Source organism: Pseudoxanthomonas sp. J31, from assembly GCF_000510725.1.
In the GTDB taxonomy this organism is placed as follows: Bacteria; Pseudomonadota; Gammaproteobacteria; order Xanthomonadales; family Xanthomonadaceae; genus Pseudoxanthomonas.
On sequence record NZ_AZNZ01000002.1, the window covers coordinates 55,125 to 110,038 of the forward strand.

Annotated in this window: 52 protein-coding genes (2 of these 52 cut by a window edge); 29 read left to right on the forward strand and 23 right to left on the reverse strand. The window is 71.4% G+C overall.

All coding sequences use genetic code 11. The features are described from left to right. From carB to PSEJ31_RS0103560, 7 genes are all read right to left on the reverse strand, one after another. Positions 1-239 carry the beginning of a carbamoyl-phosphate synthase large subunit gene (gene carB, locus PSEJ31_RS0103530; RefSeq protein WP_028914673.1) on the reverse strand. Its footprint begins 3,004 nt before the window's first position, so 239 of the gene's 3,243 nt are visible here — the first part of the coding sequence; the start codon lies at positions 237-239; its stop codon lies off the left edge, out of view. 73 nt (positions 240-312) lie between these two features. After that, positions 313-1,434 carry a glutamine-hydrolyzing carbamoyl-phosphate synthase small subunit gene (gene carA, locus PSEJ31_RS0103535; protein ID WP_028914674.1) on the reverse strand — a complete coding sequence of 374 codons (1,122 nt, stop codon included), beginning with the start codon at positions 1,432-1,434 and terminating at the stop codon, positions 313-315. Positions 1,435-1,614: 180 nt separating this feature from the next. Continuing rightward, on the reverse strand, positions 1,615-2,340 hold the full coding sequence (dapB, locus tag PSEJ31_RS0103540; RefSeq protein WP_083852389.1) for a 4-hydroxy-tetrahydrodipicolinate reductase: 726 nt from the start codon (positions 2,338-2,340) through the stop codon (positions 1,615-1,617). 85 nt (positions 2,341-2,425) lie between these two features. Then, positions 2,426-3,028 (reverse strand): DUF2058 family protein, encoded by a 603-nt coding sequence (locus PSEJ31_RS0103545; protein WP_019397821.1) that lies wholly within the window; start codon positions 3,026-3,028, stop codon positions 2,426-2,428. A gap of 55 nt (positions 3,029-3,083) precedes the next feature. Further along, positions 3,084-3,308, reverse strand: a complete 225-nt coding sequence (locus tag PSEJ31_RS0103550) for a SlyX family protein (protein WP_019397822.1) — start codon at positions 3,306-3,308, stop codon at positions 3,084-3,086. Between the two features lie 84 nt (positions 3,309-3,392). Further along, the gene (locus PSEJ31_RS0103555; RefSeq protein WP_019397823.1) at positions 3,393-4,325 is read right to left on the reverse strand and encodes an FKBP-type peptidyl-prolyl cis-trans isomerase; all 933 of its coding nucleotides are present in this window, start codon (positions 4,323-4,325) and stop codon (positions 3,393-3,395) included. An 80-nt stretch (positions 4,326-4,405) separates the two neighbouring features. Continuing rightward, positions 4,406-4,984 (reverse strand): glutathione peroxidase, encoded by a 579-nt coding sequence (locus PSEJ31_RS0103560; protein WP_026010353.1) that lies wholly within the window; start codon positions 4,982-4,984, stop codon positions 4,406-4,408. A gap of 117 nt (positions 4,985-5,101) precedes the next feature. Between PSEJ31_RS0103560 and PSEJ31_RS0103565 the strand changes: the two genes are divergently transcribed. The 7 genes from PSEJ31_RS0103565 to PSEJ31_RS0103595 are packed head-to-tail and all read left to right on the forward strand — an operon-like array spanning position 5,102 to position 9,924. After that, positions 5,102-5,350: a hypothetical protein gene (locus tag PSEJ31_RS0103565; RefSeq protein WP_019397825.1), complete on the forward strand. Its 249-nt coding sequence runs from the start codon at positions 5,102-5,104 to the stop codon at positions 5,348-5,350. A 4-nt stretch (positions 5,351-5,354) separates the two neighbouring features. Next, the gene (locus tag PSEJ31_RS0103570) at positions 5,355-5,717 is read left to right on the forward strand and encodes a GntR family transcriptional regulator (RefSeq protein WP_026010354.1); all 363 of its coding nucleotides are present in this window, start codon (positions 5,355-5,357) and stop codon (positions 5,715-5,717) included. A 1-nt stretch (position 5,718) separates the two neighbouring features. Beyond that, positions 5,719-6,606, forward strand: coding sequence for an ABC transporter ATP-binding protein (locus tag PSEJ31_RS0103575; RefSeq protein WP_028914675.1), 888 nt, complete (start codon positions 5,719-5,721; stop codon positions 6,604-6,606). Next, positions 6,603-7,607: a hypothetical protein gene (locus PSEJ31_RS0103580; RefSeq protein WP_019397828.1), complete on the forward strand. Its 1,005-nt coding sequence runs from the start codon at positions 6,603-6,605 to the stop codon at positions 7,605-7,607. The genes PSEJ31_RS0103575 and PSEJ31_RS0103580 overlap by 4 nt, the downstream gene beginning before the upstream one ends. Before the next feature lie 15 nt (positions 7,608-7,622). Continuing rightward, positions 7,623-8,447 (forward strand): hypothetical protein, encoded by an 825-nt coding sequence (locus tag PSEJ31_RS0103585; protein ID WP_028914676.1) that lies wholly within the window; start codon positions 7,623-7,625, stop codon positions 8,445-8,447. Positions 8,448-8,461: 14 nt separating this feature from the next. After that, positions 8,462-9,130 (forward strand): hypothetical protein, encoded by a 669-nt coding sequence (locus PSEJ31_RS15625; protein WP_051403636.1) that lies wholly within the window; start codon positions 8,462-8,464, stop codon positions 9,128-9,130. 11 nt (positions 9,131-9,141) lie between these two features. After that, on the forward strand, positions 9,142-9,924 hold the full coding sequence (locus PSEJ31_RS0103595) for a hypothetical protein (protein WP_028914677.1): 783 nt from the start codon (positions 9,142-9,144) through the stop codon (positions 9,922-9,924). Between the two features lie 69 nt (positions 9,925-9,993). Here PSEJ31_RS0103595 and PSEJ31_RS0103600 read toward each other — a convergent pair whose 3' ends face one another. Together PSEJ31_RS0103600 and PSEJ31_RS0103605 are read right to left on the reverse strand one after the other, a co-directional pair. After that, positions 9,994-10,773, reverse strand: a complete 780-nt coding sequence (locus PSEJ31_RS0103600; protein ID WP_198015022.1) for an IS1595 family transposase — start codon at positions 10,771-10,773, stop codon at positions 9,994-9,996. A 50-nt stretch (positions 10,774-10,823) separates the two neighbouring features. Then, complete coding sequence (locus PSEJ31_RS0103605; protein WP_084220790.1) at positions 10,824-12,305, reverse strand: class II fumarate hydratase; 1,482 nt, start codon at positions 12,303-12,305, stop codon at positions 10,824-10,826. 748 nt (positions 12,306-13,053) lie between these two features. Between PSEJ31_RS0103605 and purB the strand changes: the two genes are divergently transcribed. The 9 genes from purB to PSEJ31_RS0103650 all read left to right on the forward strand — a co-directional run bounded on the left by purB (position 13,054) and on the right by PSEJ31_RS0103650 (position 25,184). Then, positions 13,054-14,421: an adenylosuccinate lyase gene (purB, locus tag PSEJ31_RS0103610; protein WP_019399748.1), complete on the forward strand. Its 1,368-nt coding sequence runs from the start codon at positions 13,054-13,056 to the stop codon at positions 14,419-14,421. A 246-nt stretch (positions 14,422-14,667) separates the two neighbouring features. After that, complete coding sequence (locus PSEJ31_RS0103615; protein WP_028914680.1) at positions 14,668-16,083, forward strand: cupin domain-containing protein; 1,416 nt, start codon at positions 14,668-14,670, stop codon at positions 16,081-16,083. Further along, on the forward strand, positions 16,080-16,979 hold the full coding sequence (locus PSEJ31_RS0103620; RefSeq protein WP_028914681.1) for a GNAT family N-acetyltransferase: 900 nt from the start codon (positions 16,080-16,082) through the stop codon (positions 16,977-16,979). The genes PSEJ31_RS0103615 and PSEJ31_RS0103620 overlap by 4 nt, the downstream gene beginning before the upstream one ends. Before the next feature lie 250 nt (positions 16,980-17,229). After that, on the forward strand, positions 17,230-20,058 hold the full coding sequence (locus tag PSEJ31_RS0103625; RefSeq protein ID WP_028914682.1) for a 2-oxoglutarate dehydrogenase E1 component: 2,829 nt from the start codon (positions 17,230-17,232) through the stop codon (positions 20,056-20,058). Positions 20,059-20,118: 60 nt separating this feature from the next. Then, positions 20,119-21,324: a dihydrolipoyllysine-residue succinyltransferase gene (gene sucB, locus PSEJ31_RS0103630; protein WP_028914683.1), complete on the forward strand. Its 1,206-nt coding sequence runs from the start codon at positions 20,119-20,121 to the stop codon at positions 21,322-21,324. A 105-nt stretch (positions 21,325-21,429) separates the two neighbouring features. Further along, complete coding sequence (gene lpdA / locus PSEJ31_RS0103635) at positions 21,430-22,866, forward strand: dihydrolipoyl dehydrogenase (RefSeq protein ID WP_019399743.1); 1,437 nt, start codon at positions 21,430-21,432, stop codon at positions 22,864-22,866. Between the two features lie 228 nt (positions 22,867-23,094). Further along, the gene (locus PSEJ31_RS0103640; protein ID WP_019399742.1) at positions 23,095-23,268 is read left to right on the forward strand and encodes a hypothetical protein; all 174 of its coding nucleotides are present in this window, start codon (positions 23,095-23,097) and stop codon (positions 23,266-23,268) included. 55 nt (positions 23,269-23,323) lie between these two features. Beyond that, a complete protein-coding gene (locus PSEJ31_RS0103645) occupies positions 23,324-23,917 on the forward strand; it encodes a TIGR00730 family Rossman fold protein (RefSeq protein ID WP_019399741.1) in 594 nt (197 codons plus the stop codon). Positions 23,918-24,185: 268 nt separating this feature from the next. Further along, complete coding sequence (locus PSEJ31_RS0103650) at positions 24,186-25,184, forward strand: YhdH/YhfP family quinone oxidoreductase (protein ID WP_019399740.1); 999 nt, start codon at positions 24,186-24,188, stop codon at positions 25,182-25,184. 97 nt (positions 25,185-25,281) lie between these two features. On the opposite strand, the gene PSEJ31_RS0103655 is transcribed toward PSEJ31_RS0103650, so the two are convergent. Further along, a complete protein-coding gene (locus PSEJ31_RS0103655; protein ID WP_028914684.1) occupies positions 25,282-26,136 on the reverse strand; it encodes a glycoside hydrolase family 16 protein in 855 nt (284 codons plus the stop codon). 159 nt (positions 26,137-26,295) lie between these two features. On the opposite strand from PSEJ31_RS0103655, the gene pilH reads away from it, so the two are divergent. Further along, a complete protein-coding gene (gene pilH / locus PSEJ31_RS0103660; RefSeq protein ID WP_028914685.1) occupies positions 26,296-26,700 on the forward strand; it encodes a twitching motility response regulator PilH in 405 nt (134 codons plus the stop codon). Between the two features lie 213 nt (positions 26,701-26,913). On the opposite strand, the gene PSEJ31_RS0103665 is transcribed toward pilH, so the two are convergent. Both PSEJ31_RS0103665 and PSEJ31_RS0103670 read right to left on the reverse strand, forming a co-directional pair. Next, a complete protein-coding gene (locus tag PSEJ31_RS0103665; RefSeq protein WP_019399737.1) occupies positions 26,914-27,795 on the reverse strand; it encodes a DnaJ C-terminal domain-containing protein in 882 nt (293 codons plus the stop codon). A gap of 172 nt (positions 27,796-27,967) precedes the next feature. Beyond that, complete coding sequence (locus PSEJ31_RS0103670; protein ID WP_019399736.1) at positions 27,968-28,417, reverse strand: Hsp20/alpha crystallin family protein; 450 nt, start codon at positions 28,415-28,417, stop codon at positions 27,968-27,970. A 151-nt stretch (positions 28,418-28,568) separates the two neighbouring features. Between PSEJ31_RS0103670 and PSEJ31_RS0103675 the strand changes: the two genes are divergently transcribed. Next, entirely contained in the window at positions 28,569-29,051 is a 483-nt protein-coding gene (locus PSEJ31_RS0103675; RefSeq protein WP_019399735.1) for a peroxiredoxin, read from the forward strand. Positions 29,052-29,060: 9 nt separating this feature from the next. Here PSEJ31_RS0103675 and pbpC read toward each other — a convergent pair whose 3' ends face one another. Further along, positions 29,061-31,475, reverse strand: a complete 2,415-nt coding sequence (pbpC, locus tag PSEJ31_RS0103680; protein WP_028914686.1) for a penicillin-binding protein 1C — start codon at positions 31,473-31,475, stop codon at positions 29,061-29,063. A 127-nt stretch (positions 31,476-31,602) separates the two neighbouring features. Next, positions 31,603-32,751, reverse strand: a complete 1,149-nt coding sequence (locus PSEJ31_RS0103685; protein WP_028914687.1) for an acyl-CoA dehydrogenase family protein — start codon at positions 32,749-32,751, stop codon at positions 31,603-31,605. 156 nt (positions 32,752-32,907) lie between these two features. Between PSEJ31_RS0103685 and PSEJ31_RS0103690 the strand changes: the two genes are divergently transcribed. The 5 genes from PSEJ31_RS0103690 (at position 32,908) to yeiP (ending at position 39,338) form a co-directional block, all read left to right on the forward strand. Next, positions 32,908-33,837, forward strand: a complete 930-nt coding sequence (locus PSEJ31_RS0103690; protein WP_028914688.1) for a metalloregulator ArsR/SmtB family transcription factor — start codon at positions 32,908-32,910, stop codon at positions 33,835-33,837. Positions 33,838-33,845: 8 nt separating this feature from the next. Continuing rightward, positions 33,846-34,943: a homocysteine S-methyltransferase family protein gene (locus PSEJ31_RS0103695; protein ID WP_051403637.1), complete on the forward strand. Its 1,098-nt coding sequence runs from the start codon at positions 33,846-33,848 to the stop codon at positions 34,941-34,943. 66 nt (positions 34,944-35,009) lie between these two features. Then, positions 35,010-37,697 (forward strand): methionine synthase, encoded by a 2,688-nt coding sequence (metH, locus tag PSEJ31_RS0103700; protein WP_028914690.1) that lies wholly within the window; start codon positions 35,010-35,012, stop codon positions 37,695-37,697. A gap of 160 nt (positions 37,698-37,857) precedes the next feature. Continuing rightward, positions 37,858-38,628 (forward strand): SDR family NAD(P)-dependent oxidoreductase, encoded by a 771-nt coding sequence (locus PSEJ31_RS0103705; protein WP_028914691.1) that lies wholly within the window; start codon positions 37,858-37,860, stop codon positions 38,626-38,628. Between the two features lie 143 nt (positions 38,629-38,771). Continuing rightward, complete coding sequence (yeiP, locus tag PSEJ31_RS0103710; RefSeq protein WP_019399728.1) at positions 38,772-39,338, forward strand: elongation factor P-like protein YeiP; 567 nt, start codon at positions 38,772-38,774, stop codon at positions 39,336-39,338. Positions 39,339-39,541: 203 nt separating this feature from the next. On the opposite strand, the gene PSEJ31_RS0103715 is transcribed toward yeiP, so the two are convergent. The 3 genes from PSEJ31_RS0103715 to PSEJ31_RS0103725 form a co-directional block, all read right to left on the reverse strand. After that, the gene (locus tag PSEJ31_RS0103715; protein ID WP_028914692.1) at positions 39,542-41,335 is read right to left on the reverse strand and encodes a DUF4105 domain-containing protein; all 1,794 of its coding nucleotides are present in this window, start codon (positions 41,333-41,335) and stop codon (positions 39,542-39,544) included. Then, entirely contained in the window at positions 41,332-41,640 is a 309-nt protein-coding gene (locus tag PSEJ31_RS0103720; RefSeq protein ID WP_019399726.1) for a DUF2388 domain-containing protein, read from the reverse strand. Before PSEJ31_RS0103720 ends, PSEJ31_RS0103715 begins: the two co-directional genes overlap by 4 nt. Positions 41,641-41,720: 80 nt before the next feature. Then, the gene (locus PSEJ31_RS0103725) at positions 41,721-43,109 is read right to left on the reverse strand and encodes an FAD-binding oxidoreductase (RefSeq protein WP_019399725.1); all 1,389 of its coding nucleotides are present in this window, start codon (positions 43,107-43,109) and stop codon (positions 41,721-41,723) included. Positions 43,110-43,381: 272 nt separating this feature from the next. On the opposite strand from PSEJ31_RS0103725, the gene serA reads away from it, so the two are divergent. Continuing rightward, positions 43,382-44,623: a phosphoglycerate dehydrogenase gene (gene serA / locus PSEJ31_RS0103730; protein ID WP_028914693.1), complete on the forward strand. Its 1,242-nt coding sequence runs from the start codon at positions 43,382-43,384 to the stop codon at positions 44,621-44,623. A 66-nt stretch (positions 44,624-44,689) separates the two neighbouring features. Here the strand turns inward: serA and PSEJ31_RS0103735 are convergent, their stop codons facing one another. Then, positions 44,690-45,241: an NUDIX hydrolase gene (locus tag PSEJ31_RS0103735; protein ID WP_019399723.1), complete on the reverse strand. Its 552-nt coding sequence runs from the start codon at positions 45,239-45,241 to the stop codon at positions 44,690-44,692. Positions 45,242-45,408: 167 nt separating this feature from the next. On the opposite strand from PSEJ31_RS0103735, the gene PSEJ31_RS0103740 reads away from it, so the two are divergent. The 5 genes from PSEJ31_RS0103740 to mtnC all read left to right on the forward strand — a co-directional run bounded on the left by PSEJ31_RS0103740 (position 45,409) and on the right by mtnC (position 50,549). Further along, positions 45,409-46,896 (forward strand): amino acid permease, encoded by a 1,488-nt coding sequence (locus tag PSEJ31_RS0103740; protein ID WP_028914694.1) that lies wholly within the window; start codon positions 45,409-45,411, stop codon positions 46,894-46,896. A 22-nt stretch (positions 46,897-46,918) separates the two neighbouring features. Continuing rightward, positions 46,919-48,403, forward strand: coding sequence for a Na+/H+ antiporter NhaC (gene nhaC / locus PSEJ31_RS0103745; RefSeq protein ID WP_028914695.1), 1,485 nt, complete (start codon positions 46,919-46,921; stop codon positions 48,401-48,403). 70 nt (positions 48,404-48,473) lie between these two features. After that, complete coding sequence (locus PSEJ31_RS0103750) at positions 48,474-49,115, forward strand: methylthioribulose 1-phosphate dehydratase (RefSeq protein WP_028914696.1); 642 nt, start codon at positions 48,474-48,476, stop codon at positions 49,113-49,115. Between the two features lie 115 nt (positions 49,116-49,230). Beyond that, positions 49,231-49,785 carry an acireductone dioxygenase gene (locus PSEJ31_RS0103755; RefSeq protein WP_019399719.1) on the forward strand — a complete coding sequence of 185 codons (555 nt, stop codon included), beginning with the start codon at positions 49,231-49,233 and terminating at the stop codon, positions 49,783-49,785. Between the two features lie 65 nt (positions 49,786-49,850). Continuing rightward, positions 49,851-50,549: an acireductone synthase gene (gene mtnC / locus PSEJ31_RS0103760; RefSeq protein WP_019399718.1), complete on the forward strand. Its 699-nt coding sequence runs from the start codon at positions 49,851-49,853 to the stop codon at positions 50,547-50,549. Between the two features lie 134 nt (positions 50,550-50,683). Here mtnC and PSEJ31_RS0103765 read toward each other — a convergent pair whose 3' ends face one another. The 5 genes in view from PSEJ31_RS0103765 to hisH are tightly spaced (at most 49 nt apart) and all read right to left on the reverse strand, a layout consistent with a single transcriptional unit that may run on beyond the window. Continuing rightward, the gene (locus PSEJ31_RS0103765; RefSeq protein WP_019399717.1) at positions 50,684-52,249 is read right to left on the reverse strand and encodes a calcineurin-like phosphoesterase family protein; all 1,566 of its coding nucleotides are present in this window, start codon (positions 52,247-52,249) and stop codon (positions 50,684-50,686) included. A 49-nt stretch (positions 52,250-52,298) separates the two neighbouring features. Next, entirely contained in the window at positions 52,299-52,991 is a 693-nt protein-coding gene (gene hisIE / locus PSEJ31_RS0103770; RefSeq protein WP_051403638.1) for a bifunctional phosphoribosyl-AMP cyclohydrolase/phosphoribosyl-ATP diphosphatase HisIE, read from the reverse strand. Continuing rightward, positions 52,984-53,757, reverse strand: a complete 774-nt coding sequence (gene hisF / locus PSEJ31_RS0103775; RefSeq protein ID WP_019399715.1) for an imidazole glycerol phosphate synthase subunit HisF — start codon at positions 53,755-53,757, stop codon at positions 52,984-52,986. The genes hisIE and hisF overlap by 8 nt, the downstream gene beginning before the upstream one ends. Further along, on the reverse strand, positions 53,751-54,503 hold the full coding sequence (gene hisA / locus PSEJ31_RS0103780; protein ID WP_028914698.1) for a 1-(5-phosphoribosyl)-5-[(5-phosphoribosylamino)methylideneamino]imidazole-4-carboxamide isomerase: 753 nt from the start codon (positions 54,501-54,503) through the stop codon (positions 53,751-53,753). Before hisA ends, hisF begins: the two co-directional genes overlap by 7 nt. Then, positions 54,503-54,914, reverse strand: the 3' portion of a protein-coding gene (gene hisH, locus PSEJ31_RS0103785; RefSeq protein ID WP_028914699.1) for an imidazole glycerol phosphate synthase subunit HisH. It continues 200 nt past the right edge of the window; the window shows 412 of its 612 coding nt (coding positions 201-612); its start codon lies off the right edge, out of view; it ends in the stop codon at positions 54,503-54,505. Before hisH ends, hisA begins: the two co-directional genes overlap by 1 nt.

Sequence of the window (54,914 nt, forward strand, 5' to 3'; positions counted from 1 at the left end):
TTGGCGATGATCTTCTCGACCGTCTGCCAGTTGATCGGCTCGATGTACACCGCGTCGGCGGTGTCCGGGTCGGTCATGATCGTGGCCGGGTTGCTGTTGACCAGCACCACCCGGTAGCCCTCCTCGCGCAGCGCCTTGCACGCCTGCGCGCCCGAGTAGTCGAACTCGCAGGCCTGGCCGATGACGATCGGGCCGGCGCCGATGATGAGGATGGTCTTGATGTCGCTGCGCTTGGGCATTTCGTTCTCTGGATTGCGGGGAGCGCGCCTTGGGCTGCGGCTCCCGGGCCGGTGGGCGTGCCGCGGCGGCCGGTCAGGCCGCCATCGAGGCCACGAAACGGTCGAACAGGGGCGCCACGTCGTGCGGGCCCGGCGAGGCTTCCGGATGGCCCTGGAACGAGAACGCCGGGGCGTCGGTCAGCTCGATGCCCTGGTTGGTGCCGTCGAACAGCGAGCGGTGTGTGACGCGCACGTTCGCCGGCAGGCTGGCCTCGTCGACCGCGAAGCCGTGGTTCTGCGAAGTGATCAGCACGCGGCCGCTGCCCAGCTCCTGCACCGGGTGGTTGGCGCCGTGGTGGCCGTTGGCCATCTTGATGGTACGCGCGCCGGCAGCCAGGGCCAGCAGCTGGTGGCCCAGGCAGATGCCGAACAGCGGCACCTTCTTGGCCAGGAACTCGCGGATCGCGGCGATGGCGTAGCCGCACGGCTCCGGGTCGCCCGGGCCATTGGACAGGAACACGCCGTCGGGATTCAGCGCCAGCACCTCGGTGGCCGGGGTCTTCGCCGGCACCACGGTGACCTCGCAGCCGCGCTCGGCGAGCATGCGCAGGATGTTGGTCTTCACGCCGAAGTCATAGGCGACGACGCGGTACTTCTTCTCCGCGCCGACGAAGGCGTTGCGGTCCAGGTCCAGCTGGCCCTCGGTCCAGGCGTAGCGCTCGGTGGTGCTGACCACCTGGGCCAGGTCCATGCCCTTCAGGCCCGGGAACTTGCGCGCCGCTTCCAGCGCGGTGTCCACGTCGATGCCCTCGCCCGCCATCAGCGCGCCGTTCTGGGCGCCGCGCTCGCGCAGCAGGCGGGTCAGCCTGCGGGTGTCGATGCCGGCGATGGCGACCACGCCGCGCACGGCCAGCCAGTCCTGCAGCGGGGCTTCGCTGCGCCAGTTGCTGGGGCGTCGCGGCACGTCGCGCACGATCAGGCCGGCCGACCAGACCTTGCCGGCCTCGTCGTCCTGGCCGGTGCAGCCGGTGTTGCCGATGTGGGGATAGGTCAGGGTGACCAGCTGCCGCGCATAGGACGGGTCGGTCACGATCTCCTGGTAGCCGGTCATGGCGGTGTTGAACACCACTTCGCCGACGGCGAGGCCACTTGCGCCTACGGATTCGCCCTCGAACACGGTGCCGTCTTCGAGGACGAGGATTGCGGGATGGGTCACGTCGTTCGCCTTCAGGTGGAGGAGCCCTGTCGCCGGCCCAGCCAGAGGCGGGCTGCAAAAAACCGCGGACTGGCATCTCTCCGGTCCGGGCATGGGGGTAACAGGCGAGCGGGAATTGTACCGGCGACGCCCCCAAAAGGGAACGCCGCCGTTCACGCGGCGAATGGTTTCGCGCGTCGTTCAGCCCTGGCCGAAAAGCAGGTCGCGCAAGGTGTACAGGCCCGGTGGGCGGCCCGCCAGCGCGGTGGCCGCCTGCAGCGCGCCGCGGGCGAAGATGTCGCGGCTGGTGGCGCGGTGCACGAGTTCGACGCGCTCGCCCTGCCCGGCGAACTGCACCGTGTGCTCGCCGACGATGTCGCCGGCGCGCAGGCTGGCATACCGCGGCTCGGCGCCGCCGCGGACGGCCGCCTCGCCCAGGGTCAGGGCGGTGCCCGAGGGGGCATCCTTCTTGTGCACGTGGTGCTGTTCGACGATGTCGCAGTCCCAGCCGGCCAGCGCGCGCGCGGCCTGCTCGACCAGTTCGTTCAGCACCGCCACGCCCACACTGAAGTTGGAGGCCCAAAGCACGGGGATCGTGGCGGCGGCCTGCTCCAGCGCCTGGCGCTGCCCGGCGGAGATGCCGGTGGTGCCCGAGACCAGCGGCCGGCGCCGCTTCACGCACTGCGCCAGCACCGGCTCGAAGCCTTCCGGCAGGCTGAAGTCGATGGCCACGTCGAAATCCGGGACCCCGGACAGTTCGGCCGCGGCGAACTGCGGGATGCCGTCGACCACCCGCTGCAGCGGCGCGCGGCCGGCCACCGCGGCGACCACCTGCCAGCGTTCGGGGGCGTCGGCGGCAAGCCGCAGCAGGGCCCGGCCCATGCGCCCGGAAGCGCCGTGAATGAGGATCCGCAGGGGCTTGTCCATAGGCCTCGCAGGCTAGCCGGGCGGCGGGTCCGCCGGCAAGCGCGGAAGCGGAATGCAGGGTGCGGCACGGCGGGTGCCGCGCGGCTCACCAGACCAGGTCGTCGGGGACCTGGTAACGCGGGTCGGCGTAGGGATCCTCCTCCGCCGTGGCGTCGGGGTCGACCTTCAGCGCCACCGCCTGCGGGAAGATCTGCTCGGCCTGGGCCAGCACCTGGGCATCCACCAGCAGGTAGCGGCCATTGAGCTGGACCACGCCCAGCTGCCCGGCGTTGAGTTCGCGCAGCTGCGCGGCGGTGACGTAGATGCGCTTGATCTTGCCGCCGTACTCGAAGTGCCGGGCGATGTCGGCCGCCTCGTCGTTGAGGACCTTGTCCTTGAGCAGCTCCTCAAGCTTCGCGCGCGCCTCGCGGCGCTGGCGCGCCTCTTCCTGGCGGCGCTGCTCGGCTTCGATCCGCTCCTGCTTTTCCTGCTGCGCGCGCAGCGCCCAGGCCTTGCCCAGGTCGATCTCGCCCTCGTGGCGGCGCTTCGGCGCGGCCTCGCCCTTGCGCTGCGGGGCACCCTTGCGCGGCGCCCCGCCCTGCGGCGGACGCGGCTTGCCGCCCCCGTCCTTGCGCGGTGGCTGGCGGCGTTCGGGCGCGGGCGCCTTGAACCCTAGGTTGAGGAGCTGGTCGCGGAGGCTGTCGGTCATGGCATCAACGGGCCGCAGGCCCATGGGATCGGTGGCGGCGCGGGAGCGCCGGCGGTCAGTAGTGCGGCGGCGGCGGTTCGCTGCCCGGATCGGCGTAGAGCGCGCCGCGCAGCCCGCGCAGGTCGGCCAGCACCGCCTGCAGGATGGCGTCGGTGCGGGCGCGCTCCAGGCGCGCCTCGGCCAGCGCCTCGCTCAGCTCCGACAGCGCCTGCTCCTGGAACGCCAGGCGCGTTTCCAGCTCGACCAGCCGCTGTTCCAGATCGTCCTGACCGTACTGCATGGTGTTTCGTTCCTTGCCGCAGGGGCGGCACGCGGCGTGGCGGGCCGCCCGCTTCCCGGACGGCGCCGCCGTGCCCTGCCCGCCTCAGCGGGCGATGTCGAGCAGCTCGACGTCGAAGGTCAGGGTCGCATCCGGACCGATCACGCCACCCGGCGCGCCGTTGGCACCGTAGGCCAGGTCGGACGGGATCCAGAAGCGGTACTTGGCGCCCACCGGCATCAGCGACACGCCCTCGGTCCAGCCGGCGATCACGCTGCCCAGCGGGAACTCGGCCGGCTGGCCGCGCTGGTAGGAGCTGTCGAACACGGTGCCGTCCAGCAGCTTGCCCTCGTAGTTGACGCGCACGGTGTCGCTGGGGGTCGGACGCGCGCCGCTGCCCTGGCGCAGGACCATGTACTGCAGGCCCGACGGGGTGGTGATCACGCCCTTCTGCTTCTTGTTCTCGGCCAGGAAGGCGGCACCCTCTGCGCGGTTCTTCTCGGCCACGGCCTGCTGCTTGCGGGCCATGTAGGACTGCAGCGCGGCGCCGGCCTCCTGCTGGTTCAGCAGCGGTGTGCCCTTGGCGAACGCGGTGCGCACGGCCTGCATCAGCACGGCCAGGTCGATGTCGTCCTTGAGCGGGGCCAGCGACGGGCCGATCATGCGGTCGCCGATCAGCAGGCCGACCTGCTCGGCCGGCGGGGCCGGCGGCTCGGCGCCGGGCGCCATGCCCGGGACGCGCTGGCCCTGGCGGGCCGCCAGCGCGGCGCGCAGGGCGGCGTCGGTGGCGCGCGCCTGCTCCTCGGACTGCAGCGGCTGGCCGCCGGCGAAGGCGTTGGCGACGGCACGCTGCATCGCGTCCAGGTCCACGTGCGGGGCCAGCGGCTCGAACGAGCTGGCCACGTCCAGGCCGATCGCGTAGCTGACCTTGTCCTTCTCCGTGGCCAGCGAGGCCTTGTCCTGGGCCATCGCCGCGCCGGTCATCACGCTCGCTCCCATCACCAGCGACGCCAGGGCGCCGCGCATGCGGTTGTTCATTCGTTACGGTTCCAATGAGGTGGATCGATCGCCGGCCCGGGGCCGGTCCGCGCGCATTGTCGCATGCGCCGCGGCGGCGGTCAGCGCGTGCCGGCGGCGCGCGGCGCCGGGCGCGCCAGCTCGCGCTCGATCGCCGCCACCAGGGCCGGGTCCAGCGGCTCGACCTTGCTTGGCCAGTTGCCGACCACCCGCCCGTCCCGGGAGACCAGGTACTTGTGGAAGTTCCAGCCCGGCTGCACCCCGGTGGCGGCGGCCAGGCGCCGGTACAGCGGCGTGGCTTCCTCGCCGATCACCTGGACCTTCTCGTACATGGGGAACTTCACTCCGTAGGTCAGGGTGCAGAACTCCTGGATCTGGGCCTCGTCGCCCGGCTCCTGGCCGCGGAAATCGTTCGAGGGGAAACCGATCACCGCGAAGCCGCGCCCGGCGTAACGCTGGTGCAGCGCCTCCAGGCCCTCGTATTGCGGGGTGAAGCCGCACTTGCTGGCGGTGTTGACCACCAGCAGGACCTGGCCGGCATGGCGTTCGGCCAGGTTCACCGGGGTGCGCGAGGCCAGCGGGCGGTACTCCAGATCCAGCAGGTCGCTGCCGGCAGCCGCGGCCGGCGCCGCGAGTCCCAGGGAAATACCGATTGCCATCAACCATTTGGATGCTTTCATCATGTTCTCCGGGATTCCGGCCGGGATAGGCCATCAGTTGGGTTGGCGGGGATTTGACATGCCGTGTGTAGGTGTTATAGTTGAATACAACACCAGTCACCCAAAGCAGGACGCCCCATGAACCGGATTACCTACGCAGGCCGCCGCTTCTGGCTGATCGCGTCGGGCCTTGGCATGGCCCTGTGCTTCGTGGCCTGGTTGCCCGCCCAGGAAGGACGCGCGGGGGATTATGGCGCCGCCGAGGCCGCGATGGAGCGGGCCGAGGCGGGCCTGGAGGCGGCGACCGAACGCCCGGCCCACCGGCTGCGGGCCTCGCTGTCCATGCCCTATTTCTCCTTTGCGCACGCGCTGCGCACCCGGAGCTGACCGAATGAGCGACATCCAGTGGAGCGACGGCGCTCCGATCTACCGTCAATTGAAGGAGCGCGTGATCGCCATGATGCTCGACGGAATCCTCAAGCCGGGCGAAGCCCTCCCCTCGGTGCGCCAGGTGGCGGCCGAGTACCAGCTGAACCCGATCACCGTCTCCCGCGCCTACCAGGAGCTGGCGGATGAAGGCCTGGTCGAGAAACGCCGCGGCCTGGGCATGTTCGTGACCGAGGAGGCCTCGCGGAAGCTGCGCAGCAGCGAGCGCGACCGCTTCCTCAACGAGGAATGGCCCGCCGTGGTCGAGCGCATCCGGCGCCTCGGCCTGTCGCTGGAGGAACTGCTGCATGCCCTTGGGAACAACTGACATGACCGCCCTCGCCCCCGAAACCGCCGCCACCCCGGTCGTCACCGCCCGCGGCCTGCGCAAGGCCTACAAGCACAAGCTCGCGGTGGCCGGTGCCGACTTCGACATCGGCCCCGGACGCATCGTCGGCCTGATCGGCCCCAACGGCGCCGGCAAGACCACCGCGCTGAAAGCCATCCTCGGCCTGACCCCGTTCGACGGCCAGCTACGGGTGCTGGGCCTGGACCCGCGCACCCAGCGCGACGAACTGATGAACCAGGTGTGCTTCATCGCCGACGTGGCGGTGCTGCCGCGCTGGATGCGGGTGCGCGAGGCGGTCGACTTCGTGGCCGGGGTGCACCCGCGCTTCGACCGCGCCAAGTGCGAGCGCTTCCTGGCCAACACCCAGCTCAACCCGAAGCTGCGGGTGCGCGAGATGTCCAAGGGCATGATCGTGCAGCTGCACCTGGCCCTGGTGATGGCGATCGATGCGCGCCTGCTGGTGCTGGACGAGCCGACCCTGGGCCTGGACATCCTCTACCGCAAGCAGTTCTACCAGCGCCTGCTGGAGGACTACTTCGACGAGGACAAGACCATCCTGGTCACCACCCACCAGGTCGAGGAGATCGAGCACATCCTCACCGACGTGCTGTTCATCCGCGACGGCCGGATCGTGCTGTCGGCCGAGATGGAGCACCTGGCCGAACGCTACTGCGAGGTGCTGGTCGGCGCCGACCGCGTCGCCGAGGCGCGCGCCCTGGCCCCGGTCGACGAACGCGCCCTGCCCTTCGGCAAGAGCGTCTTCCTGTACGACGGCCTGGCGCCGGAGCGCGCCGCCGCCCTCGGCGAGGTCCGTACCCCCGGCCTGGCCGACCTGTTCGTGGCCCTGATGAAAGGAACCTACGCATGAATGCCCTTGCCGCCAACACCGCCGGCAACCGCTGGACCCGGACCTTCGCCTGGCTGCTGCGCCGCGAGTTCTGGGAAAACCGCGGCGGCTTCCTCTGGGCCCCGGTGATCACCGGCGGCATCGCCGTGGCCATGGCCACGCTGCTGGCCCTGGCCGGCGCCGTGCAGGCCCGCCGCCAGCTCGGCGGCGGCGAAGCCGAATCCATCGACGACCTGGGCGCCTACCTGAGGATCGTCGGCGCCGCCGGCGACGGCCTGCTGATGGCCGGCTGCAGCATGCTCAGCGCGGTGCTCGCCTTCGTGGTGTTCTTCTACGCCCTGGGCAGCCTGTACGACGACCGCCGCGACCGCAGCGTGCTGTTCTGGAAGTCGCTGCCGGTGTCCGATGCGCAGACCGTGCTGTCCAAGGCCGCCTGGGCCCTGCTGCTGGCGCCGCTGCTGTCGGTGCTGGTGGGCCTGGCCGTCGGCATCGCCCTGTGGCTGGTCGCGGCCGTGGCCATGCTGGTCGGCGGCCTGCCGCATCCGGGCGCGCTGTTCACCCACAGCCATCCCTTCAGCGTCGCCGGGCGCCTGCTGGCCACCGTCCCGCTGGGCCTGCTGTGGTCGCTGCCGACCGTCGGCTGGCTGATGTTCTGCTCGGCCCTGGTGCGCAGCAAGCCGTTCCTGTGGGCCGCGCTGGTGCCGGTGCTGGGCTGCGTGATGCTCAGCGTGTTCGGCGCGGTGCCCGGCCTGGACCTGCCCTACGGCAAGATCTGGTACGTGGCGGTCTACCGCGGCCTGATGAGCGTGATGCCCGGCTCCTGGAGCGTGCACGGCATGGGCAGCCGGCTGCAGTCCGGCGAGATCCACGATCCGTCGCAGCTGGTCGCCGCGATCCTTGACCAGACCAGCAACTGGCAGCTGTACGCGAGCTGGGACCTGTGGATCGGCGCGGCCGTGGGCGCCGCCCTGGTCGCCGCCGCCATCCCCCTGCGCCGCTGGCGCGACGAAGCCTCGGCCTGAGCCGGGAGGAGCGACATGCGCAACCTGTTCCCGATCCTGCTGGTCCTGGCCGCGCTGCCGGCCGCCGCCGGCGCCGACGAGCGCCGCTGTGCGCACGAAGCCCAGCGCGCGGTGCAACTGGACCTGGACGGCGTCCGCACCGTGCGCCTGGTGACCGGCCAGCACACGGTGCGGGCCAAGGCCGCCGCCGGCGCCAGCCATCGCATCGCCGGGCGCGCCTGCGCATCCAGCGCCGCCCTGCTGCAGCAGCTGGAGCTGGTGCAGGAGAAGCAGGGCGACACCCTGGTGGTGGCCACCCGCGGTCCGGACCAGCGCGGCGGCCTGGGCATGGGCGCCTACGCCCGGCTGGACGTGGCCGGCACCGTGCCCGACGACGTCCTGGTGCAGCTGGTGGTCGGCTCCGGCGACGGCTTCGCCGAGGGCGTGGCCAGCGCCAGCGCCGACGTCGGCTCCGGCGATGCCAGCCTGCGCGGCGTGCGCGGCGCGGTCACCGCCAAGGTCGGCTCGGGCGACCTGGAGGTCGCCGGCAGCGGCCCGCTGAAGCTGCTGTCGCTCGGCTCGGGCGACGTGGTGGCGCGCGACGTGCGCGGCGAGGTCGAGGTCGGGGACATCGGTTCCGGCGACCTGGTCCTGGCCGACGTGCGCGGCGGCGTGCGCATCGACGGCATCGGTTCCGGCAACGCCCGCCTGCAGCGCGTCGGCGGCCCGGTGCGGGTCGGTTCGATCGGCTCCGGCGACCTGGACGTGCGCGGCGCCCCCGCCCTGGAGGTGCGCCACGTCGGCAGCGGCGACATCAGCCACCGCGACGTGGGGCGCGTCGAACTGCCCCGCCGCGATTGACGAAGGAGGACACCATGAACGCACCTGCTTCCCTTGCCCGCCGCACCCGTCCGCTGCTGCTGGCCGCGCTGCTGCCGCTGGCCGCGGTGGCCGCCCCCGCCGGCGGCGGGCCCGACGCCGACCTGGCCTCCGAACTGGCCGGCGCGCGCGCGGAGGTCGAGCGCGAGCTGGCCGCGGCCCGCGCCGAGCTGCAGTCCGGCAACCTCGAGCTGGGCGTCGGTGCGTACGTCGGCCCCAACAAGCACAAGGACGCGCGCAACGACCTGCCGCGCGGCGAAATTACCCCGGCCGGCGACCTGCTGGTCGACGGCAAGGCGGTGGCGATCGACGACGCCCAGCGCGCGCTGCTGCTGGCCTACCGCAGGCAGGCGATCGACGTGGCCGTGGCCGGGATCGAGGTCGGTGAGAAGGCGGCCAACGCCGCGCTGGATGTCGTCGACCGAGGCCTGCTGAGGCTGATGGCCAGTGCCATGACCGGCCGCCTGGAGCGCCAGCTGGAGTCCAGCCTGCGCTCCACCCTGGAACCGGGCATCCTGCAGCTGTGCCGCAACCTGCCCGGGCTGTACGCCTCGCAGCAGGCGCTGGCCGCGGCGGTGCCGGAGTTCCGGCCCTACGCCAGCATGACGCCGGAAGACGTCCACAACTGCGAAGCGGAAGTGCGGCGCGAATTCGCCCGACTCTGAGGAGCCCCAGCATGCGCATCCACGCCCCCATCCTCGCCCTCTCCCTGGCCGCGCTGCTGCCGCTGGCCGGTTGCAACAAGGAAGCACCCGCGCCGGCGGACGACGATCCGGCCAGCGCCGCGCCGGGCGAGTCGTTCGTCACCCGCAGCGTGCGCGCGGCGATGGACCGCGCCGCGCGCCGGCTGGAGGAGGAGAACATCAGCATCGGCGGCCGCCACCGCAACTGGGTGCAGTACGGCAAGGACACCAGCGACCTGCCGCGCGCCGAGATTACCCCGGCCGGCGACCTGCTGATCGAAGGCAAGGCGGTGGCCATCGACGAGACCCAGCGCCAGCTGCTGCTGGCGCACCGCCGGCAGCTGGTCTCCGTCGCCCAGGCCGGCCTGGCCCTGGGCTCGCGCGGCGCCGAATTGGGGGTGCGCGCCGCGACCGGCGCGGTCAAGGCCGCCCTCACCGGCAAGACCGGGGAACTGGAGAAGCGCATGGAGGCCGAGGGCAAGCGCATCGAGGCCGAAGCCAGCGCACTGGTGTGCGGGCGCCTGCCGGGCCTGCTCGCCACCCAGCAGGCGCTGGCCGCGGCGCTGCCCGAGTTCCGGCCCTATGCGCGGCTGGAGCCGGAGGACGTGGAGTCCTGCGGCCAGGACGGCCAGCGCAAGCGCAAGCTGCAGGTGCAGGCCGGGCTGGTCGGCGTCGGCGCCGAGATGAGCGCCGGCGGCGACGATCCGGCAGGCTTCGAGCTGGATGCCGCCGCCGAGGCGGACGCCGCCGCACGCGACGCCTCCTTGCGGATGTAATCCCCACGTCGCGGCCGGCGCCGCGGCGATTCCAGGGCCGCCCGCGCGGCCCTCTTTTTTTGGTAATTCCTAACCTTTCCGGACCAGAATTGGACGTAGTTCCTGGATGGAGATCTGCTTGAGAAGCTTGTACAGCAAGGGTTGCAGGTTCTCGTGCCGGTGATTGAACCGGTAGCAAACTTCGGCCAGGTACAGGTGGAAGTATTGCCGGGGCACGCCACGATACATGTAGAGCCAGTTCTTGGCGTAGCTCCAGAAGCCCTCGATGCCGTTGATGTGATCTCGCCCGGCAGGCCGACCCTTCTCCTTGCGGATCATCACGTGTTCGCCGCGCAGCTTCAGCGTGGCATAGGCCTGCCACTCGTCGGTGTAGTAGAGCGCGCCTTCTCGGGTGTGCGCCTCGATCTCGCGCATGATCGATGCCCGGTCATGGGCCGGGATCGGCATCGCCTTGACGCAGCCGTTGCGCTTGACGAGCCCGAACACGATCACCTTGCCCGCAGCGCCCCAGCCCCGCTTGCCCTTGCGGGCGCCACCGAAGGTGGTCTCGTCGCACTCGATGGCGCCTTCGAACGGCTCGCGCAGTTGCTCCACCAGCGCACAGCAGCCACGCACCAGTCGGTAGAACCGCTCCCGCGAGACCGCGCTGGTATCGGACAGGAACCGCTGCCGGTACGACGGCACGCCCAGCACGAACAACTCCAGCAGGCGTGCCTTCGTCGCTGTGGGCAGTCGTACCGAGTCCCACACCGACGTCCACGTGAAACGCAGCCCGCAGGCGCGGCACTTCAGACGTCCGTCCCCCAGGCGATAGTGCCGACAACCTGCACATCCGGGACATCGCTTCATGACCAAATCCTCTCAGATTTGGTCCGGTTTGCTTAGGAATTACCCTTTTTTTAGCCGCCGCCCCCGCCGGGTTTGCCGTGGATGCCGCCGCGCGCCAGCAGCGCCGGATCCAGCAGCGGGGCCAGGGTCTTCTCCGGCAGCCCGGTGACCTCCATCGCCACCTCCAGCACCGGACGGCCTTCCTTGTAGGCCTGCTTGGCGATGGCCGCGCCCTTCTCGTAGCCGATCACCGGGTTGAGCGCGGTGACCAGGATCGGGTTGCGGTCCAGCGCCTGCTTCACCACGTCGGTGCGCACCCTGAGGCCGGCGATGCAACGGTCGGCCAGCAGCCGCGACACGTTCGACAGCAGCTGCACGGATTCGAGCAGGTTGGCCGCGACCAGCGGCAGGGTCACGTTGAGCTGGAAGTTGCCGGTCTGGCCGGCCACGGTAATGGCGGTGTGGTGGCCGATCACCTGCGCGGCGGCCATCACCGTGGCCTCCGGGATCACCGGGTTGACCTTACCCGGCATGATCGAGCTGCCCGGCTGCAGCGCCGGCAGCTCCACCTCGCCCAGGCCGGCCAGCGGCCCGGAGTTCATCCAGCGCAGGTCGTTGGCGATCTTGATCAGGGCCACCGCCAGCGCGTTGAGCTGGCCGGACAGTTCCACCGCGTCGTCCTGCGAGGCCAGGCCCTCGAACTTGTCGGCCGCGCTCTCGAAGCGGGTGCCGGCCAGGCGCGACAGCGCGCGCGCGGCGCGTTCGCCGAAGCGCGGGTCGGCGTTGATGCCGCTGCCGATCGCGGTGCCGCCCAGCGGCAGCCGGCGCAAGCGCTTGAGCGCGTCCTCCAGGCGGCCTTCGGCGGAGGCCAGCTGCGAGGCCCAGGCCCCGAATTCCTGGCCGAAGGTGAGCGGCATCGCATCCATCAGGTGGGTGCGGCCGGTCTTGACCACCTTGCGCAGTTCGCGGGCGCGTTTCTCGATGGTGCGGCGCAGGTGGCGGATCGCCGGCAGCAGGTCCTCGACCACCGCCAGCTGGGCGGACACGCGGATCGCGGTGGGCACCACGTCGTTGGAACTCTGCCCCAGGTTGACGTGGTCGTTGGGATGCACGGCGCGCTTGCCGGCCTTGCCCGAGGCATTGGCCAGGCTGGCGATCACCTCGTTGGCATTCATGTTGGACGAGGTGCCGGAGCCGGTCTGGTAGATGTCCACCGGGAAGTGGGCATCGTGCAGGCCTTCGGCCACCTCCAGCGCCGCTGCGCGGATCGCGCCGGCCACGTTCTTGGGCAGCAGGCCCAGGCCGGCGTTGACCTCGGCCGCGGCGGCCTTGACCAGGCCGAGGGCGCGGATGAAGCCGCGTGGCATCGGCCGCCCGGACACCGGGAAGTTCTGCACCGCGCGCTGGGTCTGCGCGCCCCACAGGGCGTCGGCGGGAACCTGCAGCTCGCCCATGCTGTCGTGCTCGACCCGGGTGCGCCGGGCCGGCGCGGTGGTATCGGGCCGCGCCGGGGACTTCCTGGCGCGGGGGGAACGTGCGGGGGATGGACTCATGGCCGTCTCCGGCGTTTGGGGATCGCGGCGAGCATACCCCCGCCGGTGTCCATGGCTGTCGCCACTCCGCGGCCCCGGTCTGTTCCGGTCATGCAACTGTGCTGCGTACTCCCCGCGGCACGGACAAGCGAAGCGCCCAAAGCGGGGCGCGATCGCCTGGGTGGTGGCGTGCATGCCCCCAGGACTCCGGCCGCTTGCCGTGGCGGGCTCGGTCGGAGCCGCGGCAGTGCGGGGGGATGGGGCATCGCGCGACTCCGCGTCCTGCTCCAACGCGCGACCGCGGCACATCCATGTGCCGCTTGCCCCATCCCCCCGCACTGCCGCGTCTTCGGGAGCTTCCGGCTCGCGGCTTCGCTCTTGTTCTTCCCCTTTCCCTCCGGGAAAGGAGCCGGGGTGATGGCATCCTCCTTCCGTGTCATCAAGGGGGGCGGAGCGGAGCCGCGACCCGGACGTGCCCGAAGACGCGGTGGTGCGTGGGTGCGGCGCAAGCAGGCCATGGATGGCCTGCGGTCGCGCGTTGGAGCCAGGATGGCGGAGTCGCGCGATGCGCCGCACCCACGGAGCGCCGCGGCTCCGCCCGAAGCCGGCCACCTGGCCGAGGGGCCCCAACCAGGCCAGGTTCTCGCCCCAATGCGCTGTGCTGCGCCAGAATCGCCGGCGCGTGGCGACGCGCCAGGCGCCCCGCCCGGCACGTCCCGCGTGCACGCCTTAAACTATGCGGCCCTGTTTCCCAGCCAGCCGCCTTCCAATGACGGATTCCGCCCTGCTCGCCCTGTCCCCGCTCGACGGCCGCTACGCCGGCAAGGTCGACGCCCTGCGCCCGATCTTTTCCGAGTACGGCCTGATCCGCGCCCGCGTGCGGGTGGAGATCGAGTGGCTGCTGGCCCTGGCCGCCGAGCCGGGCATCGCCGAGCTGCCGGCGTTCTCCGAAGGCGCGCGCCAGCGCCTGCGCGCACTGGCCGACGGCTTCTCGGTGGCCCATGCCGCGCGGGTCAAGGAAATCGAGCGCACCACCAACCACGACGTCAAGGCAGTGGAGTACTTCATCAAGGAGCAGCTGCGCGACGACGCCGAGCTGGGCCCGGCACTGGAATTCGTGCACTTCGCCTGCACCAGCGAGGACATCAACAACCTGTCCTACGCCCTGATGCTGCGCCAGGCGCGCGACGAGGTGCTGCTGCCGGCGCTGGACGGCGTCACCGCCACCCTGCGCAAGCTGGCCCACGAGCAGGCCGGCCAGCCGATGCTGTCGCGCACCCACGGCCAGACCGCCTCGCCCACCACCCTGGGCAAGGAGATCGCCAACGTGGTCGCGCGCCTGGAACGCCAGCGCAGGCAGATCGCCGCGGTCGAGCTGAGCGGCAAGATCAACGGCGCGGTCGGCAACTACAACGCCCACGCCATCAGCTACCCGGACGTGGACTGGCCGGCCTTCGCCCGCCGCTTCGTCGAGTCGCTGGGCCTGCCGTTCAACCCCTACACCACCCAGATCGAGCCGCACGACAACGTCGCCGAGCTGGGCGACGCGGTGCGCCGCGCCAACACCGTGCTGGTCGACCTGGCCCGCGACATCTGGGGCTACATCTCGCTGGGCTATTTCAAGCAGAAGCTCAAGGAAGGCGAGATCGGCTCCTCGACCATGCCGCACAAGGTCAACCCGATCGACTTCGAGAACGCCGAGGGCAACTTCGGCATCGCCAACGCCCTGTTCGAGCACTTCTCGGCCAAGCTGCCGATCAGCCGCTGGCAGCGCGACCTCACCGACTCCACCGTGCTGCGCGCCCTGGGCACCGCCTTCGGCCACACCCAGGTGGCCCTGGACTCGCTGGCCAAGGGCCTGGGCAAGCTGGAAGTGAACCCGCAGCGCCTGCAGGCCGACCTGGACGCGGCCTGGGAAGTGCTGGCCGAGGCCGTGCAGACGGTGATGCGCCGCCACGGCCTGCCCAACCCGTACGAGCAGCTCAAGGCCCTGACCCGCGGCCATGGCATCGACGCGGAGGCCATGCGCGCCTTCATCGCCTCGCTGGACCTGCCGGAGGAGGCCCGCGCCCGCCTGGCCGCGCTGACCCCGGCCGGCTACACCGGCCTGGCCGAACGCCTGGCGCGCGAGATCTGATCCACCCTCCCGGCCCGCAACAGCGGGCCGGGCCTTTTCCGGGGGCGCCCCACATCCGCTTGAGCCTGCTCAAGGCCGGCTCCGCCCCCTGCGCTATCCTGCCGGCCGAGGCCACCGCCCGCCCGTGCCGCGGCCCCGGGCTGCGCGCCAAGCCGATTCCATGCCCACCCACATCGACGTCGCCGCACCGCACCGCGCAAGCGCCTACGCGCGCCGCGGCCCCCGCGTGCCCGACCGGAACACCCCATGACCTCCAAGCGCCCCGCGAAATCCCCCAAGACCACCAAGACCACCAAGGCCAGCAAGACCACGAAAGCCGCCAAGGCTGCCCGGACCATCAAGCCCGCCAGGAGTGCCCGGGCGGCCAGGGCCGCCACTCCGGCCCGCCCCGCACGCAAGCCGGCCGCCAAGGCCGCCCCGCGCGCCCGCGCCCTGCCGTTCGAGGTCGATGCCACCGCCAACCAGCCACTGGGCATGTCGCCGCAGGCCTTCCTGCGCGACTACTGGCACAAGCGTCCGCTGCTGGTCCGCAACGCCTTCCCCGGCTTCCAGACCCCGGTGATGCCCGAGGACCTGGCCGGACTGGCCTGCGAGGAAGGCGTGCTGGCGCGGCTGATCAGCCACGACCGCGGCAACGACGCCTGGGACGTGCGCCACGGCCCCTTCCAGGAGGAGGACTTCCCGGGCATGCCCGACCACGACTGGACCCTGCTGGTCCAGGACGTGGACAAGTGGGACCCGGACGTGGCCGCCCTGCTGGAGCACTTCCGCTTCCTGCCGCGCTGGCGCATCGACGACATCATGATCAGCTTCGCCGCCACCGGCGGCTCGGTCGGCGCCCACGTCGACCACTACGACGTGTTCCTGCTGCAGGCCCACGGCCACCGCCGCTGGATGATCGACGCTTCGGTGGCGATGGGCCGCCCGGCGCCGGACCTGTCCTTCCGCGAGGACGTGGCGATCAAGCTGCTGCGCCAGTTCAACCCGACCCACGACTGGGTGCTGGCCCCGGGCGACATGCTCTACCTGCCGCCGCTGGTGCCGCACCACGGCGTGGCCGAGGATCCCTGCCTGACCTTCTCGGTGGGCATGCGCGCCCCCTCGGCCGCCGAGCTGATGGGCGACTGGCTGGACGAGGTGCTGCTGGGCGCCGACGAGGCGATCCGCTACCACGACGAGGACCTGGCCCTGCCGGCCGACCCCAACGAGATCGACGTGGCGGCGATGAACCGCGTGGTCGAGGCGCTCAACGCCATCCGCATGAACGACCCGGACCGGCTCGGCGACTGGTTCGGCCGCTTCATCACCACCTACCGTGCCGCCGGCGAGGTCATGCCCTCCGGCCGCGAACTGCCACGCGAAGGCGTGGAGGAAGTGCTGGCCCAGGGCGGCACCCTGCACCGCCACCCGGCTTCGCGCCTGGCCTGGCGCCGCCGCCACGACGGCGGCAACGCCAGCCTGTACTGCAGCGGCCAGACCCTGGAGCTGCCGCTGGCCGACGCCCGCTACCTGGCCGACGCCGGCATGCTGGACCTAGGCGCCTGGCAGCGCCTGTCGGCCACCGGCCGCGATGCCGCCTTCGCCCTGTACCAGGCCGGCCATTACGGCCTGGACACCGGTGCCGGCGGGGACGACGCCGGGGAAGAGGCCGAAGGCGAATGAGCCCGGCCGCCGTCGCCCTGGCCGACTACGCCCGCGAGCACGCCGCCGTGCACGCGGTGCGCACCACGGTGTTCGTGGAAGGCCAGGGCGTGCCGGTGGAACTGGAGCGCGACGCGCTGGACCCGGTCAGCATCCACGTCCTGGCCCGGGACGCCGACGGCACCCCGGTCGGCACCGCGCGCCTGACCCCGGACCGCCGCATCGGCCGCATGGCGGTGCTGCCCGGCCACCGCGGCCGCGGCATCGGCGAGGCCATGCTGGCAGCCCTGGTCGCCCATGCCCGTGCCCAGGGCTGGGCCGAGGTGGGCCTGCACGCGCAGCTGCACGCCCTGGCGTTCTACGCCCGCGCCGGCTTCGTGCCCTGCGGGCCGGTATTCACCGAAGCCGGGATCGAGCACCGGCGCATGGTCCGGCGCCTGCCCGGGGCCAGTCCGGTGGAAGACGCCGAGGCCGCCGCCGCGGTCCTGCTCGGCCTGGCCGCCCATGCCCGCCGCGGGCTGGGCATCTACAGCCGCGCCCTCGACCCCGGCCTGCTGGACCGGCGCGAGGTGGTCGACGCCCTGCGCCGCTTCGCCACCCGCCCCGGTCGCCGCCAGGTGCGGATCCTGCTGCAGGATGCCGCCGCCCCGCAGCGCGAGGACGCGCCGCTGCTGGCCCTGGCCCAGCGCCTGCCCAGCGTGTTCGAGCTGCGCGAGGTCGCCGACCCGGTGGACGCGCGCTATCCCTCGGCCTATGCCTTCAACGACGCCGGCGGCGCGCTGTTCCGGCCGCTGGGGCAGCGCTTCGAGGGCGAAGGCGGGATCGATGACGGCCCGGCCGCACGCCGCCTGGCCCATGCCTTCGCACCGGTGTGGGAGCGCTCGCGGCCGTGCACCGAACTGCGCGCGCTGGGCTGACCGGCACGTAACCGGTTCCAGCGCGGCGCCCGTGCGCGGCGTCACGTTGCGGTGCAGGCAGCCGGCCGGCGTCGCATCCGGCGAGTGTGAACAGGACCAGACGATACACAGCTGGAACAGGCCATCCACCCTTTGGATAAGGCCCCCCGCGAATGAATGGGGGTTATACTTTTGCGGCTTTCCGGGCCGGCCAAGGGGCCAGGTTCCGGGGTCAGCGGCGCGCCCGCCCATCCTCCAGACGCGACATATCGTGGACAACCTACTCAAGCAGTTTGCGCAGTCTTCGCAGCTCGGCAGCAATGCCGCCTTCATCGAGGACCTGTACGAGCAGTACCTGGTCTCCCCCGACAGCGTGGACCCGAAGTGGAAGGCCTACTTCGACGGGTTCAAGGGACGCGAAGCCGGCGACGTGCCGCACTCGGCGGTCATCGCCCACGTGGCCGAGGCCGCCCGCAACGCCGCCAATGCCGCGCCGGTGGCGCAGGGTGCCGGCGACGAGCGCGAGCGCAACGTCGGCCGCCTGATCACCGCCTACCGTTCCCGCGGCCACCTCGGCGCCAAGCTCGATCCGCTGGGCCTGACCCCGCCGATGAACCCGCCGGACCTGGGCCTGGAGTTCCACAACCTGTCCGAGCGCGACCTGGACGCCGAGTTCAGCACCGGTGGCCTGGCCGGCCAGCCGCGGATGAAGCTGCGCGACCTGCTGGCGCGCCTGAAGGCGACCTACACCGGCTCCATCGGCGCCGAGTTCATGCACATGGCCGAGGTCGAGCAGCGCCAGTGGCTGTACCAGCGCCTGGAGCTGGCCGGCGGCGACTACAACCTCAGCGCCGAGACCCGCAAGCGCGTGCTGGAGCGGCTGACCGCCGCCGAGGGCCTGGAGCGCTACCTGCACACCAAGTACGTCGGCCAGAAGCGCTTCTCGCTGGAAGGCGGCGAATCGCTGATCCCGCTGCTGGACACCGTGGTCCGCCAGGCCGGCGTCGACAAGGTCAAGGACATCGTCATCGGCATGGCCCACCGCGGCCGCCTGAACGTCCTGGTCAACACCCTCGGCAAGAACCCGCGCAAGCTGTTCGACGAGTTCGAGGGCAAGTTCGAGCACGACGCCGTGGCCCACGCCGGCGACGTGAAGTACCACATGGGCTTCTCGGCCGACATCGCCACCCCGGGCGACCCGGTCCACCTGGCCCTGGCCTTCAACCCCTCGCACCTGGAGATCGTCGACCCGGTGGTCGCCGGCTCCGCCCGCTCGCGCCAGGAGCGCCGCGGCGACACCGAGCGCAGCAAGGTCCTGCCGGTCCTGATCCACGGCGACGCCGCGTTCGCCGGCCAGGGCGTGGTGATGGAGCTGTTCCAGATGTCGCAGGCGCGCGGCTTCGCCGTCGGCGGCACCGTGCACATCGTGGTCAACAACCAGGTCGGCTTCACCACCAGCAACAAGGAAGACGCCCGCTCCACGCTGTACTGCACCGACGTGGCCAAGATGGTCGGCGCCCCGGTGTTCCACGTGAACGGCGACGACCCGGAGGCGGTGGTGTTCGTGGCCAAGCTGGCCTACGAGTTCCGCCAGAAGTTCAAGAAGGACGTGGTCATCGACCTGGTCTGCTACCGCCGCCACGGCCACAACGAGGCCGACGAGCCGGCGGCGACCCAGCCGGTGATGTACCAGACCATCCGCAAGCACCCGACCACCCGCGAGCTGTACGCCAGCAAGCTGGAGAAGGAAGGCGTGATCGCCCCCGACGAGGGCAAGGTGCTGGTCGACGGCTACCGCAACAAGCTCGACGCCGGCGAGGTCACCACCGAGCTGGCGCCCTCCAAGCCCGAGGACTACGAGCTGACCATCGACTGGTCCAAGTACCTGTCGGGCAAGGTTTCCGATCCGGTCGATACCCGGGTCAAGAAGGGCACGCTGCAGCAGCTGGCCAAGCTGATCAACACCATCCCGCAGGGCGTGGTGCTGCACCCGCGCGTGGCCAAGATCTACGACGACCGCCTCAAGATGAGCGCCGGCGAGCTGCCGGGCGACTGGGGCTTCGCCGAGAACCTGGCTTACGCCACCCTGCTGGCCGAGGGCCATGGCCTGCGCCTGGTCGGCCAGGACGCCGGCCGCGGCACCTTCTTCCACCGCCACGCGATCCTGCACGACCAGAAGACCGACGCGTACTACATGCCGCTGCGGCAGCTGGTCGAAAGCCCCGAGCGCTGCACCGTGATCGACTCGCTGCTGAGCGAGGAGGCGGTGATGGCGTTCGAGTACGGTTTCTCCACCACCGACCCGAACACCCTGGACATCTGGGAAGCCCAGTTCGGCGACTTCGCCAACGGCGCCCAGGTGGTGATCGACCAGTTCATCGCCGCCGGCGAGGCCAAGTGGGGCCGCATCTCCGGCCTGACCCTGCTGCTGCCGCACGGCTACGAAGGCCAGGGCCCGGAGCACAGCTCCGCGCGCCTGGAGCGCTTCCTGCAGCTGTGCGCGCTGGAGAACATGCTGGTCTGCGTGCCCACCACCCCGGCCCAGTGCTTCCACATGCTGCGCCGGCAGATGAAGATGAGCACCCGCAAGCCGCTGGTGGTCATGTCGCCGAAGTCGCTGCTGCGCCACAAGCTGGCCGTGTCCACCCTGGACGAGCTGGCCAACGGCGAGTTCCAGCACCTGATCCCGGACGCCTCCGCCGACCCCAAGAAGGTCAAGCGCGTGGTGCTGTGCTCGGGCAAGGTCTACTACGACCTGCTGGAGGACGCACAGAAGCGCGGCCAGGACGACGTGGCCATCATCCGCGTCGAGCAGCTGTACCCGTTCCCGCGCGCCCTGCTGTCGGCCGAACTGCAGAAGTACGGCAAGGCCGCCGACGTCATCTGGTGCCAGGAAGAACCGCAGAACCAGGGCGCCTGGTACCAGATCAAGCACCACCTGCAGGCCTGCCTGGCCAAGGGCCAGGCGCTCAGCTACGCCGGCCGCAGCCGCTCGCCCTCGCCCGCCGTCGGCCATTTCGCCGACCACGTGGCCGAGCAGCAGCAGCTGGTCGCCGACGCGCTGGTCAACCCGCCCGGCAGCCAGATCGTCGCCGAATAATCGGCGGCACCACAAAACACCGCCTTTCCGCCCTACCGACATACGCCCCAAGGACGCCCCATGGCCACCGAAGTCAAAGTTCCGGTCCTCCCCGAATCCGTCTCCGACGCCACCATCGCCAGCTGGCACAAGAAGGCCGGTGACTCGGTCAAGCGCGACGAGAACCTCGTGGACCTGGAGACCGACAAGGTCGTGCTCGAGGTCCCCTCGCCGGTCGACGGCGTGCTGAAGGAGATCAAGTTCTCCGAGGGCGACACGGTGACCAGCCAGCAGGTGCTGGCGATCATCGAGGAAGGCGCGGTGGCCGCCGCGGCCCCGGCGGAAGAGAAGAAGGCGGAAGAGCCCAAGGCCGAGGCCCCGAAGGCCGAAGCCCCGGCCAAGGCGGCGGCCCCGGCCCCGGCCGCCAAGGCCGCCGGCGGCGAACTGCCCCCGGGCGCCCGCGCCACCGCCATCCGCGAGGGCGTGGACCCGTCGCAGGTCGAGGGCACCGGTCGCCGCGGCGCGGTGACCAAGGAGGACATCCTCAACTACGCCCGCACCGGCGGCGCCGGCAAGGCCGGCGGCGCGCGCCCCGAGGAGCGCGTGCCGATGACCCGCATCCGCAAGCGCATCGCCGAGCGCCTGATGCAGTCCAAGGACTCCATCGCCATGCTGACCTCGTTCAACGAGGTCAACCTGGCCAAGGTCTCGGCCGCGCGCAAGGAACTGCAGGAGGACTTCCAGAAGACCCACGGCATCAAGCTGGGCTTCATGAGCTTCTTCGTGAAGGCCGCCGCCAACGCCCTGCAGCGCTTCCCGATCATCAACGCCTCGGTCGACGGCGACGACATCATCTACCACGGCTACTCGGACATCTCGATCGCCGTGTCCACCGACAAGGGCCTGGTCACCCCGGTGCTGCGCAACGTCGAGCGCATGTCCTTCGCCGACATCGAGAAGGGCATCGCCGAGTACGCCAAGAAGGCGCGCGACGGCAAGCTGGGCCTGGAGGACCTCCAGGGCGGCACCTTCACCATCACCAACGGCGGCACCTTCGGCTCGCTGATGTCGACCCCGATCGTCAACCCGCCGCAGAGCGCCATCCTGGGCATGCACGCCATCAAGGAGCGCCCGATCGCCGAGAACGGCCAGGTCGTGATCGCGCCGATGATGTACATCGCCCTGTCCTACGACCACCGCATCATCGACGGCAAGGACGCGGTGCAGTTCCTGGTGGACATCAAGAACCAGCTCGAGAATCCGAACCGCATCCTGTTCGGTCTGTAAGAGCCGAGAGTCGGGATTCGGGATTCGGGACCGGCGGCGCCGCTGCGCGCCGCTTCCCGCTTTTCGAATCACTAATCACCAATCCCGAATCACAGAGCGAATCAAATGAGCGAACAGTTCGACGTCGTCGTCATCGGTGCCGGCCCCGCCGGCTACCACGCCGCGATCCGCGCCGCGCAGCTGGGCCTGAAGACCGCCTGCATCGACGCCGCGCTGGGCAAGGACGGCAAGCCGGCCCTGGGCGGCACCTGCCTGCGCGTGGGTTGCGTCCCGTCCAAGGCGCTGCTGGACTCGACCCACCAGTACGAGAACATGCTGCACAAGTTCGACCAGCACGGCATCAGCTTCAAGGACGCCGCGATCGACGTGCCGAAGATGATCGCCCGCAAGGACGGCATCGTTAAGCAGTTCACCGGCGGCATCGCCATGCTGTTCAAGGCCAACAAGGTCGCCCCGTACTACGGCTTCGCCCAGCTGCAGCCGGGCAACGTGGTCAAGGTCAAGCAGCACGACGGTTCCGAGGTCGAACTCAAGGGCAGCAACGTGATCCTGGCCGCCGGCTCGGATTCGATCGAGCTGCCGTTCGCGAAGTTCGACGGCGAGAACATCGTCGACAACGTCGGCGCGCTGGACTTCACCGAGGTCCCGAAGCGGCTGGCCGTGATCGGCGCCGGCGTCATCGGCCTGGAACTGGGCAGCGTGTGGAAGCGCCTGGGCGCCGAGGTCACCATCCTCGAGGCGATGCCGGAGTTCCTGCCGGCCGCCGACGCCGAGGTCTCCAAGCTGGCCGCGCGCGAGTTCAAGAAGCAGGGCCTGGACATCAAGCTGGGCGCCAAGGTCTCCAAGGCCGAGGTCACCGGCAAGGGCAAGAAGAAGGAAGTCGCCATCACCTTCGCCGACGACAAGGGCGAGCAGACCCTGGTGGTCGACAAGCTGCTGGTGGCCGTGGGCCGCCGTGCCGCCACCCGCGGCCTGCTGGCCGAGGGCACCGGCGTGCAGGTCAACGAGCGCGGCCAGATCGTGGTGGACGAGCACTGCCACACCGGCGTGGACGGCGTCTGGGCGGTCGGTGACTGCGTGCGCGGCCCGATGCTGGCGCACAAGGGCTTCGAGGAAGGCATCGCCGTGGCCGAGCTGATCGCCGGCCTGCCGGGCCACGTCAACTTCGACACCATCCCCTACGTGATCTACACCTCGCCGGAGATCGCCTGGGTCGGCAAGACCGAGCAGCAGCTCAAGGCCGAGGGCGTGCCCTACAAGGCCGGCAGCTTCCCGTTCGCCGCCGTCGGCCGCGCCGTGGCCATGGCCGAGGCCACGGGCTTCGTGAAGGTCCTGGCCCACGCCGAGACCGACCGCGTGCTGGGCCTGCACATCATCGGCCCGAACGCCTCCGAGCTGGTGCACGAGGGCGTGCTGACCATGGAGTTCAGCGGCTCGGCCGAGGACCTGGCGCGCATCTGCCACGCCCACCCAACCCTGTCGGAGGCGATCCACGATGCCGCCATGGCGGTGGACAAGCGCGCCATCCACAAGGCGAACTGAGCTCGCCTCGTGGAGGCAGGCATCCGCGCGGCGGATGCCTGCATGCGTACTGCCATCCCGCCGTTCCGCGCCGTTGGCGCGGGCCGCCCCCAACCTGGGGCTACGGCACGACGCCGGGCTGCCTCGGGCAGCCACGGCGCCAGCCAGGCTCTCCCGAGCCATGGCACGAAGCCGGGCCAATGCCCGGCTTCGCGTTTTTCCGGTTCCGGCCAAACCAGGAGCTGAGCGATGGAAAACAAGGGACTTCCACCCCGCGCCACCGCCGCCCTGTACGGCGCCGCCGGCGTGCTCTTCATCCTCGGCGCCGTCCATGGGGGACGCCCCGGCTTCAGCGCCGTCGGCGTGGCCTTCCTCGCCCTGGCCGTCCTGGTCTGGCTGCGCCGCGACCGCGGCAACGGCTGAACAGCGCCCCATGCGCCCCGGCATTCCCCCATCCCTCCCCCAACGGAACTGATCCATGCGTTCTATCTGCGTCTATTGCGGCTCCAATGCCGGTTCCAAGCCCGCCTACGCCGAGCGCGCCATCGCCCTGGGCGAGCGCATCGCCCGCGACGGCCTGCGCCTGGTCTACGGCGGCGGCAACGTCGGCCTGATGGGCACCGTCGCCAACGCGGTGCTGGCCGCCGGCGGCGAGGTCACCGGCGTGATCCCCCGGCAGCTGGCCGACTGGGAAGTGGCCCACCGCGGCCTGACCGAGCTGGAGATCGTCGGCTCCATGCACGAGCGCAAGATGCGCATGTTCGAGCTCTCCGACGCCTTCGTCGCCCTGCCCGGCGGCTTCGGCACCATGGAGGAGATCTTCGAGATGCTGACCTGGCGCCAGCTGGGCATCGGCAACAAGCCCTGCGCCTTCCTCGACATCGAGGGCTTCTACGCCCCGCTGATCGGCATGATCGACCGCATGGTCCAGGAGCGCTTCCTGCACCCGGACCAGCGCGCCGACCTGTGGTACGGCAGCGACATCGACCAGATGCTGGCGTGGATGCGGGATTACCAGCCGGCGCAGGCGAGCAAGTGGATCGACGAGAAGCGCCGCAGCGTGATGAAGTAAACCGCCGTGATGGCGGCCAGGCCGCTGGCGCGTGGCGACGCGCCACACGTCGCCAGCGCCTTGGCGCTTTCCCGGCGCGGATCGACGGGAAGCGCCGCAGCGTCATGAAGTAAACCGTCGCGCCTCGCCGCGCACGCTGCCTGCAGTGCATGGATGGGCCTGTGCTCCCATGCCACGCCCCGGCCACGGCGCCGCTTTGCTTTCACGCGTCCGCTCGCGAAAATCCGGGGACTGGTCCCGGCGGCACCGGGACGACGGAGGACCAACCATGTCGCTTGCCGCTCCCTTCCCCGCGTTCCGCATCCACAACGACGAGGCCGGCTACCGCAGCGGCATCGAGCAGGTCACGCTCGACGACCTGTCCCCGGGCGAGGTCGTGGTCAAGGCCGCCTGGTCCTCGGTCAACTACAAGGACGCGCTGGCCGGCACCGGCAAGGGCAAGATCCTGCGCCGCTTCCCGCTGGTGGGCGGGATCGACGTGGCCGGCCACGTGGTTGCCTCCACCGATCCGAAGTTCCGCGAGGGCGACGAGGTGCTGGTCACCGGCTGCGGCCTCAGTGAGACCCGCGATGGCGGCTACTCGGCCTACGTGCGGCTGCCGGCCGAATGGGTGGTCGCCCTGCCCCGCGGCCTGGACCTGCGCCAGAGCATGGTCCTGGGCACGGCCGGCTTCACCGCGGCCCTGGCCTTGTACCGCATGCGCGAGAACCGCCAGCGCCCGGAGCTGGGCCCGCTGGCGGTGACCGGCGCCACCGGCGGCGTCGGTTCGATGGCGGTGGCGATCTTCAGCAAGGCCGGCTACGAGGTGCACGCGGTCAGCGGCAAGGCCGACCAGGCCGGATACCTGAGGTCGCTGGGCGCCAGCCAGGTGCTGGGCCGCGAGGCGCTGGAGGCCAGCCGTCCGCTGGAGTCGGTGCGCTTCGGCGGCGGCCTGGACAACGTCGGCGGGCCGATGCTGGTCAGCCTGCTGGCGCAGACCGCGCCCTACGGCAACGTTGCCGCCGCCGGCCTGGCCGCCAGCCCGGGGCTGGACGCGCTGACGGTGATGCCCTTCATCCTGCGCGGGGTGTCGCTGCTGGGCATCGGTTCGGCAGGCACGGCGCGCGACATCCGCGACGACATCTGGGCGCTGCTGGCGGACGAGTGGAAGCCGGCACGGCTGGACGCCATCGCCACCGCCGAGGTCACCCTGGAGGAGCTGCCGCAGGTGTTCGGACGCATGCTGGCCGGGCAGTCGCTGGGCCGCACGGTGGTGCGGATCGGGTAAGGGCGCGGCGCGGGCGCCCGGTGCGCTACCCGCCGCGCCGGACGGCCTCCGGCGGCCGGCGCCGGGACCCGCCAGGCCCCGGCGCCGCGCCGCGGGCCTACTGCGGCGCATCCTCCAGCGGGTAGACCCGCACGTAGTCCACCTCCAGCCAGATCGGGAAGGCGGCATCGTCCACGCCCTGCACGCCGCCCCAGTTGCCGCCCACGGCCAGGTTCATCACCAGGTGGAAGCGCTGGTCGAACGGCCAGGCGTCCGGGCCGGTGCCCTCGTTGGCGAACTCGAACACCTTCTCGTCGTCGATGTAGCCGTGGATGTAGTCCGGGGTCCAGTCGACCCGGTAGCGGTGGAACCTGGTGTCCACCTCTTCCACCCGCTTCTGCGCCGCCCGCTGCGTGCCCTTGGTGTGGTTGTAGGCCTGGGTGTGCACGGTCTGGTGGACCACGCCGCGGTCGAAGCCGACGTGCTCCATGACGTCGATCTCGCCCGAGCGCGGCCAGTTGCCGTACTTGTTGTCGGTCGGCAGCATCCACAGCGCCGGCCAGCTGCCGCGCGCCACCGGCAAGCGCGCGCGGAACTCGATCCGGCCATAGCGGAAATCGCCCTTGCCGCGCGAGACCAGGCGCGCGGAGGTGTAGCGCAGCTTCCCGGCGCGCTGCTTGCGGGCCACGATCGTGAGCAGGCCGTCGGCGACGAAGGCGTTGGCCAGCTGGTCGGTGTAGTACTGCAGTTCGTTGTTGCCCCAGCCGTGGCCGCCGATGTCGAAGCTCCAGCGCGCCGGGTCCGGCGGGCCTTCACCTTCGAACTCGTCCTGCCACACCGGCGTGCTGCCGAAACGCCACTGCCGGGCGCCGGCGGCGTCCGGTTCCTGCGCGGCCGCCGCGGCGGCTGCAAGCGGGAAAACCAACAGCATGGCGCAGGCGGCTCGCGCCAGGGTCATGCGGATCGTTGCCATTCCTTCCCTCCCCGAAAGGTCCGGCCGCCGGCTGCGGCCGGTCGCCGATTCTAGGCCCGGCCCAGCCCGCACGCGCTACCGCCCGTCCGGCGGCGGCTTCCGACAGGGGCCACCACCGACTACACTCGCCGGCAAAGGGGAAAACAACGGGGATTCCGCATGGCCCGCATCCTGATCGTGGACGATTCGCCCTCCCAGCTCCTGGGCATCCAGCGGATCGTCGAGAAGCTAGGCCACCAGACGCTCACCGCCGAGGACGGCGCTGCCGGGGTGGAAGTGGCCAAGGCCGAACTGCCGGACCTGATCCTGATGGACGTGGTCATGCCCAACCTCAACGGCTTCCAGGCCACCCGCACCCTGTCGCGCGAGGCTTCGACCCGCGACATCCCGGTGGTGCTGGTCACCACCAAGGACCAGGACACCGACCGCATGTGGGGCATGCGCCAGGGCGCGCGCGCCTACCTGACCAAGCCGTTCTCCGAGGCCGAGCTGGCCGAGGTCATCAACCGGCTGCTGGGCCAGGGTGCCGCCGCGCCGGCACAGCCTTCCGACGGCACGGCCTGACCCGCCTGGTCGCCGGCGTTGCCCGCGCCGGCCTGCCGCCGTCGTGCCGCGCAAGCGGAGCAGTGACGTTCACACCCGCGACGACACGCACCCCCCGGGGCGGGACGAGCCGCCGGGAGCCTGCGGCCTCGGCACCGGCGGCGGTGGAAAGCTGGAGGCGCCCCCTTCCGCGGACGGCGGGCATGGATGCGCGGCGCGCCGGGGCCGCGCCCGTTACTCCCCGAACGCGCGGCCCAGGTCGCGGTAGGCCTTGCGCTGGGCCTCGGTGGTCGGCGCCGGCGCCTGCACTTCCAGCTCCACGATCTGGTCGCCCGGCGGGGTGCCCGGCAGGCCGCGGCCGCGCAGGCGCAGCTTGCGCCCGCTGTCCGAATCCGGCGGCACGCGCAGTTCCACCGGGCCGCCCAGGGTCGGCACCGTGACCGTGGTGCCCAGCGCCGCCTGCCACGGCGGCAGCGGCAGGGTGTAGAGGATGTTGCGCCCGTCCACCTCGAACTGCGGGTGGGCCTGGTATTCGATCTCCAGCAGCAGGTTGCCGCCGCCGTTGCCCTGGCCGGCCAGCCGGATCGACTGCCCGGCGCGGATGCCCCTGGGCACCTTCACGTCCAGCTGGCGGCCGTTGAGGGTGATGCGCACGCTGTCGCCGCGGTAGACCGCCTCCAGCGGCACCGCCAGCTTGGCGCGGGTATCGCCGCGCGGCTGCGCGCCACCGGCCGCGCCGGGGCCGCGCGCACCGGCACGCTGGCGCGCGAACAGGCTCTCGAAGAAATCGCTGAAGCCGCCGCCGGGGCGGCCGCCGATGTCGCCGAAGATCTCGTCGAAGTCGAAGCCGGCGCCGTCGAAGCCGCCCGGCGGCGGATGGAACTCCTGGCCGGGGCGGTAGCCGCGCGCGCGCAGCTGGTCGTAGGCCGCGCGCTTCTGCGGGTCGCGCAGCGCCTCGTAGGCCTCGCCCACGGCCTTGAACTTCTCCTCCGCGTCCGGCTCCTTGCTCACGTCCGGGTGGTACTTGCGGGCCAGCCGGCGGTAGGCCGAGCGGATCTCGGCCTCGCCCGCGCCGGGCTCGACCCCGAGGATCGCGTAGTAATCCTTGAACTCCATGCAACTACCCTGCTGGCGCCCCGGCGTCGCCCGGGGCTGGAAACACGACGGCCCGCGGCGCGGACGCCACGGGCCGGAATTCTAAGGCCTGCCGTCGCCGCGCCGCGGCGCGGCGACCGGACGCCGCTCCCGGTTCCGTCCGCCCGCGCGGGCGGACGGCCGGGGCGCGGCCTCAGTTCACCTCGATGCGGCGCGGCGTGGTCTCCGGGCGCTTGGGGATGTCGATGCGCAGCACGCCGTTGCGGCCGGTGGCGGTGATGCCGTCGGGATCGGCGCTGTCCGGCAGCGCGAAGCGGCGGTAGAAGCTGCCCCACGCGCGCTCGCGGCGGGTGTAGCGCTCGTTCCCGTCCTCCTGCTCGCTGGCGCGCTCGCCCTTGAGGGTGAGCATGCCGCGGTCCATCTGCACCTCGATGTCCTTCGGGTCCACGCCGGGGATGTCGGCGAAGATCACGAAGCGGTCGTGTTCTTCCTTGATGTCCACGCGCGGCGCCCACTGGCTAGTCACCACGTCGGACTGGTCGCCGGCCACGTCGCCGAAGAAGCGCTCGAAGACCTGCTTGAACTCCTCCTGCAGGTTGCGCGCCGGCAGGGCGTTGAGGGTGTTGTAGCGAACGATGGTCATGTCGTCACTCTCCTGTCTGCGGGGCCGCCTGGCGGCCATGCCCGCAAGATGGGAGCCGCGGCCGCGGTTTCAACACCCGTGCACGGACGCCCCACCCGCGTGCGGCTAGACTGCGTTCAGCCACCGCATCCGCCCCGCGCGAGGAACCACGATGACCATCCAGATCGGCGACCCCATCCCCGAAGTCGTGCTCAAGCGCATCCGCGAAGGCGTGGAGAACATCGACACGCCTTCCCTGTTCGAGGGCCGCAAGGTGGTGCTGTTCGCGGTGCCGGGGGCGTTCACTCCGACCTGCTCGGAAAAGCACCTGCCCGGCTTCATCAAGCGCTTCGACGACTTCCGCAGCCGCGGCATCGAGGTGGTGTGCATGGCGGTCAACGACCCGTTCGTGATGCAGGCCTGGGGCCGCACCCTGGACGCGCCGGAAGGGCTGCAGCTGGTGTCCGACGGCAACGCCGACCTGACCCGCGCCCTGGGCCTGGAGATGGACGCCAGCGGCTACGGCATGGGCCTGCGCGCACGCCGCTTCGCGCTGTACGCGGAGGACGGCGTGGTCCGGGCGCTGTTCGTGGAGGCGCCGGGCGAGTTCAAGGTGTCCTCGGCCGACTACGTGCTCGAGCACCTGCCCGGCTGAGCGCGGCCGCTACTGCGCCGCGGCGGGCGCGCGCCCGTCCTCCAGCCCCGCGATGCGGAACCGCACCTGCGCCCAGGCGCCGTTGTCGGCCAGGGCCGAAAGCACGTGCGTGCCCGCGCCGGCGCGGGCGAAGTCGTAGGCGAACGGGCGCCCGCCCCCGCTGCGCCCGATCCAGCGTCCGTCCAGCAGCCACTGCACCGGCGCCTCGGTGCCGAGCGCGCGCAGCTGCAGTTCCAGGCGGCCGCCGCCGCCCGGCGCGGGGGCCAGGGTGGCGCGGTCGGCGATGCCTTCCACGTGCAGGCCCGCGACCGCCTCGCGGCCGTCGTCGGCGCAGTCCGGCGCCAGCGGCGGCAGCGCCGAGGCCCGGCGCTGGGCCGCGCTGAGCCAGGGCGAGAGCAGCGCCGGCCAGCGTGCGATCTCGGCCTCGCGGGCCACGTGCGGCAGCCGGCAACTGGCCGACAGGCGCTGGCCGCTGCGTGCGTCGACCAGGAAGCGCTCGCGGCCCGGGCTCCACAGCCGTGCCCCGCGCTCGGGGAAGGTCGGCGGCACCGCTCCGTCCAGGGTCCAGGCGCGCAGCCGGCGCTGGCACAGCGGCCCGGGGGTCTCGGCCGCGGCCAGGCCCAGCGGCCAGCACACCTCCACCGCGGCCACCGTGTCCGGGCGTGGCAGCGGGTCGGCGTCGCCGGGCTGGTGCGGCAAGCCGTCGAGGGTGTCCAGCAGCAACGGCAGCGCGGTCACCGCCCCGTACTGGCCCGGCAGCGGCGTTCCGTCCGGCCGCCCCACCCACACCCCCACGGTATAGCGGCGGGTGCCACCGATCGCCCAGGCGTCGCGGAAGCCGTAGCTGGTGCCGGTCTTCCACGCCACCGGCGGGGTGCGCGAGCCGAACGCGCCGCTGGCATGGCCCGGGCGCGGCGCCGCCTGCAGCACCTCGCGCACGATCCAGGCCGCGCCGGGCGAGAGCAGGCGGCGCTGCAGCAATGGATCCTCCTCGCGGTAGCGCACCTGCCCGGCCACGCCGCCGCGCTGCAGGGCGGCGTAGGCGCCGACCAGGTCCTCCAGCCGCGCCGAGGTGCCGCCGAGGATCAGCGGCAACCCGGGCCGGCTGCCGCGCGGGAAGCGCAGCGGCAGCCCGGCGTGCTCCAGGCGCGCGGCAAAGCGCGCCGGACCGACCCGGTCCAGCAGGTCCACCGCCGGCACGTTGAGCGACAGGCGCAGCGCCGCGGCCGCGCCGACCGGGCCATTGAAGGCCTCGCCGAAGTTGCCCGGGCGGTAGCCGGCGAAGTCCTGCGGCGCGTCCACCAGCAGGCTCTCCGAATGGATCAGGCCATCGTCCAGGGCCATGCCGTACAGGAACGGCTTGAGCGTGGAACCGGGCGAGCGCCAGGCGCGGACCATGTCGACGTGGCCCAGGCGCTCGGCATCGCCCAGCCCGGCCGAGCCGACGTAGGCCAAAGCCTTGAGGCTGGCGTTGTCCACCACCAGCACGGCGGCGGAGGTGCACGGCGGCAGCGCCGCTAGCCAGGCGGCGACGCGCTCCTCCAGGGCACGCTGCAGGTTGGCGTCCACCGTGGTGGCCAGGCGGTGCGCACGCGGATGCTGCTGGCGCAGGCGCTGCGCCAGCAGGGCCGCGTGCTGCGGCACCCGCAGCGAGCGCGCCACCACCGGCTCGATCCTGGCGTCCTCCACCTGCTGCGGGGTCCAGCGCCCCAGCGCCTGCATCCGCTCCAGGACCTTGTCGCGCGCCGCGCGCGCGGCTTCCGGGTGGCGGTCCGGGCGCAGCCGGCTGGGTGCCTGCGGCAACACCGCCAGCAGCGCCGCCTCGGCCGGCGACAGCGCCGCGGCCGGCTTGCCCAGGTAGGCCCAGCTGGCCGCCTCCACGCCCTCGATGGTGCCGCCGAACGGCGCCCGCTCCAGGTAGATTCGCAGGATCTGGTCCTTGGACAGGCGCGCCTCCAGCTGCAGCGCGCGCGCCATCTGCCGCAGCTTGCCCAGGCCGCTACGGGTGTCGTGGCCGTCGAGGATGCGCGCCACCTGCATGCTCAGGGTCGAGCCGCCGGAGACGATGCGGCCGCTGCGCAGCCACTGCCAGGCGGCGCGCGCCAGCGCCACCGGATTGATCCCGGGGTGGTAGCGGAACCAGCGGTCCTCGTAGGTCAGCAGCGCCTCCAGGTACAGCGGCGAGACCGACTCCGGCGTGGCCGGATGGCGCCAGATGCCGTCGCGGTCGGCGAAGGCGCGCAGCGGCGTGCCGTCGGCGGCGGTGACCACGGTGGCGACGCCGGCCGCGCCGGGCAGCGGCGGCGGGAAGAGCAGGTCCAGCAGCAGCAGGGCGACGAGCACGGCGGCCAGGCCCCAGCGCAGGCACGCCAGTACGCGCCCGGTACGGCGCGGTGCTGCTGCGTTTGCGTCGGGCTGCCCCATCGTCCTTCCTGCCCCTCGGCCTGCCATTTGAAGCGATCCGGACGCCGCGCGGAAGCACGCGGGCCATCCGTGCAAAGCAAAGGGGCCGGTTGCCCGGCCCCCTGGGTGTCGCGTCGCTGGCCGTGGATCAGCGCAGGCCGGTCTCGCTGCGCGCGATGACCAGGCGCTGGATCTCCGAGGTGCCCTCGTAGATCTCGGTGATCTTGGCGTCGCGGAAGTATCGCTCCAGCGGCATTTCCTTCGAATAGCCCATGCCACCGTGGATCTGCACCGCCTGGTGGGTGATCCACATCGCCGCCTCGGAGGCGACCAGCTTGGCCATCGAGGCCTCGGCCGAGAACGGCTTGCCCTGGCTCTTCAGCCACGCCGCGCGCAGTGTCAGCAGCAACGCCGAGTCCAGCTTGCACTTCATGTCGGCGATCTTGGCCTGGGTCATCTGGAAGGCGCCGATCGGCGAGCCGAAGGCCTTGCGCTCCTTCACGTACTCGATGGTCTTCTCGTACGCGGCGCGGGCGATGCCGATGGCCTGCGAGGCGATGCCGATGCGGCCGGCATCCAGCACGCTCATGGCGATCTTGAAGCCCTGGCCTTCCTCGCCCACCACTTCCTCCGGGCGCGCCACGTAGTCGGCGAACTCGATCTCGCAGGTGGCCGAGGCGCGGATGCCCAGCTTCGGCTCGGTCTTGCCGCGGTGGAAGCCCTCGCGGCTGGTGTCGACCATGAACGCGGTGATGCCGCGCGCGCCCTTTTCCGGGTCGGTGACCGCGAACAGGATGATGTAGCGGGCGACCGGGCCGGAAGTGATCCAGCTCTTCTTGCCGTTGATCACGTAGGTGCCGTCGGCCTGGCGCACGGCGCGGCAGCGCATGTTCGAGGCGTCGGAGCCGGACTGTGGCTCGGTCAGGGCGAAGGCGCCGATCTCGCGGCCCTCGGCGATGGCGCGCACGTACTTCTGCTTCTGCTCCTCGTTGCCGTTCTTGAGGATGCCGGTGCAGAACAGCGAGTTGTTGACCGACATGATGGTCGAGTGCGCGGCGTCGCCGGCGGCAATCTCGATCATGGCCAGGGCGTAGGCGATGGGGTCCATGCCGGCGCCGCCGTACTCGGCCGGCACCTCGATGCCCATCAGGCCGTTCTCGCCGAGCAGGCGGATGTTCTCCAGCGGGAACTCGCCGGTGCGGTCGAAATGCTCGGCGCTGGGCGCAATCACTTCCTGGGCGATGCGGCGCGCCACGTCCTGCAGCATCAGTTGTTCTTCGGTGAAGCTGAAATCCACGGGGGACCCCTCCGGTCGGTATTTGTCGCGATTGTAACCACTACGCCATTCGCTGGCGTATGCCGGACGCCCTGCTGACCCGGGTCCGTGGCCGCGGTTGACCGCGGCACCCCGTCGCGCGGACAATTATCGCTATATCGCGATAGGAAGATATTTATGGATCTGGAGGACTGGTCGGCCCGGCTGAAGGTGTTCGCGGACGCCACCCGGGTACGCCTGCTGGCCCTGCTGGAACTGGAAGAACTGACCGTGGCCGAGCTTTCGGCCATCACCCGCCTGGCGCAGCCGCGCGTGTCCACCCACCTGGCACGGCTCAAGGAGGCCGGCCTGGTGCGCGACCGCCGCGCCGGCGTGTCCGCCTACTACCGCTTCGACGAGGCCAGCCTGGACCCGGCGCAGCGCGCATTGTGGCAGGCCTTGAGCACCGGAAGCGACGACCCGCTGCTGCGCCAGGACGCCGAGCGCCTGCCGGCGGTGCTGGCCGCGCGCGCGGCCGACCAGAACTGGGCCGACTCGGTGGCCGGCGACATGGAGCGCCACTACTCCCCCGGCCGCACCTGGGAAGCACTGGCGCGCAGCGCGCTGCCGCTGCTGCACACCGGCGACGTGCTGGACATCGCCTCCGGCGACGGCGTGCTGGCGGAGCTGCTGGCGCCGCACTCGCGCCGCTACGTGTGCGTGGACACCAGCGCGCGGGTGGTGGCCGCCGCCAGCGAACGCCTGCGCCGGCTGGAGAACGTCGAGGTGCGCGAGGGCGACATGCACGCCCTGCCCTTCGGCGCCGGCAGCTTCGACCTGGTGGTGCTGATGCACGCCCTGACCTACGCCAACCGCCCGGCGGTGGCGGTGGCCGAGGCCGCGCGCGTGCTGCGCCCCGGCGGCCGCCTGCTGCTGACCAGCCTGGCCCGCCACGAACACAAGGCCGTGGTCGAGACCTACGGCCACGTGAACCTCGGGTTCACCGCCCGCGAGCTGCGCAAGTTCGCCGAGAAGTCCGGGCTGGTGGTCACCAGCCTGGAGACGGTGACCCGCGAACGCCGCCCCCCGCATTTCGAAGTGATCTCGCTGATCGCGCACAAGCCCTGAGGCCGACCATGTCCCGCTCCCTCCCCTGGCTCCATCCCGAACGCGTCGCCCTGCTCGAACAGGCCCTGCGCGAACGCATCCTGGTGATCGACGGCGCCATGGGCACCATGATCCAGCGCCACGGCCTGGACGAGGCCGACTACCGCGGCGAGCGCTTCGCCGAGGGCTACGACCGCCAGCACCACCCCCAGCACGAGGGCCACGGCCCGCATTGCGGCCACGACCTGAAGGGCAACAACGACCTGCTGCTGCTGACCCGGCCGGAGGTGATCGAGGGCATCCACCGCGCCTACCTGGAGGCAGGCGCCGACCTGGTGGAGACCAACACCTTCAACGCCACCGCGATCAGCCAGGCCGACTACCACCTCGAGCACCTGGTGTACGAGCTCAACCGCGCCGGCGCCGCGCTGGCGCGCAAGGCCTGCGACGCGGTGGAGGCCGCCACCCCGGGCAAGCCGCGCTTCGTGATCGGCGTGCTCGGCCCGACCAGCCGCACCGCCTCGATCAGCCCGGACGTCAACGACCCCGGCTTCCGCAACACCAGCTTCGACGAGCTGCGCGCGACCTACCGCGAGGCGGTCGAGGGCCTGGTCGACGGCGGCGCCGACACGCTGATGGTCGAGACCATCTTCGACACGCTCAACGCCAAGGCCGCGCTGTTCGCGATCGAGGAGGTGTTCGAGGCGCGCGGGGCGCGCCTGCCGGTGATGATCTCCGGCACCATCACCGACGCTTCCGGCCGCACCCTGTCCGGGCAGACCGCCGAGGCCTTCCACACCTCGCTGGCGCATGCCAGGCCGCTGTCGATCGGGCTGAACTGCGCGCTGGGCGCGCGCGACCTGCGCCCGCACATCGAGGCCCTGGCGCGGGTGTCGCCGTACTACGTCAGCGCCCATCCCAACGCCGGCCTGCCCAATGCCTTCGGCGGCTACGACGAGACCCCGGAGGAGATGGCCGAGGTGCTGCGCGGCTTCGCCCGCGACGGCCTGCTCAACCTGGTCGGCGGTTGCTGCGGCACCAGCCCGGACCATATCCGCGCCATCGCCGAGGCGGTGCGCGGGCTGCCGCCGCGCGTGCCCGCCGGCGCGCTGGAGCAGGCCGCGTGAGCGCCGCCGCCGATCGTTCCGCCGTCCAGGCCGGACGCGTTCCCCATGCCCACTGACCACGCCGCCATGTCCGCACCGCTTCCCCGCTACACCCGACTGTCGGGCCTGGAACCGCTGGTCATCACCCCCGAGCTGCTGTTCGTCAACATCGGCGAGCGCACCAACGTCACCGGCAGCGCCCAGTTCCGCAAGCTGATCAAGGAAGAGCGCTACGCCGAAGCGGTCGAGGTTGCGCGCCAGCAGGTGGAGAACGGCGCGCAGATCCTCGACGTGAACATGGACGAGGGCCTGATCGACTCGGAAAAGGCGATGACCCGGTTCCTCAACCTGATCGCCGCCGAGCCGGACATCGCCCGCATCCCGATCATGGTCGACTCCTCGAAGTGGAGCGTGATCGAAGCCGGCCTGAAGTGCCTGCAGGGCAAGGGCGTGGTCAACTCGATCTCGCTCAAGGAAGGCGAGGAGGTGTTCGTCGAGCACGCGCGCAAGGTGCTGCGCTACGGCGCGGCGGTGGTGGTGATGGCCTTCGACGAGCAGGGCCAGGCCGATACCTGCGCGCGCAAGGTCGAGATCTGCACCCGCGCCTACCGCATCCTGGTGGACGAGGTCGGGTTCCCGCCCGAGGACATCATCTTCGACCCCAACATCTTCGCCATCGCCACCGGCATCGAGGAGCACGACAACTACGCGGTGGACTTCATCGAGGCCACCCGCATCATCCGCCAGACCCTGCCGCACTGCCACGTGTCCGGCGGTGTGTCCAACGTGTCGTTCTCCTTCCGCGGCAACGAGACCGTGCGCGGGGCGATCCACTCGGTGTTCCTGTACCACGCGATCAGGGCCGGCATGGACATGGGCATCGTCAACGCCGGCGCGCTGCCGGTGTACGACGAGCTGGACCCGGAGCTGCGCGAGCGGGTCGAGGACGTGGTCCTCAACCGCCGCCGCGACGCCACCGAGCGCCTGCTGGAGATCGCCGAGCGCTACAAGGGCAGGAAGGGCGAGAAGAAGGCCGAGGACCTGGCCTGGCGGCAGAAGCCGGTGCGCGAGCGCCTGGCCCATGCCCTGGTCCATGGCATCGATGCCTACGTCGAGCAGGACACCGAGGAGGCGCGCCAGCAGGCCGGCCGCCCGCTGGACGTGATCGAAGGCCCGCTGATGGACGGCATGAACGTGGTCGGCGACCTGTTCGGCGCCGGCAAGATGTTCCTGCCGCAGGTGGTCAAGTCCGCGCGGGTCATGAAGAAGGCGGTGGCCTACCTGCTGCCCTTCATCGAGGCGGAGAAGGCGCGCACCGGCGACGCCGGCAAGCCCAACGGCCGGATCGTCATGGCCACGGTCAAGGGCGACGTGCACGACATCGGCAAGAACATCGTCGGCGTGGTCCTGGCCTGCAACAACTTCGAGGTGATCGACCTGGGGGTGATGGTGCCGGCGCAGAAGATCCTCGACGCGGCGCGCGAGGCCAACGCCGACCTGATCGGCCTGTCCGGCCTGATCACGCCCTCGCTGGAGGAGATGGGCCACGTGGCGCGCGAGCTGCAGCGCCAGGGCTTCGCCACCCCGCTGATGATCGGCGGCGCCACCACCTCGCGCGCGCACACCGCGCTGAAGATCGACCCGCACTACCAGGCCCCGGTGGTCTGGGTGAAGGATGCATCGCGCGCGGTGGGCGTGGCCCAGTCGCTGATCTCGCCGGAACTGCGCGGCCCGTTCGTGGCCGCCAACGAGGCCGACTACGCCGAGATCCGCGCCCGCCATGCCAACCGCGGCGACGCCAAGCGCCTGGTATCCCTGGAGAAGGCGCGCGGCCAGCGTTTCGACGGCGGCTGGGGCAGCTACGCGCCACCGGCGCCGAACCGCCCTGGCGTGCACGCCTTCGACTGGCCGCTGGAAGACCTGCTGCCCTGCATCGACTGGACCCCGTTCTTCCAGGCCTGGGAGCTTGCCGGCAAGTACCCGGCAATCCTGCAGGACCCGGTGGTCGGCCCCCAGGCCAGCGAGTTGTTCCGCGACGCCCAGGCGATGCTTGCGCGCATCGTGGCGGAGAAGTGGCTGGCCGCGCGCGCGGTCTACGGGCTGTGGCCGGCCGCCAGCCATGGCGACGACGTGGTGCTGCAGCACGCCGATGGCCCGGCCACCCTGCATTTCCTGCGGCAGCAGGTGGACAAGCCGGCCGACCGCCCGGACTTCTGCCTGGCCGACTTCATCGCCCCGGCCGGCAGCGGCGTGCAGGACTGGATCGGCGCCTTCGCGGTGACCGCCGGCATCGGCATCGACGCGCACGTGGCCCGCTTCGAGGCCACGCACGACGACTACAACGCAATCCTGCTCAAGTCGCTGGCCGACCGCCTGGCCGAGGCCCTGGCCGAGCGCCTGCACCAGCGCGTGCGCACCGAATTCTGGGGCTACGCGGCGGACGAGGCGCTGGACAACGAAGCGCTGATCGCCGAACGCTACCGCGGCATCCGCCCGGCCCCGGGCTATCCGGCCTGCCCGGACCACAGCGAGAAGGCCACCCTGTTCCGCCTGCTGGACGCGCCGGGCAATGCCGGCATGGCGCTGACCGAGAGCTTCGCCATGCTGCCCACCGCGGCGGTGTCCGGTTACTACTTCAGCCACCCGGGCAGCCAGTACTTCGTGGTCGGCCGGGTCGGCAAGGACCAGGTGGCCGACTACGCCCGGCGCAAGGGCGTGGACAAGGCCCAGGTGGAGCGCTGGCTGGCCTCCAACCTGGACTACGACCCGGAGTAACCGCAGCGGGCCGCGGCTGCGCCCGGCCCACGCAGGCGCGCAAGCGGCGCCGTGCCCGTGCCCGGACGCGCCGCGTCGCGGTGCGGCACGTGCGCCCCCGGCTGCACCGGGGGCCAGCCAGCCCCTACAATGCCGCCCCTGCCCTGCTTCGGAGTCCCGCATGCAAGCCGATCACGTCCGCGCCGTCGTCACCGGCGGCGTCTCCGGCCTCGGCCTGGCCGTGGCCCAGCGCATCGTCGCCGATGGCGGCAAGGTCGCCCTGCTCGACGTCAACGACGACAAGGGCGCGGCCGCGGTCGCGGCGCTGGGTGCCGGCAACGCGCGCTACTTCCGCGCCGACGTCAGCGACGAGGCCGGCGTGGCCGCCACCCTGGAAGCCGCGCGCGAGTTCCTCGGCGGGCTCAACGTGGCGGTCAACTGCGCCGGCATCCTCGGCGCCGGCCGCGTGCTGGGCAAGGAAGGCCCGATGCCGCTGGACGGCTTCACCCGCACGGTGATGGTCAACCTGGTCGGCAGCTTCAACGTGGCCAAGGCCGCGGCGGCGCTGATGCAGCACAACGAACCGGGCGAGGACGGCGAGCGCGGCGTGATCGTCAACACCGCCTCGGTCGCCGCCTACGAGGGCCAGATCGGCCAGGCCGCGTACTCGGCCTCCAAGGGCGGCGTGGTCGGCATGACCCTGCCGATGGCCCGCGAACTGGCGCGCTTCGGCATCCGGGTCATGACCATCGCCCCGGGCGTGTTCTGGACCCCGATGGTCGACGGCATGCCGGAAAGCGTGCAGCAGTCCCTGGCCGCGACCATCCCGTTCCCGGCGCGCCTGGGCCAGCCGGACGAATTCGCCGACACCGTCGCCTTCATCCTGCGCACCCGCTACCTCAACGGCGAGACCATCCGCCTCGACGGCGCGACCCGGTTGGCGCCGAAATAAGAGCGGGGATTGGGCATTCGGGATTGGGGATTGGGAGGAGCAAGAGCAGAACCTTTCCCACTCCGGCGCGATCGTCGAATCACGAAGAACCCAACCCGCACAACGAATCCTGTATCCCGAATCTCCAATCCCGGACTTCACCCATGAAAGCCAGCGAAATCAAGAAGGGCAACGTCGTCGAGTACAACAACGGGGTCTACCAGGTCCGCGACATCGAGCGCAGCTCGCCGCAGGGCCGCGGCGGCAACGTGCGCTACCGCTTCATCATGTACTCGGTGCCCGGCGGCACCAAGCTGGACGCCAGCTTCGACGCCGAGGACAACCTGGTCGAGGTCGAGCTGCTGCGCCGCCAGGCCAGCTTCTCGTACAAGGACGGCGACGCCTTCGTGTTCCTCGACGACGAGGACTACACCCCCTACACCCTCGACCCGGACGCGCTGGGCGACGCGGTCGGCTACATCACCGAGGGCCTGACCGGCTGCTACGTGCAGGTGATCGACGAGCAGCCGGTGGCCGTGCAGCTGCCGCAGCACGTGGTCCTGGAAGTGGTGGAGACCCCGCCGGAACTGAAGGGCGGCACCGCGACCAAGCGCCCGAAGCCGGCCAAGCTCAGCACCGGGATCGAGATCATGGTCCCGGAGTACATCGCCAACGGCGAGAAGATCCTGGTCAACACCACCACCGGCGAGTTCGGCGGGCGAGCCGATTGAGGGGCCCTTCCCGGCCGCGCGCAGGCGCGGCCGGGAAGGCGGGATTCGGGATTCGGGATTGGTGATTCGCAAGAGCGGACACGGGTCCCGCGTTCACCGGGCGGCCTTCGCGTAGCCCGCAGCCGAGCGCTTCCGGGATGCCGCGCCCCACGGATCCGGGTTGCCCCGGGACGCAGCCAACCCCGGATGCGGCCTCATGCGGGCTACGAGCCTGCGCCCGCCAGCTCCCGCAGCCGCTCCCCGAGCCGCGCGACATTCGCCTCGGCCCCGTCCAGGGCCTCGCGCCGCGCGGCGGGCAGCAGCGCCCTGATCTTCGCTTCCAGTGCCCGTGCGTCGGTCCTGCGGCCTTCGGCCAACGTGACCGCGGTGGCCTCCAGCCTCCCGCGCTCTTCCCGCTGCGGCAGGCCATAGCCGTCCACGCCCTGCAGCCATGCCGCCGGGCGGCTGAAGGCGTCGCCCACTTCCAGGAACAGGCGCACATCGCCGGCGACGCCGGCATCGGCAGCAGCGATGCGGCCCAGCCAGCGGCGCTTGAGCTGGTCACGGGCCAGCGCCTCCTCGCGCCGCAGCGCGGCCGATTCCAGCACCAGCAACGCCGCCGCGCCCTTCAGCCCGGCCTGTTCCAGCGCCGGCCGGCGCCGCGCCGGCGGCAGCGCGATCCATTCGCGGGCATCGCGCGCCTGCAGGCCCAGTTCGTCGCGGGCGACCGCGTACATGGCCTGGTAATGGGTGCTGGCGGCCTCGAAGCGGAAGCCCAGGCGCACCTGCTCCACCGGATCGGCCGGCACCGCCGGCACGTCGACCACGCCGTGCCGGCGCAGGCGCCGCGCCAGCCCGTTCGGGAACACGGTGCGCAGCGGCAGTGCCGCCAGCCGTGGCACCGCGTCGTGCAGCAGCTTCCAGGTCTCCACCGCGCAGTTGTTGCCGAGGAACAGGTAGCGGCCGTCGTAACTCCAGTGCAGCTGCGCCGCGCGCGTGGCCACCGCCTGCACCTCCTGCGGCGACAGCGCCAGCGGGATCGCATGCAGGTCGCGCAGCTCCACCCGGGTGTATTCGTCCACCACCTGCTCCAGCGGCAGGGCGAACAGGCGCGAGGGATAGCCACCCGTGAGGCCGCGCCAGCTGGAGATCTGCAGGTCGTCGACGAAGGCGCGGAAGGACAGCACCAGGTGGTGCTGCAGGTCCAGGCGGCAATCCGGCCCGGGTTCGCGCCCGGGCGCGCAGACCACCAGGCGCAGCATGGCGTGGCCCCAGCGGCTGGCGAGGCCATCGCCGTCCCCGGCCAGCAGGTAGTCCACCGCGTACACGCGTTCCGGCGCGAGCAGGCGCAGCGGCTCGGCGCCGGCGGCCGGGTCCTGGACGAAGGCCAGGCCATGGGCGCAGTCGCTCCCGCCGCCGCGTTCCTCGCCGAACCGGTGGTCGAAATACTCCGCCAGCGCCGGGCGCCGGCAGGCGTAGTCCGGGTCCAGCAGGTAATGCTCGAGGTTGACCGCCACGTACTCGCGCGGGGAGGCCAGTTCGTAGGGGTCGGGGCTGCGGTCGCGGAAATCGTTGCGGCCGCGCCGGCCCGGGTGCAACGCCGAGCGCTGCCAGCCGGCGAGGTCGAGCAGGCGCGGATCGCGCGACAGGCCGCCGGCGGCGGTGCGGTCGTACAGGTGCGCCAGTTCGTGCAGCAGCGCGGCCAGCGCCGCCCTGGCGGCGGCGGGTTCCTGTGCGCGCCGCTTCCAGTCCTCCAGCAGGCGCCGCTGCAGCAGGATGCGCCAGTGGCGGGCACGGCCGTGCACCTGCTGCGGCAGGTCGTCGCGCCATTCCAGCGTGATCGGCCGTTCCAGCGCGGACGCCCAGGGCCGTGGCAGCCGCGCCGTGGCCGCGTCAAGCAGTTCGCGCGTGGCCGCTGCGTCGGCATGGTCCAGGCCCGGGGGAAGTTCGAAGCGCGGAGCCGCGGAGGCCGCGGCGCTGGCCAGCAGCAGGGCCGCCAGCGCCAGCGGGCGGATCATCCGGCGGCGAGGATCTTCCGCGCCAGCTCCAGGTCGCTGGCCTGGCGCGCGGCGGCGTCGCGCTCGCGCAGCACGCGCAGGGCCGCCTCCAGGCGAGCGCTGCGCACCCGGCCCTCGCTGGCGACGAAGCCAGCGGCATCCTCGCGCGCGGCCTGGACCAGCTTGTCGTCGCCGGAGGTGCTGCCGGAGGACGCCGAGCTACCGGCCGAGGAGGCGCCGGCCGAGGTGCCGGCGAAGCTCGAGGCCTGGGCCGGCAGGGCGCAGGCGAACAGCAGGGCGGCGAGGGTCAGGGAGGAATGCTTCATGGGCAGGTGGCGGGCGTGGTCAGGAATACGTGAAGCCTACCCTGCCGCCCGCCCCGCCTGCACCTGCCGCCGGCAACCGGTCAGGCGTCGAACAGCTTGCCCGGGTTGAGGATGCCGTTGGGGTCGAACGCCTGCTTGATCCCGCGCATCAGCGCGATCTCGGCCTCGCTGCGGGTGCTGGACAGGTAGGGCTTCTTGACCAGGCCGATGCCGTGCTCGGCGGAGATGCTGCCGCCGCATTCCTGCAGCGCCTGGGCCAGCAGCTTGGTCACGTGCTCGCACTGGCCGACGAAGTCGGCGTCGGAGGTATCGTCCGGCTTGAGCACGTTGATGTGCAGGTTGCCGTCGCCGATATGGCCGAACCAGACCACGTCGAAGTGCGGATAGGCCTGCCCCAGCAGCGCCTGGGTCTTCGCCAGGAACGCCGGCATGGCGGAGATGCGCACCGAAACGTCGTTCTTGTACGGCTTGTACCTGGCCACCGATTCGGTGATGCCCTCGCGCAGGCGCCAGATCTGCTGGGCCTGGGCCTCGGACTGGCTGATCACGCCGTCGGCCACCCAGCCCTGCTCCATGCAGTGCTCGAACGCGGCCATGGCCGCGGCCTCGGTGGCCTCGTCGTCGCTGGCGAACTCGGTGACCACGTAGAACGGGTACTCGTCCTCCAGCGGCTTCTGCGCGCCGTGGGCCACCACGTGGCGCAGGGCGCGGTCGGTGAAGAACTCGAACGCCTCCAGGCGCAGGCGGCCGCGGAACTCGGCGAACACGTCCATCAGCACCTCGAACGAGGGCAGCGCCAGCAGCATCACGTTGGTCGGCGGCGGCGGGTCGGTCAGGCGCAGGATGGCCTCCACCACGATGCCCAGGGTGCCCTCCGAGCCGATCATCAGCTGGCGCAGGTCGTAGCCGCTGGAGTTCTTCACCAGGCCGCGGTTGAGGTGCAGCACCTCGCCCGCACCGGTGACCACGGTCAGGCCGGCGATCCATTCGCGGGTATTGCCGTAGCGGATCACGCGGATGCCGCCGGCGTTGGTGGCGATGTTGCCGCCGATCGAGCACGAGCCGCGCGCGGCGAAGTCCACCGGATAGATGAGGCCGTGCTCGGCCGCCGCGTTGTGCACCGCCTCCAGCGGCATGCCGGCCTGCACGGCCAGGGTGCGGTCGACGCGGTTGAACTCCAGCACCTTGTTCATCCGCTCCAGGCTCAGCACCAGCTCGCCGTTGGCGGCCACCGCGCCGCCGGACAGGCCGGTGCGGCCGCCGGAGGGCACGATCGCCACCCTGTGGCGGTTGGCCCAGCGCACGATGGCCTGGACTTCCTCCACCGTGCCCGGCAGGGCAATGGCCAGCGGCGCCGGGGTCCAGCGGCGGGTCCAGTCGCGGCCGTAGTGCTCCAGGTCGGCGGCGTCGGTCTTCAGGCGCAGGTCGGGCACCGACGCGAGCAGGTCGGCAAGGCGGGGATCGGTCATGGGAACGGTGCGGGCAAGGCGGAGCGGGAGCCGGCAAGCGTGCCAGCCCCGGGGCGGTCGCGTCCAGCGCGGGACGCGCCCTGCCCCGGCGGCCCGCCGCCGCGGACAAGCCCTTGTTTCATCGGCAACTTTGCACGCGTGCAACTGCCACCACCACGGGCACGCGGTGTTGCGCGCAAACCGGGCAAATGCCAATGACGCGGTGCGGAAAACAGGGGGCGCTTCTGGCATAGTTGGCGGCTCCCGCCACACCCGAACCGGAAGCCGCGCGCATGTCGCCCAAGAAGACCTCCTTCCCGAAATCGGACATCCGCGTGCTGCTGCTGGAGGGCGTCAGCCAGACCGCGGTGGAGACCTTCCGCGCCGCCGGCTACACCCAGATCGAGTTCCACGACAAGTCGCTGCCGGAGGACGAGCTGAAGGCGCGCATCGCCGAGGCCCACATCATCGGCATCCGCTCGCGCACCCAGCTCACCGCCGACGTGCTGGCCCATGCCAAGCGCCTGATCGCGGCGGGCTGTTTCTGCATCGGCACCAACCAGGTCGACCTGGACACCGCCGAGCTGGCCGGCATCCCGGTGTTCAACGCGCCCTACTCCAACACCCGCTCGGTGGCCGAACTGGTGGTGGCCGAGGCGGTGATGCTGATGCGCGGCATCCCGCAGAAGAATGCGCAGTGCCACCGCGGCGGCTGGTCCAAGTCCGCCGCCGGCAGCCGCGAGGTGCGCGGCAAGACCCTGGGCATCGTCGGCTACGGCCACATCGGCACCCAGGTCGGCGTGCTCGCCGAGGCGCTGGGCATGAACGTGGTCTTCCACGACATCGAGACCAAGCTGTCGCTGGGCAATGCGCGCGCCGCGCAAAGCCTGGAGGACCTGCTGGCGCACGCGGACGTGGTCACCCTGCACGTGCCGGAGACCCCGGCGACGAAGAACATGATCGGCGCTGCCCAGATCGCGGCGATGAAGCGCGGCGCGCACCTGATCAACGCCTCGCGCGGCACCGTGGTCGACATCGACGCGCTGGCCGCGGCGCTGGAATCGGGCCATGTCGGCGGCGCGGCGGTGGACGTGTTCCCGGTCGAGCCCAAGGGCAACAGCGAACCATTCGTCTCGCCGCTGACCCGCTTCGACAACGTGATCCTGACCCCGCACATCGGCGGCAGCACGCTGGAGGCGCAGGAGAACATCGGCGTGGAGGTGGCGGCCAAGCTGGTGCGCTACAGCGACAACGGCAGCACCCTGTCCGCGGTCAACTTCCCCGAGGTCACCCTGCCCGAGCACGAGGGCAGCCTGCGGTTGCTGCACATCCACCGCAACGTGCCGGGCGTGCTGTCGAAGGTCAACGAGATCTTCAGCCGCCACGCGGTCAACATCGACGGCCAGTTCCTGCGCACCGACCCCAAGGTCGGCTACGTGGTGATCGACGTGGCCGCCGACGAGGCCAAGGTCAGCCAGCTGCGCGAGGAACTGGCCGCGATCCCGGGCACCCTGCGCACCCGCGTCCTGTACTGAGCCGGCGCAGGCCTGCGCCTGGCCATGCGACGGGCCGGCATCGCCGGCCCGTCGCGTTTCCGGCACTCAACCCCGCGCGGCCAGCCAGCGCGCGGCCATGCGCCGCATCGAGGGGTCGCAGCGCGGGTCGTCCACCAGTTCGTCGATCCGGCGCCAGGCCAAGGCGTGGGATTCGGCGCTGACCACGAAACGCTCGTCCGCGCCGGCGCGCACCACGTAACGCACGTCGTAATGCCAGTGTCCCGGGACCTCGCCGCGCTCCGGGATCCAGTGCCGGTCCAGGTCGAAGATGCGGCCGTCCTCCAGGCGCAGGCCCGGCACCCCGGTTTCCTCCTCCGCTTCCTTCAAGGCCACCTGCGCCAGGTCGCGCTCGCCGTCGGCATGGCCGCCCGGCTGCAGCCAGCGGTCGAGCTTGCGGTGGTGGGTCAGCAGGGTGCGCTGGCCATCGGCGCTGACCACCCAGGCCGAGCCGGTGAAATGCCCCTCCAGGCGCTGGCGGATGAACGGGTCAGCCGCATCCTCCAGCAGGGCCAGGAAGGCATCGGCCAGTCCCGCCTGCATCGGCTCGCGCGTGCGGTATTCGGCCAGCTGGGCGGCCAATGCCTGCACTTGCACCATGGTGGTTCCCGTCGTCATGGATTGGCACCCGGATTATGCACGGGCCTTGCTGCAGTGCGGCACCGCATTGCCAAGCGACCCGGGCATTTGGCAAGGTACGGCGCTCATGTGGCCTCCGGTGGCCGCTCTTCATACCCGGCGCTCGAAGCCACCAGGGGGAACGTCATATGTCCAGCCGTCTATTCAGCACCAAGCCCATGGAACCGGCACCGCACGTGGATGCCGGCGAGCCGGTGGAAGGCTCACTCCAGGGCGAGGCAACCCTGCGCCGCACCCTCACCGCCCGCCAGCTGATCCTGCTGGGCGTGGGCGCGGTGATCGGCGCCGGCATCTTCGTGCTGACCGGCCAGGCCGCGGCCAACCACGCCGGCCCGGCGATCATGCTCAGCTTCGTCCTGGCCGGCTTCGCCTGCGCCATGGCCGGCCTGTGCTACGCCGAATTCGCCTCGATGATGCCGGTCTCCGGCAGCGCCTATTCCTATGCCTACGCCACCCTCGGCGAGGGCGTGGCCTGGTTCATCGGCTGGTGCCTGGTGCTGGAATACCTGTTCGCCTCGGCCACCGTGGCCGTGGGCTGGTCCGGCTACCTCACCAGCTTCCTGACCACCACCCTGCACCTGCCCTTCCCCGCCGAGCTGGCCGCCGCGCCACTGGCCTGGAACGGCACCGAGTTCGTGGCCACCTCCGGCATCGTCAACCTGCCGGCGATCCTGATCGTGGCCGCGGTCAGCGCCCTTTGCTACGTCGGCATCACCCAGTCGGCCTTCGCCAACGCGATCGTGGTGGCGATCAAGATCGCGGTGATCGCGGCCTTCCTCGGCTTCGGCATCCAGTACATCGATCCGGGCAACTGGACCCCGTTCGTCCCCGAGAACGCCGGGCCGGGCAAGTTCGGCATGGAAGGCGTGTTCCGCGCCGCGACCATCGTGTTCTTCGCCTACATCGGCTTCGACGCGGTCTCCACCGCCGCCGGCGAGGCGAAGAACCCGCAGCGCGACATGCCGATCGGCATCCTCGGCTCGCTGGCGATCTGTACCCTGGTCTACATCGCCGTGTGCGCGGTGCTGACCGGCATGACCCACTACTCGCTGCTCAACACCGCCAAGCCGGTGGCCACCGCGCTGGAGGAAGTGCTCAAGGCCGACCCCACCGCCAACGTAACCTGGCTCAAGACCGCGGTGGAGATCGGCGCCATCGCCGGCCTGTCCTCGGTGATCCTGGTGATGCTGATGGCGCAGCCGCGCATCTTCTATTCGATGTCGCGCGACGGGCTGATGCCGCGCCTGTTCGGCAAGGTCCACCCGCGCTACCAGACCCCGCACGTGGGCACGGTCATCGTCGGCGTGATCGCCTGCCTGCTGGCCGGCTTCATGCCGCTGAGCGTGCTCGGCGAGCTGGTTTCGATGGGCACCCTGCTGGCCTTCGCCACCGTGTGCCTGGGCGTGTTCGTGCTGCGCTTCAGGCGCCCGGACCTGCCGCGCCCGTTCCGGGTGCCGTTCTTCTGGCTGATCTGCCCGCTGGGCTTCATCGCCTGCCTGGGCCTGTTCTGGCAGTCGTTCGCCGAGCACTGGAAGGTATTCGTGGGCTGGACGGTGCTGGGGCAGCTGATCTACTTCGGCTACGGCTACCGCCACAGCAAGCTCAACCAGCGCTGACGGCACGGGCGGAGCCAACCACGTGAGCAAGACCACGCGCGATCCCAGCCTGCTGCAGGCCCTGACCCCGCTGTTGTTCCTGGTCGCCGCGCTGGTCTGCGCGGTCAACCTGTTCGAGGACACCGCCTACGGACCCAACCAGGTGGCGCTGATGCTCGCCAGCGGCGTGGCCGCGCTGGTCGGCCTGCGCAACGGCATCGCCTGGAACGACATCCAGGAAAGCCTGGTGCACGGCGTGTCGCTGGCGGTGGTGCCGATCTTCATCCTGCTGTCGGTCGGCGCCCTGATCGGCACCTGGATCCTCAGCGGCACGGTGCCGGCGCTGATCGTGTACGGCATGGAACTGATGCACCCGGCGTACTTCTACCCGGCCACCTGCCTGGTCTGCGGCATCGTCGCCCTGGCCATCGGCAGCTCGTGGACGGTGGCCGGCACCCTCGGCGTGGCCCTGATCGGCGTGGCCCAGGGCATGGACATGTCGCCGGCGGTCACCGCCGGCGCGGTGATCTCCGGTGCCTACTTCGGCGACAAGATGTCGCCGGTTTCCGACACCACCATCATCGCCCCGGCCGCGGCCGGGGCCGACCTGTTCGCGCATATCCGCCACCTGACCTGGACCACCATCCCCAGCTTCGCGATCGCGCTGGTGCTGTTCACGGTGGTCGGCTTCTCCACCTCCGCCACCCCGGCGGCCGGAGCCAGCGTCGGCGAACTGCCGCAGCTGCTGCAGGCGCATTTCCACCTCGGCTGGCACCTGCTGATCCCGCTGGTGGTGGTGTTCGGCCTGGCGGTGGCGCGCTTCCCGGCCTACCCGACGATCATGGTCGGCGCCCTACTGGGCGGCCTGTTCGCGATCCTGTTCCAGCCCGACCTGGCGGTGGCGCTGGCCGGCAACGAGGAACTGTCGCGGCCGGTGGCCATGTTCGCCGGCGCGTGGAAGGCGATGTTCGACGGCTACCAGGCCAGCACCGGCAACGCGGCGGCCGACGCGTTGCTGACCCGCGGCGGCATGGCCAGCATGCTCAACACCGTGTGGCTGATCGTCAGCGCGCTGGGCTTCGGCGCGGTGATGGAGCGCACCGGCCTGCTGGAGCGGCTGATCCGCAGCGTACTGGTGGCTGCGCGTTCGGCCGGCTCGCTGGTGGCCACCACCATCGCCACCGCCTTCGGCATGAACGTGGTGGCGGCCGACCAGTACATGTCGCTGGTACTGCCGGGCAGGCTGTTCCAGCCCGAATACCGGCGCCGCGGCCTGGCCCCGCAGAACCTGTCGCGCGCCCTGGAGGACGGGGCCACGATCACCTCGCCGCTGGTGCCGTGGAACTCCTGTGGCGCGTACATGGCCGCCACCCTGGGCGTGGCCACCCTGGACTACCTGCCGTATGCGTTCTTCAACCTGGTCGGCCCGGTGATCGCGATCGCGATGGCCCTGGCCGGGTTCAAGATCCTGCCGCTGCAGGATCCGTCCGCGCCGGCACCCGCCGCCGACCAGCCGGCCGCGTCCTGAGCCCCGATCCCGCCGCCGCCCGGCATGCCGCACATGCCGGGCCCGGGCGGTCGCACGTTAGACTTCCCCCATGAACACCACCGAGCTCCCCTACGACCCGGCGCGGCTGCGCGAGCGGGCGCAGTCCCTGATCGCCAACATCCGCGAGCTGGCGCAGCGCGGCTGGACCCCGGCCACCAGCAGCAACTTCTCCGAGCGCCTGGACCAGGCGCATGCGGCCATCACCGTGTCCGGCCGCGACAAGGGCCGCCTGGCCGAGGACGACATCATGGTCGTGGACCTGGAGGGCCGCGCGGTCGGGCGCCAGCTGCGGCCCTCGGCCGAGACCCTGCTGCACACCCGGCTGTACCGGCGCTTCCCGGAAGTCGGCTGCGTGCTGCACACCCACTCCCCGACCCAGACCGTGGCCTCGCGCCTTTACGCGCGCCAGGGGCGGATCCGCCTGGAGGGCTACGAGCTGCTCAAGGCGTTCGAGGGCAACAGCACCCACGAGACCGCAATCGAGGTCCCGGTGTTCGCCAATACCCAGGACATGACCGTCCTGGCGGCGCAGGTGGACGAGGTCCTGGACCGGCAGCCGCTGTGGGGCTACCTGATCGACGGCCATGGCCTGTACGCCTGGGGCCGGACCATGGCCGACGCCCGCCGCCACCTGGAAGCGTTCGAGTTCCTGCTCGGCTGCGAACTGGAGCTGCGCCGGCTCGGCGCCTGAGCCTCATTCCGTCCCCGTCGCGCCTGGAAACCGGGTGTCATGAGCGCCGCGGCGCACAGCTGGTAATCTTTCCGGTCCACGCGGTTTCCCGCGGCTTGAGCAAAAGGTGACCCCCATGAGCCGACTGCGCATCTTCGAAGAGAACCGCCCCGAACAGCCGCTGTTCGAGAGCACCGACGGCAATGCCATCGCCGCCGAGCTGGCGCGCATCGGCGTGACCTTCGAGCGCTGGCACGCGACCAAGCCGATCGAACCCGGCGCCAGCCCCGAGGAGGTGATGGAGGCCTACCGCGCCGACATCGACCGCCTGGTGGCCGAGCGCGGCTTCAGGACCGTGGACGTGGTCAGCATCGCCCCGGACAACCCCAACCGCGAGGAGATGCGCAGGAAGTTCCTCGACGAGCACTTCCACAAGGAGGACGAGGTGCGCTTCTTCGTCGCCGGCTCGGGCCTGTTCACCCTGCACGTGGACGACAAGGTCTACGAGGTGGAGTGCGTGAAGGACGACCTGATCGCCGTGCCGGACGGCACCCGCCACTGGTTCGACATGGGCCCGCAGCCGAACTTCGTCGCCATCCGCTTCTTCACCGAGCCGGACGGCTGGGTCGGCCACTTCACCGGCACCGACATCGCCCAGCGGTTCCCGCGCTACGAACCGCAGGTGCACTGAAAGCCCGCCGGCACGTCCCACCGCCCCTCGCCCGCGCGAGGGGCGCTCCGTTTCAAGGATCCCGAATGACCCGCGCCATCGTCACCGACATCGAAGGCACCACCAGCAGCATCTCGTTCGTGCGCGACGTGCTGTTCCCGTACGCCCGCCGCGCCCTGCCCGGCTTCGTCGCCACGCATGGCCACGAGCCGGAGGTGCGGCGCTGGCTGGACGCGGTGGCGGTGGAAGCCGGAGGCCTGTGCCAGGACGCGATGATCGTGGAAACGCTGCAGGGCTGGATCGACCAGGACCGCAAGCACACCGCGCTCAAGGCGCTGCAGGGCATGGTCTGGGAGGCCGGCTACCGCAACGCCGACTTCACCGCGCCGATCTATCCCGACGCGGCCCAGGCGCTGCAGCGCTGGCACGACCTGGAGCTGCCGCTGTACGTGTACTCGTCCGGCTCGGTGCCGGCGCAGAAGCTGTTCTTCGGCCACAGCGACGCCGGCGACCTCACCGGCCTGTTCTCCGGCTGGTTCGACACCGAGATCGGCGGCAAGCGCGAAGCCACCAGCTACGCCAGGATCGCCGAGGCGATCGGCCTGGCGCCGCGCGAGATCCTGTTCCTGTCCGACGTGGTCGAGGAGCTGGACGCGGCCCGTGCCGCCGGCCTGCACACGGTGCTGGTGGATCGCCCGGAGGATTACCCGGAGCCGCGGCTGGAGGATGCCGCGCACGGGCACACCCGGGTCACCGGCTTCCAGGAAATCGCGCTACCGCGCTGAAGCCGGGCAGGCCCGGGCCAAGGCGGTTTTGCCGTTGCTTTCCCCTGCCGTTGGCGCGAATCGGGCACCGCGGGGCCAGTCTTCCCTTGCACGAAGCAGGCAAGGGGCAAAGGCAGCAGCGCCGTAGTCCCGGCTCAGGGCCGTGCTTCCTCCAGCCGGTAGCGCGTGGAAGCCAGCACCTCGCCCTGCCAGCGGTCGAACGCACGCACCTCCACGGTGTGCTCGCCCGGCGCCAGGCCCGTGTCCAGCGCGCCGCGCCACAGGTGGGTGGACGCGGTCGCCTCGGGCGAGCGGTCGTAGCCGCGCAGCGACCCGGCCAGGTCGTCGGCCGCGTTCTCCACCAGCAGCCGCGGATCGGCGCGCTCGACGCGCCGCATCGGCTTCCACGGACCGCCGTCGATGCGATATTCCACCCGGGTTTCCGCGTCGCCCATGAACACGTTGGCGAACACGCCCCAGGCCGGGTAGGCGCCCCGGCGCAGCACCTTCGGCGCGTGCAGCGCCATGGCCCGCGTGAATGCCGGATCGGCGCCATTGGCGCGCGCCGGGCGGTAGTCCAGCGCGTAGTTGCCATCGGGCTCCACGGTCAGCAGCGCGTGGCCGATCGGGGTGCCGTCGCTCATGGTCGCATCCGGGATGCCGCGCGCATCCGGCACCCCTGACCAGAAGGCGCCGCAGACCGCGCCGACGTTGTACTCGTGCAGCGGCGCCGGACCATGCCAGCCATCGGCCGGGCCATGCCAGTAGTGCTGCTGGTTATGGCTGTGCCCGCTCAGCACCAGCACCCGCGGGTGCCGGCGCAGCAGCGCGAACAGGCGCTCGCGGTCGGCGGCGCGGAAGGCGCCGCGGCCGCGGTCGAACAGCGGGATGTGCATGCCCAGCACCAGCAGGCGCTCGCGCGGCAGCTGCGCCAGGTAGGCCTCGATGAAGCGGAACTGGTCCTCGCGCAGGCCGCCGGCGTAGCCGGCGCCCTGGCCGGGCGTGGCCACCACGTCGTCCAGCAGCACGAACGCGGCCGCGCCCTCCTCCACCGCATAGGTGTCCGGTCCGTAGATGCGTTCCCAGGCACCGAGCGAGGCCTCGTCCGAGGCCGGGGCGTGGTCGAGGTCGTGGTTGCCGGGGACATGGAACCACGGCACGCCGAGCTGCGTGGTCACCGCGTTGAGCGCCGGGTAGAGGTCGGTGCGGTCGTCGACCAGGTCACCCAGGGTCACGCCCAGCGCCGCGTCCGGCCGGCCCAGCGGTTGGACCACGGCACGCCGGTAGTAGTCGATGTCGCGCTCGTTCTTGACCTGGGTGTCGGTGAACACCAGGGCCTGGAACGCCCCCTCGCGCGGTGCCGCCGGCGCCAGCGCGAAGTCGGCGCGGAAGCGCGCGCCCCGGGCCGGCACCCGCGCCCAGAACGCCGGCAGGCCGTCGTCGCCGGCCAGGAAGCGGTGCCCGGCAGGCTTGACCACGAACACCGCCCTGCCCGGCCGCGCCTGCAGGCGGTAGCGGCCCTGCGCGTCGGTGCGCACGAGCTGCTCGCCGTCGGATACCAGCACGCCTGCCAGGCCGGGCTCGCCGCCGCCGCGGCCGGGACGCCCGTCCTGCTCCTGGTAGACCACGCCGGTTACCTCGACCGCGGCCCGCGCCTGGACCGCCGTGCAGCCCAGCGCGGATACGCAGGCCAGCAGCCATGCGGCGCAATGCTTGGACATCGCCCTGCCTCTTCCGGGGAAAACCGGGGATTCTAGGGCAAGGCCCGGCTCAGCCGCCGGCGCGCTGGGCGTGGCGCTCCTCCAGCACCGCCACCGCGTCGGCCAGCGAGAGGCGCCGGGCATGCAGCAGCACGGTGGTGTGGTAGACCAGGTCGGCCACCTCGCCGAGCAGCTGCTCGTCGTTCTGGGCGACACCCGCCAGTGCCGTCTCCACGCCTTCCTCGCCCACCTTCTGCGCGATCCGGCGCACGCCGGCCTCGAACAGCTTCGTGGTGTAGCTGCCTTGCGGCCGCTCGCGTTCGCGCCGGGCCACCAGCTCGTCGAGCTGGGCCAGGAAGCCGATGTCCGGTTCCAGCGTGCGCGGCGGCGGCACCGCGGCGGCATGCGGGGCCGCCTCGAAGCAGCTGGGACGCTGCAGGTGGCAGGTCGGCCCGTGCGGCCGCGCCAGCACCAGCAGCGCGTCGGCGTCGCAATCGGCCTGGATGTCGACCAGCTCCAGCACGTGGCCGGAGGTCTCGCCCTTGGTCCACAGGCGCTGCTTGCTGCGGCTGTAGAACGTGACCAGGCGGCGCGACAGGGTGGCCTGCAGCGCGTCGCGGTCCATGTAGCCGAGCATCAGCACACGCAGGTTGTCGGCGTCCTGGACGACGACCGGCAGCAGGCCGCCGGACTTGTCCCAGTCCAGGGCCTCGGGGAACACGCCGATGCGGCCTACCGCCGCGGCGCCGGGATCTTCAGACATCACGCACCTCGACCTGCCTTTGCCGCAGGTATTTCTTCAGTTCGGGAATGGCGATCGCGCCGCTGTGGAACACACTGGCCGCCAGCGCGCCGTCCACGTCGGCACGCTCGAAGGCCTCGGCGAAGTGCTCCGGCGCACCGGCGCCGCCGGAGGCCACCAGCGGCACCCGGCACAGCGCGCGCGCCTGGCGCAGCTGGACGATGTCGTAGCCGCGGCGCACGCCGTCGCTGTCCATGCAGTTGAGCACGATCTCGCCGGCACCCAGGCGCTGGGCCTCGACGATCCAGTCCAGCGTGCGCACGCCCAGCGCCCGGGTCTTGCCGGGGTCGCCGGTGTTGGTGCGCACCCGCCACTGGCCGTCGGCCTCGCGGATGGAGTCGATGCCGACCACCACGCACTGCACGCCGAAGGCGTCGGCCAGCTCGGAGACCAGCTGCGGGCGCTCCAGCGCCGGCGAATTGACCGAGATCTTGTCGGCGCCGGCATGCAGCACCCGGCGCGCGGTCTCCACGTCGCGGATGCCGCCGGCCACGCAGAACGGGATGTCGATCAGCCGCGCCACCCGCTCGACCCAGGCGTAGTCGACCGAACGCCCTTCGGGGCTGGCGCTGATGTCGTAGAACACCAGTTCGTCGGCGCCCTGGTCGCGGTAGCGCAGGGCCAGCTCGACGATGTCGCCCATGTCGACGTGGTCGCGGAAGCGCACGCCCTTGACCACGCGGCCCTCGCGCACGTCCAGGCAGGGAATGATGCGGCGGCTCAGCATGGCACGGCCTCCTCCACCGCCAGCGCATCGGCCAGCTGCAGGCGGCCTTCCAGCAGCGCCCGGCCCAGCACCGCGCCGGCGCAACCTGCCTGGCGCGCGCCGGCCACGTCGGCCGCGTCGCGCACGCCGCCGGAAGCCTGCACCGCCACGCCCGGGGCCAGCCGTGCCAGGTGCGCGTACAGCTCCAGGTTCGGGCCGGACAGCATGCCGTCGCGGGCGATGTCGGTGCACAGCAGGTGGCGCAGCCCGGCCTCGACGAAGCGCGGCAGCAGCTGGTCCAGGGTGACGCCGGCGTCCTCGGTCCAGCCGTGCACCGGCAGCTGCCAGGTGCCGGCTTCGTCCTGGCGGGTGTCCAGGGCCACGGTGATGCGCTCGCCGCCAAACTCGGCAAGCCAGCCGATCACCGTCTCCGGCTGGCGCACCGAAAGCGAGCCGACCACTACCCGCGCGGCGCCGGCATCGAGGATCCGGGCCACGTCGTCGCGGCCGCGCACGCCGCCGCCGGTCTGCACCTGCAGGCCGGTCTCGCGCGCGATCCGCCCCAGCAGCGGCGCCAGGGTGTAACCGCCGGCCTTGGCCGCGTCCAGATCGACCAGGTGCATCCAGCGCGCACCGGCCTGGGCGAAGGCCGCCGCGCGCGGCAGCGGATCGTCGCCGTACCGGGTCTCGCGCGCGTAGTCGCCCTGGGCCAGGCGCACGACGCGCCCGCCGCGGATGTCCAGCGCCGGATAGACGGTGAAGCCCATCAGAAGTCCATCTCCAGGAAATTGCGGAGGATGCGCGCGCCGGTGCCGGCCGAGCGCTCAGGGTGGAACTGGGCGCCGCAGCGCAGGCCGTCGTGCACGACCGCGGTGAACAGGCTGCCGTGGTCGGTGGCGGCCACCGTGGCGGCGGTGATCGGCGCGGCGTAGCTGTGCACGAAGTAGGCCTTCGCCCCCTCCGCCACCCCGTCCAGCAGCGGCGATTCGCGCAGCTTGCGCAGCCCGTTCCAGCCCATGTGCGGCACCCGGATGCAGGAGACCTGCGGCAGGTGGTGGACCACGCCAGGCAGCAGGCCCAGGCATTCCACGTCGCCCTCGTCCGAGCGTTCGTACAGCAGCTGCATGCCCAGGCAGATGCCCATCAGCGGTACCTGCAGCCGCCGCAGCGGCTCGACC

Excerpts from the sequence above, each read along its gene's own strand:
- PSEJ31_RS0103605 (WP_084220790.1), bottom strand. The coding sequence starts at position 12,305 with ATGAGTCCATCCCCCGCACGTTCCCCCCGCGCCAGGAAGTCCCCGGCG.
- PSEJ31_RS0103655 (WP_028914684.1), bottom strand. The coding sequence starts at position 26,136 with ATGGCAACGATCCGCATGACCCTGGCGCGAGCCGCCTGCGCCATGCTG.
- PSEJ31_RS0103585 (WP_028914676.1), top strand. The coding sequence starts at position 7,623 with ATGCGCAACCTGTTCCCGATCCTGCTGGTCCTGGCCGCGCTGCCGGCC.
- PSEJ31_RS0103675 (WP_019399735.1), top strand. The coding sequence starts at position 28,569 with ATGACCATCCAGATCGGCGACCCCATCCCCGAAGTCGTGCTCAAGCGC.
- dapB (WP_083852389.1), bottom strand. The coding sequence starts at position 2,340 with ATGGACAAGCCCCTGCGGATCCTCATTCACGGCGCTTCCGGGCGCATG.
- PSEJ31_RS0103665 (WP_019399737.1), bottom strand. The coding sequence starts at position 27,795 with ATGGAGTTCAAGGATTACTACGCGATCCTCGGGGTCGAGCCCGGCGCG.
- PSEJ31_RS0103595 (WP_028914677.1), top strand. The coding sequence starts at position 9,142 with ATGCGCATCCACGCCCCCATCCTCGCCCTCTCCCTGGCCGCGCTGCTG.
- lpdA (WP_019399743.1), top strand. The coding sequence starts at position 21,430 with ATGAGCGAACAGTTCGACGTCGTCGTCATCGGTGCCGGCCCCGCCGGC.
- pbpC (WP_028914686.1), bottom strand. The coding sequence starts at position 31,475 with ATGGGGCAGCCCGACGCAAACGCAGCAGCACCGCGCCGTACCGGGCGC.
- serA (WP_028914693.1), top strand. The coding sequence starts at position 43,382 with ATGTCGCCCAAGAAGACCTCCTTCCCGAAATCGGACATCCGCGTGCTG.
- PSEJ31_RS0103560 (WP_026010353.1), bottom strand. The coding sequence starts at position 4,984 with ATGAAAGCATCCAAATGGTTGATGGCAATCGGTATTTCCCTGGGACTC.
- PSEJ31_RS0103620 (WP_028914681.1), top strand. The coding sequence starts at position 16,080 with ATGAGCCCGGCCGCCGTCGCCCTGGCCGACTACGCCCGCGAGCACGCC.
- PSEJ31_RS0103645 (WP_019399741.1), top strand. The coding sequence starts at position 23,324 with ATGCGTTCTATCTGCGTCTATTGCGGCTCCAATGCCGGTTCCAAGCCC.
- PSEJ31_RS0103640 (WP_019399742.1), top strand. The coding sequence starts at position 23,095 with ATGGAAAACAAGGGACTTCCACCCCGCGCCACCGCCGCCCTGTACGGC.
- PSEJ31_RS0103750 (WP_028914696.1), top strand. The coding sequence starts at position 48,474 with ATGAACACCACCGAGCTCCCCTACGACCCGGCGCGGCTGCGCGAGCGG.
- PSEJ31_RS0103755 (WP_019399719.1), top strand. The coding sequence starts at position 49,231 with ATGAGCCGACTGCGCATCTTCGAAGAGAACCGCCCCGAACAGCCGCTG.
- hisIE (WP_051403638.1), bottom strand. The coding sequence starts at position 52,991 with ATGTCTGAAGATCCCGGCGCCGCGGCGGTAGGCCGCATCGGCGTGTTC.
- PSEJ31_RS0103545 (WP_019397821.1), bottom strand. The coding sequence starts at position 3,028 with ATGACCGACAGCCTCCGCGACCAGCTCCTCAACCTAGGGTTCAAGGCG.
- PSEJ31_RS0103615 (WP_028914680.1), top strand. The coding sequence starts at position 14,668 with ATGACCTCCAAGCGCCCCGCGAAATCCCCCAAGACCACCAAGACCACC.
- PSEJ31_RS0103550 (WP_019397822.1), bottom strand. The coding sequence starts at position 3,308 with ATGCAGTACGGTCAGGACGATCTGGAACAGCGGCTGGTCGAGCTGGAA.
- PSEJ31_RS0103690 (WP_028914688.1), top strand. The coding sequence starts at position 32,908 with ATGGATCTGGAGGACTGGTCGGCCCGGCTGAAGGTGTTCGCGGACGCC.
- yeiP (WP_019399728.1), top strand. The coding sequence starts at position 38,772 with ATGAAAGCCAGCGAAATCAAGAAGGGCAACGTCGTCGAGTACAACAAC.
- PSEJ31_RS0103575 (WP_028914675.1), top strand. The coding sequence starts at position 5,719 with ATGACCGCCCTCGCCCCCGAAACCGCCGCCACCCCGGTCGTCACCGCC.
- PSEJ31_RS0103740 (WP_028914694.1), top strand. The coding sequence starts at position 45,409 with ATGTCCAGCCGTCTATTCAGCACCAAGCCCATGGAACCGGCACCGCAC.
- PSEJ31_RS0103720 (WP_019399726.1), bottom strand. The coding sequence starts at position 41,640 with ATGAAGCATTCCTCCCTGACCCTCGCCGCCCTGCTGTTCGCCTGCGCC.
- hisF (WP_019399715.1), bottom strand. The coding sequence starts at position 53,757 with ATGCTGAGCCGCCGCATCATTCCCTGCCTGGACGTGCGCGAGGGCCGC.
- PSEJ31_RS15625 (WP_051403636.1), top strand. The coding sequence starts at position 8,462 with ATGAACGCACCTGCTTCCCTTGCCCGCCGCACCCGTCCGCTGCTGCTG.
- pilH (WP_028914685.1), top strand. The coding sequence starts at position 26,296 with ATGGCCCGCATCCTGATCGTGGACGATTCGCCCTCCCAGCTCCTGGGC.
- PSEJ31_RS0103715 (WP_028914692.1), bottom strand. The coding sequence starts at position 41,335 with ATGATCCGCCCGCTGGCGCTGGCGGCCCTGCTGCTGGCCAGCGCCGCG.
- sucB (WP_028914683.1), top strand. The coding sequence starts at position 20,119 with ATGGCCACCGAAGTCAAAGTTCCGGTCCTCCCCGAATCCGTCTCCGAC.
- PSEJ31_RS0103695 (WP_051403637.1), top strand. The coding sequence starts at position 33,846 with ATGTCCCGCTCCCTCCCCTGGCTCCATCCCGAACGCGTCGCCCTGCTC.
- mtnC (WP_019399718.1), top strand. The coding sequence starts at position 49,851 with ATGACCCGCGCCATCGTCACCGACATCGAAGGCACCACCAGCAGCATC.
- purB (WP_019399748.1), top strand. The coding sequence starts at position 13,054 with ATGACGGATTCCGCCCTGCTCGCCCTGTCCCCGCTCGACGGCCGCTAC.
- PSEJ31_RS0103565 (WP_019397825.1), top strand. The coding sequence starts at position 5,102 with ATGAACCGGATTACCTACGCAGGCCGCCGCTTCTGGCTGATCGCGTCG.
- PSEJ31_RS0103670 (WP_019399736.1), bottom strand. The coding sequence starts at position 28,417 with ATGACCATCGTTCGCTACAACACCCTCAACGCCCTGCCGGCGCGCAAC.
- PSEJ31_RS0103555 (WP_019397823.1), bottom strand. The coding sequence starts at position 4,325 with ATGAACAACCGCATGCGCGGCGCCCTGGCGTCGCTGGTGATGGGAGCG.
- PSEJ31_RS0103600 (WP_198015022.1), bottom strand. The coding sequence starts at position 10,773 with ATGAAGCGATGTCCCGGATGTGCAGGTTGTCGGCACTATCGCCTGGGG.
- PSEJ31_RS0103765 (WP_019399717.1), bottom strand. The coding sequence starts at position 52,249 with ATGTCCAAGCATTGCGCCGCATGGCTGCTGGCCTGCGTATCCGCGCTG.
- PSEJ31_RS0103580 (WP_019397828.1), top strand. The coding sequence starts at position 6,603 with ATGAATGCCCTTGCCGCCAACACCGCCGGCAACCGCTGGACCCGGACC.
- PSEJ31_RS0103725 (WP_019399725.1), bottom strand. The coding sequence starts at position 43,109 with ATGACCGATCCCCGCCTTGCCGACCTGCTCGCGTCGGTGCCCGACCTG.
- PSEJ31_RS0103570 (WP_026010354.1), top strand. The coding sequence starts at position 5,355 with ATGAGCGACATCCAGTGGAGCGACGGCGCTCCGATCTACCGTCAATTG.
- hisA (WP_028914698.1), bottom strand. The coding sequence starts at position 54,503 with ATGGGCTTCACCGTCTATCCGGCGCTGGACATCCGCGGCGGGCGCGTC.
- PSEJ31_RS0103735 (WP_019399723.1), bottom strand. The coding sequence starts at position 45,241 with ATGGTGCAAGTGCAGGCATTGGCCGCCCAGCTGGCCGAATACCGCACG.
- PSEJ31_RS0103650 (WP_019399740.1), top strand. The coding sequence starts at position 24,186 with ATGTCGCTTGCCGCTCCCTTCCCCGCGTTCCGCATCCACAACGACGAG.
- metH (WP_028914690.1), top strand. The coding sequence starts at position 35,010 with ATGTCCGCACCGCTTCCCCGCTACACCCGACTGTCGGGCCTGGAACCG.
- PSEJ31_RS0103705 (WP_028914691.1), top strand. The coding sequence starts at position 37,858 with ATGCAAGCCGATCACGTCCGCGCCGTCGTCACCGGCGGCGTCTCCGGC.